At 55.4% G+C, this 57,671-nt stretch carries 45 protein-coding genes (1 of these 45 cut by a window edge); 16 read left to right on the forward strand and 29 right to left on the reverse strand.

What is annotated here, in order from left to right; genetic code table 11:
* Positions 1-109: 109 nt before the first annotated feature.
* A complete protein-coding gene (ppk1, locus tag QRD42_RS18900; protein ID WP_072569311.1) occupies positions 110-2,170 on the forward strand; it encodes a polyphosphate kinase 1 in 2,061 nt (686 codons plus the stop codon).
* Positions 2,171-2,173: 3 nt separating this feature from the next.
* On the forward strand, positions 2,174-3,718 hold the full coding sequence (gene ppx, locus QRD42_RS18905) for an exopolyphosphatase (RefSeq protein ID WP_318362742.1): 1,545 nt from the start codon (positions 2,174-2,176) through the stop codon (positions 3,716-3,718).
* Between the two features lie 23 nt (positions 3,719-3,741).
* Here the strand turns inward: ppx and QRD42_RS18910 are convergent, their stop codons facing one another.
* Positions 3,742-5,985, reverse strand: coding sequence for an EAL domain-containing protein (locus QRD42_RS18910; protein ID WP_321987856.1), 2,244 nt, complete (start codon positions 5,983-5,985; stop codon positions 3,742-3,744).
* Between the two features lie 340 nt (positions 5,986-6,325).
* Between QRD42_RS18910 and QRD42_RS18915 the strand changes: the two genes are divergently transcribed.
* The 7 genes from QRD42_RS18915 (at position 6,326) to pgaD (ending at position 14,844) form a co-directional block, all read left to right on the forward strand.
* On the forward strand, positions 6,326-6,517 hold the full coding sequence (locus QRD42_RS18915; protein ID WP_072569504.1) for a YfgG family protein: 192 nt from the start codon (positions 6,326-6,328) through the stop codon (positions 6,515-6,517).
* A 230-nt stretch (positions 6,518-6,747) separates the two neighbouring features.
* Positions 6,748-7,572, forward strand: a complete 825-nt coding sequence (locus tag QRD42_RS18920) for a helix-turn-helix transcriptional regulator (protein ID WP_318362740.1) — start codon at positions 6,748-6,750, stop codon at positions 7,570-7,572.
* 107 nt (positions 7,573-7,679) lie between these two features.
* A complete protein-coding gene (locus tag QRD42_RS18925) occupies positions 7,680-8,963 on the forward strand; it encodes a GGDEF domain-containing protein (RefSeq protein ID WP_318362739.1) in 1,284 nt (427 codons plus the stop codon).
* 18 nt (positions 8,964-8,981) lie between these two features.
* On the forward strand, positions 8,982-9,212 hold the full coding sequence (locus QRD42_RS18930) for a hypothetical protein (RefSeq protein ID WP_318362738.1): 231 nt from the start codon (positions 8,982-8,984) through the stop codon (positions 9,210-9,212).
* A 188-nt stretch (positions 9,213-9,400) separates the two neighbouring features.
* Positions 9,401-13,138, forward strand: coding sequence for a poly-beta-1,6-N-acetyl-D-glucosamine N-deacetylase PgaB (gene pgaB / locus QRD42_RS19640; RefSeq protein ID WP_415877743.1), 3,738 nt, complete (start codon positions 9,401-9,403; stop codon positions 13,136-13,138).
* A complete protein-coding gene (gene pgaC, locus QRD42_RS18945; RefSeq protein WP_318362735.1) occupies positions 13,131-14,447 on the forward strand; it encodes a poly-beta-1,6-N-acetyl-D-glucosamine synthase in 1,317 nt (438 codons plus the stop codon). Before pgaB ends, pgaC begins: the two co-directional genes overlap by 8 nt.
* A gap of 1 nt (position 14,448) precedes the next feature.
* Positions 14,449-14,844, forward strand: a complete 396-nt coding sequence (pgaD, locus tag QRD42_RS18950) for a poly-beta-1,6-N-acetyl-D-glucosamine biosynthesis protein PgaD (protein ID WP_318362734.1) — start codon at positions 14,449-14,451, stop codon at positions 14,842-14,844.
* 89 nt (positions 14,845-14,933) lie between these two features.
* Here pgaD and QRD42_RS18955 read toward each other — a convergent pair whose 3' ends face one another.
* From QRD42_RS18955 to guaB, 4 genes are all read right to left on the reverse strand, one after another.
* Positions 14,934-16,613 carry a glycoside hydrolase family 43 protein gene (locus QRD42_RS18955; RefSeq protein ID WP_321987857.1) on the reverse strand — a complete coding sequence of 560 codons (1,680 nt, stop codon included), beginning with the start codon at positions 16,611-16,613 and terminating at the stop codon, positions 14,934-14,936.
* A gap of 45 nt (positions 16,614-16,658) precedes the next feature.
* Positions 16,659-18,113: an MFS transporter gene (locus QRD42_RS18960; RefSeq protein WP_321987858.1), complete on the reverse strand. Its 1,455-nt coding sequence runs from the start codon at positions 18,111-18,113 to the stop codon at positions 16,659-16,661.
* Between the two features lie 320 nt (positions 18,114-18,433).
* The gene (gene guaA / locus QRD42_RS18965) at positions 18,434-20,011 is read right to left on the reverse strand and encodes a glutamine-hydrolyzing GMP synthase (protein WP_072569506.1); all 1,578 of its coding nucleotides are present in this window, start codon (positions 20,009-20,011) and stop codon (positions 18,434-18,436) included.
* 62 nt (positions 20,012-20,073) lie between these two features.
* Positions 20,074-21,540, reverse strand: coding sequence for an IMP dehydrogenase (gene guaB, locus QRD42_RS18970; RefSeq protein WP_158684905.1), 1,467 nt, complete (start codon positions 21,538-21,540; stop codon positions 20,074-20,076).
* 158 nt (positions 21,541-21,698) lie between these two features.
* Between guaB and xseA the strand changes: the two genes are divergently transcribed.
* The 3 genes from xseA to QRD42_RS18985 all read left to right on the forward strand — a co-directional run bounded on the left by xseA (position 21,699) and on the right by QRD42_RS18985 (position 24,532).
* Positions 21,699-23,075, forward strand: coding sequence for an exodeoxyribonuclease VII large subunit (gene xseA / locus QRD42_RS18975; protein WP_072569321.1), 1,377 nt, complete (start codon positions 21,699-21,701; stop codon positions 23,073-23,075).
* 78 nt (positions 23,076-23,153) lie between these two features.
* Entirely contained in the window at positions 23,154-24,179 is a 1,026-nt protein-coding gene (locus QRD42_RS18980) for a M4 family metallopeptidase (protein ID WP_072569322.1), read from the forward strand.
* Positions 24,179-24,532 carry a protealysin inhibitor emfourin gene (locus QRD42_RS18985; protein WP_072569323.1) on the forward strand — a complete coding sequence of 118 codons (354 nt, stop codon included), beginning with the start codon at positions 24,179-24,181 and terminating at the stop codon, positions 24,530-24,532. Before QRD42_RS18980 ends, QRD42_RS18985 begins: the two co-directional genes overlap by 1 nt.
* Here the strand turns inward: QRD42_RS18985 and QRD42_RS18990 are convergent.
* From QRD42_RS18990 to QRD42_RS19060, 15 genes are all read right to left on the reverse strand, one after another.
* The gene (locus QRD42_RS18990; RefSeq protein ID WP_321987859.1) at positions 24,529-24,759 is read right to left on the reverse strand and encodes a zinc ribbon domain-containing protein; all 231 of its coding nucleotides are present in this window, start codon (positions 24,757-24,759) and stop codon (positions 24,529-24,531) included. The two genes, QRD42_RS18985 and QRD42_RS18990, sit on opposite strands and share 4 nt — an antisense overlap.
* Positions 24,760-24,815: 56 nt before the next feature.
* Positions 24,816-26,303 carry a ribosome biogenesis GTPase Der gene (der, locus tag QRD42_RS18995; RefSeq protein WP_072569325.1) on the reverse strand — a complete coding sequence of 496 codons (1,488 nt, stop codon included), beginning with the start codon at positions 26,301-26,303 and terminating at the stop codon, positions 24,816-24,818.
* Between the two features lie 145 nt (positions 26,304-26,448).
* Positions 26,449-27,627: an outer membrane protein assembly factor BamB gene (gene bamB, locus QRD42_RS19000; RefSeq protein WP_072569326.1), complete on the reverse strand. Its 1,179-nt coding sequence runs from the start codon at positions 27,625-27,627 to the stop codon at positions 26,449-26,451.
* Positions 27,628-27,637: 10 nt separating this feature from the next.
* Positions 27,638-28,258, reverse strand: a complete 621-nt coding sequence (locus QRD42_RS19005) for a YfgM family protein (RefSeq protein ID WP_072569327.1) — start codon at positions 28,256-28,258, stop codon at positions 27,638-27,640.
* A gap of 37 nt (positions 28,259-28,295) precedes the next feature.
* The gene (gene hisS, locus QRD42_RS19010; protein WP_321987860.1) at positions 28,296-29,570 is read right to left on the reverse strand and encodes a histidine--tRNA ligase; all 1,275 of its coding nucleotides are present in this window, start codon (positions 29,568-29,570) and stop codon (positions 28,296-28,298) included.
* Between the two features lie 108 nt (positions 29,571-29,678).
* Positions 29,679-30,797: a flavodoxin-dependent (E)-4-hydroxy-3-methylbut-2-enyl-diphosphate synthase gene (ispG, locus tag QRD42_RS19015; protein WP_318362725.1), complete on the reverse strand. Its 1,119-nt coding sequence runs from the start codon at positions 30,795-30,797 to the stop codon at positions 29,679-29,681.
* A 26-nt stretch (positions 30,798-30,823) separates the two neighbouring features.
* Positions 30,824-31,819, reverse strand: coding sequence for a cytoskeleton protein RodZ (gene rodZ / locus QRD42_RS19020; protein ID WP_321987861.1), 996 nt, complete (start codon positions 31,817-31,819; stop codon positions 30,824-30,826).
* Between the two features lie 293 nt (positions 31,820-32,112).
* Positions 32,113-33,279, reverse strand: a complete 1,167-nt coding sequence (locus QRD42_RS19025) for a bifunctional tRNA (adenosine(37)-C2)-methyltransferase TrmG/ribosomal RNA large subunit methyltransferase RlmN (protein WP_072569331.1) — start codon at positions 33,277-33,279, stop codon at positions 32,113-32,115.
* Positions 33,280-33,430: 151 nt separating this feature from the next.
* A complete protein-coding gene (gene ndk, locus QRD42_RS19030) occupies positions 33,431-33,862 on the reverse strand; it encodes a nucleoside-diphosphate kinase (RefSeq protein WP_072569332.1) in 432 nt (143 codons plus the stop codon).
* A 122-nt stretch (positions 33,863-33,984) separates the two neighbouring features.
* Positions 33,985-34,866 carry a 4Fe-4S binding protein gene (locus QRD42_RS19035; protein ID WP_318362722.1) on the reverse strand — a complete coding sequence of 294 codons (882 nt, stop codon included), beginning with the start codon at positions 34,864-34,866 and terminating at the stop codon, positions 33,985-33,987.
* Positions 34,866-35,651, reverse strand: a complete 786-nt coding sequence (locus QRD42_RS19040; RefSeq protein WP_321987862.1) for a dimethyl sulfoxide reductase anchor subunit family protein — start codon at positions 35,649-35,651, stop codon at positions 34,866-34,868. The genes QRD42_RS19035 and QRD42_RS19040 overlap by 1 nt, the downstream gene beginning before the upstream one ends.
* Positions 35,644-36,273: a DMSO/selenate family reductase complex B subunit gene (locus QRD42_RS19045; protein ID WP_318362720.1), complete on the reverse strand. Its 630-nt coding sequence runs from the start codon at positions 36,271-36,273 to the stop codon at positions 35,644-35,646. The genes QRD42_RS19040 and QRD42_RS19045 overlap by 8 nt, the downstream gene beginning before the upstream one ends.
* The gene (locus QRD42_RS19050; RefSeq protein WP_321987863.1) at positions 36,270-38,654 is read right to left on the reverse strand and encodes a DMSO/selenate family reductase complex A subunit; all 2,385 of its coding nucleotides are present in this window, start codon (positions 38,652-38,654) and stop codon (positions 36,270-36,272) included. Before QRD42_RS19050 ends, QRD42_RS19045 begins: the two co-directional genes overlap by 4 nt.
* A gap of 168 nt (positions 38,655-38,822) precedes the next feature.
* A complete protein-coding gene (gene pbpC, locus QRD42_RS19055; RefSeq protein WP_321987864.1) occupies positions 38,823-41,147 on the reverse strand; it encodes a peptidoglycan glycosyltransferase PbpC in 2,325 nt (774 codons plus the stop codon).
* A 1-nt stretch (position 41,148) separates the two neighbouring features.
* On the reverse strand, positions 41,149-46,098 hold the full coding sequence (locus tag QRD42_RS19060) for an alpha-2-macroglobulin family protein (RefSeq protein ID WP_321987865.1): 4,950 nt from the start codon (positions 46,096-46,098) through the stop codon (positions 41,149-41,151).
* 283 nt (positions 46,099-46,381) lie between these two features.
* On the opposite strand from QRD42_RS19060, the gene QRD42_RS19065 reads away from it, so the two are divergent.
* The 4 genes from QRD42_RS19065 to QRD42_RS19080 all read left to right on the forward strand — a co-directional run bounded on the left by QRD42_RS19065 (position 46,382) and on the right by QRD42_RS19080 (position 51,155).
* Entirely contained in the window at positions 46,382-47,926 is a 1,545-nt protein-coding gene (locus tag QRD42_RS19065; RefSeq protein ID WP_318374402.1) for a PTS transporter subunit EIIC, read from the forward strand.
* Between the two features lie 11 nt (positions 47,927-47,937).
* On the forward strand, positions 47,938-49,299 hold the full coding sequence (locus QRD42_RS19070; protein ID WP_321987866.1) for a 6-phospho-alpha-glucosidase: 1,362 nt from the start codon (positions 47,938-47,940) through the stop codon (positions 49,297-49,299).
* A gap of 221 nt (positions 49,300-49,520) precedes the next feature.
* On the forward strand, positions 49,521-50,366 hold the full coding sequence (sseA, locus tag QRD42_RS19075; RefSeq protein WP_072569342.1) for a 3-mercaptopyruvate sulfurtransferase: 846 nt from the start codon (positions 49,521-49,523) through the stop codon (positions 50,364-50,366).
* 18 nt (positions 50,367-50,384) lie between these two features.
* A complete protein-coding gene (locus QRD42_RS19080) occupies positions 50,385-51,155 on the forward strand; it encodes a MurR/RpiR family transcriptional regulator (protein WP_321987867.1) in 771 nt (256 codons plus the stop codon).
* A gap of 155 nt (positions 51,156-51,310) precedes the next feature.
* Here the strand turns inward: QRD42_RS19080 and sseB are convergent, their stop codons facing one another.
* The 9 genes from sseB to QRD42_RS19125 all read right to left on the reverse strand — a co-directional run.
* A complete protein-coding gene (gene sseB / locus QRD42_RS19085; protein ID WP_072569344.1) occupies positions 51,311-52,087 on the reverse strand; it encodes an enhanced serine sensitivity protein SseB in 777 nt (258 codons plus the stop codon).
* A gap of 2 nt (positions 52,088-52,089) precedes the next feature.
* Positions 52,090-53,379 (reverse strand): aminopeptidase PepB, encoded by a 1,290-nt coding sequence (pepB, locus tag QRD42_RS19090; protein WP_072569345.1) that lies wholly within the window; start codon positions 53,377-53,379, stop codon positions 52,090-52,092.
* 57 nt (positions 53,380-53,436) lie between these two features.
* The gene (iscX, locus tag QRD42_RS19095) at positions 53,437-53,637 is read right to left on the reverse strand and encodes a Fe-S cluster assembly protein IscX (RefSeq protein WP_064544436.1); all 201 of its coding nucleotides are present in this window, start codon (positions 53,635-53,637) and stop codon (positions 53,437-53,439) included.
* A gap of 1 nt (position 53,638) precedes the next feature.
* Positions 53,639-53,974, reverse strand: coding sequence for an ISC system 2Fe-2S type ferredoxin (fdx, locus tag QRD42_RS19100; protein ID WP_072569346.1), 336 nt, complete (start codon positions 53,972-53,974; stop codon positions 53,639-53,641).
* 1 nt (position 53,975) lies between these two features.
* Entirely contained in the window at positions 53,976-55,826 is a 1,851-nt protein-coding gene (gene hscA, locus QRD42_RS19105; RefSeq protein WP_072569347.1) for a Fe-S protein assembly chaperone HscA, read from the reverse strand.
* Positions 55,827-55,840: 14 nt separating this feature from the next.
* Positions 55,841-56,356: a co-chaperone HscB gene (gene hscB, locus QRD42_RS19110; protein WP_318375568.1), complete on the reverse strand. Its 516-nt coding sequence runs from the start codon at positions 56,354-56,356 to the stop codon at positions 55,841-55,843.
* A gap of 77 nt (positions 56,357-56,433) precedes the next feature.
* Complete coding sequence (gene iscA / locus QRD42_RS19115; RefSeq protein ID WP_072569349.1) at positions 56,434-56,757, reverse strand: iron-sulfur cluster assembly protein IscA; 324 nt, start codon at positions 56,755-56,757, stop codon at positions 56,434-56,436.
* Between the two features lie 11 nt (positions 56,758-56,768).
* A complete protein-coding gene (gene iscU / locus QRD42_RS19120; RefSeq protein WP_064327000.1) occupies positions 56,769-57,155 on the reverse strand; it encodes a Fe-S cluster assembly scaffold IscU in 387 nt (128 codons plus the stop codon).
* A gap of 27 nt (positions 57,156-57,182) precedes the next feature.
* A protein-coding gene (locus QRD42_RS19125) for an IscS subfamily cysteine desulfurase (RefSeq protein WP_321987868.1) crosses the window boundary here: on the reverse strand, positions 57,183-57,671 show its final stretch. The gene runs 726 nt beyond the window's last position; the window shows 489 of its 1,215 coding nt (coding positions 727-1,215); its start codon lies beyond the right edge, outside the window — the gene reads right to left on this strand; its stop codon occupies positions 57,183-57,185.

The raw sequence follows: 57,671 nt of genomic DNA on the forward strand, positions 1-57,671 counted from the left end.
TTAATGTCATACTTCCCTGTCACAATTGGACAACCTGTGGCAAAGCTCGCCATAATGAAGGCAGAGACGGATTGCCACGAACCGTGATTGAACCGGAGTGTGAGTTGTAATGGGTCAGGAAAAGCTATATATCGAGAAAGAATTAAGCTGGCTGGCGTTCAATGAGCGCGTCCTTCAGGAAGCCGCGGATAAATCGAACCCGCTTATCGAACGCATGCGTTTTTTGGGTATCTATTCCAACAACCTTGATGAGTTCTATAAAGTGCGTTTTGCCGAGCTGAAACGCCGGATCATCATCAGCGAAGAGCAAGGCTCTAACGCCCATTCACGCCATTTACTCGGCAAGATCCAGGCCCGTGTGCTAAAAGCCGATCAGGAATTTGACGGCCTTTATAATGAACTGCTGCTGGAAATGGCCCGTAACCAGATCTTCCTCATCAACGAACGCCAGCTTTCTGTTAACCAGCAGAGCTGGTTGCGTAACTATTTCAAACACTATCTGCGCCAGCACATTACGCCCATTTTGATTAATCGCGAAACCGATCTGGTGCAGTTCCTGAAAGACGATTACACCTATCTGGCGGTGGAAATTATCCGTGGCGACGCCATTCGCTATGCGTTGCTGGAGATCCCGTCCGACAAGGTGCCACGTTTTGTCAATCTGCCGCCGGAAGCGCCGCGCCGCCGTAAGCCGATGATCCTGCTGGATAACATTCTGCGCTACTGCCTCGATGATATTTTCAAAGGCTTCTTTGATTACGATGCGCTCAACGCCTACTCGATGAAAATGACCCGTGATGCCGAGTATGACCTGGTGCATGAAATGGAAGCGAGCCTGATGGAGCTGATGTCCTCCAGCCTGAAACAGCGTCTGACCGCCGAGCCGGTGCGCTTTGTTTATCAGCGGGATATGCCTGACGCGATGGTGGAAATGCTGCGCGACAAGCTGACCATTTCGCGCTATGACTCCATCGTGCCCGGCGGCCGCTATCATAACTTCAAAGACTTTATTGGCTTCCCGAACGTCGGCAAAGCCAATCTGGTGAATAAGCCCCTGCCACGTCTGCGCCACATCTGGTTCGATAAATTCCGTAACGGATTCGATGCCATCCGCGAGCGCGATGTGTTGCTGTACTATCCGTACCACACCTTTGAGCACGTGCTGGAACTGTTGCGTCAGGCGTCGTTCGATCCGAGCGTGCTGGCGATCAAAATTAACATTTACCGTGTGGCGAAAGATTCGCGCATTATTGATGCGATGATCCATGCGGCGCATAACGCCAAAAAAGTCACCGTGGTGGTGGAGCTGCAGGCGCGTTTCGACGAAGAAGCCAATATCCACTGGGCGCGTCGTCTCACCGAGGCGGGCGTACACGTGATCTTCTCCGCGCCCGGACTTAAGATCCATGCCAAGCTGTTCCTCATCTCCCGTAAAGAAGGCGATGAAGTGGTGCGTTATGCCCATATCGGCACCGGTAACTTTAATGAAAAAACCGCGCGCCTGTATACCGACTATTCACTGTTGACGGCGGATGCGCGGATCACCAACGAAGTGCGTCGGGTGTTTAACTTTATCGAGAATCCATACCGTCCGGTAAACTTCGATTACCTGCTGGTTTCGCCGCAAAACTCCCGTCGCCTGCTGTATGATATGATCGACCGCGAAATTGCCAACGCGCAGAACAACCGCCCGTCCGGGATCACTCTGAAGCTGAATAACCTGGTTGATAAAGGCCTGGTGGACAGGCTGTATGCGGCCTCGGGTTCCGGCGTGATGGTAAATCTGCTGGTGCGTGGTATGTGTTCGTTGATCCCACAGCTTGAGGGCATCAGCGACAATATCCGTGTGATCAGCATCGTTGACCGTTATCTTGAACACGATCGCGTTTATATTTTTGAAAACGGGGGCGATAAGCAGGTTTATCTCTCCTCCGCCGACTGGATGACGCGTAATATTGATTACCGTATTGAAGTGGCAACGCCGCTGCTGGATCCGCGCCTGAAACAACAAATACTGAATATTGTGGATCTTCAGCTTAACGATACGGTTAAAGCGCGTTATATCGACAAAGAGCTGAGCAACACTTATGTACCCCGTGGTAATCGCCGTAAAGTGCGCTCGCAACTGGCGATTTACGATTACATCAAATCACTCGAGCAGCCCGACTAATCTATGCCTATAAATGACAACGCCCCTCGCCCGCAGGAATTTGCTGCGGTCGACCTTGGTTCGAACAGTTTCCACATGGTGATTGCCCGTGTGGTGGATGGCGCGATGCAGATCATCGGCCGTCTGAAGCAGCGTGTGCACCTGGCCGACGGGCTGGACGATAAAAATATGCTCAGCGAAGAGGCAATGGAGCGCGGGCTGAGCTGCCTTGCGCTGTTTGCCGAACGTTTGCAGGGCTTTGAGCCGTCCAGCGTCTGCATTGTCGGCACCCATACCCTGCGCCAGGCGCTGAACGCCTCGGAGTTTTTAAAACGCGCCAGCGAGGTGATCCCCTATCCCATTGAAATCATTTCCGGCAACGAAGAAGCGCGGCTGATTTTTATGGGCGTGGAGCACACGCAGCCGGAAAAAGGCCGCAAGCTGGTGGTGGATATTGGCGGCGGCTCGACGGAGCTGGTGATTGGCGAAGATTTCGAACCTAAGCTGGTGGAAAGCCGCCGTATGGGTTGCGTGAGCTTTGCGCAGCTCTATTTCCCTGGCGGCACCATCAGCCGGGAAAACTTCCAGCGTGCGCGCCTTGCCGCCGTACAAAAACTGGAAGGTCTGGCGTGGCAGTACCGTATTCAGGGCTGGAATGTCGCGCTGGGCGCATCCGGCAGCATCAAGGCCGCCCACGAAGTGTTGCTGGCGATGGGCGAAAAGGACGGTTTTATCACGCCGGAACGCCTGGATCTGCTGGTCAGTGAAACCCTGAAAGCCAAAAACTTTGACGCGCTGAGCCTGCCGGGTCTGTCAGACGAGCGTAAAGCGGTGTTCGTGCCGGGGCTGGCGATCCTTTGCGGCGTGTTCGACGCGCTGGCGATCCGCGAGCTGCGTCTTTCCGACGGCGCGCTGCGTGAAGGCGTGCTGTATGAGATGGAAGGTCGCTTCCGCCATCAGGATATTCGCAGCCGCACGGCACAAAGTCTGGCGAATCAGTACAATATCGACCGGGATCAGGCGAAGCGCGTACTGGAAACCACCATGCTGATGTACGATCAGTGGCTGGCGCAAAATCCTAAGCTCGATAATCCGCAACTGGCGGCGCTGCTGCGCTGGTCAGCCATGCTGCATGAAGTGGGCCTGAATATTAATCACAGCGGTATGCACCGTCATTCAGCCTATATTCTGCAACACAGCGATCTGCCGGGCTTCAACCAGGAGCAGCAGATGATGATGGCAACGATGGTGCGCTATCACCGCAAGGGGATCAAAATTGACGATCTGCCGCGTTTCGCGCTGTACAAAAAGAAGCATTACCTGCCGCTGATCCAGTTGCTGCGCCTTGGCGTGCTGCTGAATAACCAGCGTCAGGCCACCACCACGCCGCCGACCCTGCGTCTGAAGACCGATGACAATCACTGGACGCTGAGCTTCCCCCATGACTGGTTCAGCCAGAATGCGCTGGTGCTTTTTGATCTCGAAAAAGAACAGGAGTACTGGCAGTCGGTTACCGGCTGGATGCTCAAGATCGAGGAAGAAGACGCCCCGGACAACGTGGCCGCCTGATCGCCTCCGCCGTCATCGCCTGCTCAGGCGCGCAATGACGGCAAAGCTGCTCTATCAACCAGGCCGCTCAGCGGCTCTGGTTTGCCAATCAGATAGCCCTGCATATAGTCGATCCCCAGCTCCATGGCCGCGCGCAGGATCTCCTCGCTTTCTACGTACTCCGCCACCACCTGCATCTTTTTCATGCGCGCCAGATGAACAATGGACGCGACAATCTGATAATCGAGGCTGTTCGAGGTGATATTGCGGATAAAGCTGCCGTCGATTTTTAAAATATCGGCATTAACGTTTTTCAGCCGCGCATAGCTGGCATAGCCGGTGCCAAAATCATCAATCGCCACCCGGCAGCCCATATGTTGCAGCTGTCCGAGGGTCTGATTAGCCTGTTCGATGTTGGTAAGGGAATTGCTTTCCGTCACTTCGAAAATCAGTTGCCAGGCTTCGATATTCCAGGCTTTCAGCAGGCGGCTGACTTCCAGCGTAAACTGCGCGCGGCAGACGGACGACGGGGAAAGGTTGATGGCAAAACGCTGACCGGGCAGCACATCGCGATGGGCATCCATAAAGCGTAACGTATTTTCTATTACCCACTTGTCGATGCGCGACGACAAACCAAGTTCGTGCGCCACCGGCAGGAAGCTGTCCGGGCCGATATATTCGCCGTTATCCCCCACCATGCGCAGCAGGATCTCATGATAATTATCGCCACGGATGCCGGCGATAGGCTGGGCAAGCAGCACAAAACGATCCGCTTCCAGCGCCTGCTGGAGCCGGTTCATCATCTCGACTTTATCTTTCAGGCCCCGCTGTAAGCTGGCGGCGCCGCGACGTTGCAGACTTTCCGGATGATTGGTCGCCAGCGACAGATCCGCCACTGTGCTTAACTCGCCCAGCAGCAGGTAAAGATGGACGACGGGTGAACGCACGTAGCAATAGCTGATCCCCACCTGCGGCTGTAGCGGCATGCCATCCCAGACGAAGCGGAACTGCTTGATCCTGGCGTCCAGCGCGTCAATACGCTCTTCATAGGATTCCGTATTCAGACGGATCACCAGATCGGGCCCCGAAAGATGATAGACATCCTCATGGGTATGCAGATCCTGACGCACCCACTCTGCCAGTTTTTGTTTGTACTGAATGCGCAGCATGACGCCGTAATTACGTCCTAACATTTCCAGTTCAGGGACACGCAGAAAACAGAGTACCGACCAGGGCGTATCCGCCAGCGCGCGGTTCAGCGCCCGCAGGTTAGGCATGTGCATCACCGGATCGAGGTAAGCGAGTTTTCGGACGCGAACATGGGCCATACGTTCGCTGGTGGCCAGCATCGACATATAGTTAATGATGAATGAGAACACCAGATAACTGGACGAGGTGATGGTCAGCTGGATGCCATAGTCCTGGCGGACCGGCAGGTAACAGTAAAAATAGTGCACCGCGACGATAAGAAACGGCGTCCAGACCACCGACATAAAACGATAGCCGAAGCGCATCGCTCCCCACAACATTACCGGCATTAACAGCGTCAGCGTGTAGTTGGAGCTGAAAATGGTACTTTCTTCATTCATGGGTTGCAGTAAAAAACCCAGGATGACGATGAGTAAGCCAAGCCACAGCACGACTTCAACCCGTGAGCATCGCGGATGGAATTCACGTCGCATCTGGGTAATAAAACTGCGCACATAGCGCGGATGGCGGATGATACGGATCAGCAGATAGCACATCGGTATGCCGGTCAGACAGCCTACCATCAACGCCTGAAAATTGATCAGCGTACGAACGCTCCACGGACTGGAACCCGCCATCATGCTGTAGTTATTGTACATGCCGAGGTAAGTCGTCAGCTGAAAGATAAGCAGAATAATGGCGGCAGGACAGATCACCTGCCAGAAAAGGCGCTGCCCCATTAAATCGGCATTTCCGTACGACACCATATGCCGTCGCGTGACAAAAAGGCGATACCCCGCCCAGCTAAGGATGGTCGGGATAAGAAAATGGACAGTTTTTGCCAGAATTTCCATACCGACGGTATGGGGGTAGTAGTGGAAAACCAGCGCAAGCGTGATGCCAGGCAGCGCCGCCCAGCCAAAAAACAGCATCAGGCTGATAAAAAATGCCAGCGGCAGATAGTAGAGCGTAACGACACCGCCAGCAATCTGGGTGGATGTATTAGCAAGGATAACGAATGGCAGTAAAACAACAGGGAGGAAAAGCGGTAGCGCCCACCATTGATCTTTGTATTGTTGATACCTTTTTAAAAAAGTCATAGATGCTCGTCAGAAAACCCAGGGTCCAGGAGGGGCGTTTCAGGCAGGCATCCAACCCGTCTGTAAAGGTACGATTTCGTGAAGTCTGTTGCGATTTTAGTTATGTACTGCCATGAATAACTGATCTGCATCAAAAAAACGGCCCACACTAATCAATAATTACACAATTAATCATTCCAGCACTTTATTTATAGATATTATGAATGTTTCGCGCCGGAATATATAATTCTGATTAATATTTTTTTGACGATTTTTTACATTATTGTGAATTGACCTGCATCTGGCTTTGTGCCTTAATAACGTACCGCCCGTCGATCGGGCTTACCTTATAGGACCCCTTGTGAGTCAGGCAAACAGTATGCGAAAACGACATCGATTTGACAGTCGCATGACCCGTATCGTACTTCTCATCAGCTTCTTCTTCTTTTTTGGCCGCTTCGTCTATTCCTCTATTGGCGCCTGGTATCATCATCAGGATAAAGCCCAGTCTCAACAGATTAGCCAGACTATCGACCCCACCGCACAACGCTAAGACTTCACCCTGTCAGACAGCACGCTCCTGTTAGCGTGGGCATTCCTGCGTCCGTAAAAATTTACCCTGTAACCGCCCTGCGCTGACAGGTGGCGGCTCCTGCACGAACCCTCCCCCAGGGGCCGCTCTTTTATTCATCTATACTCATAATGACTTACCGGCTGCACTTTTGCGTAAAATGATCCGTTCGCCTCATTTTACCCGCTAGAATTTAAGGAAAATCTGAGGGAATGAAAGAAACTATACGCAAGCACATCATTTCCTGGGTTGAAGAGAATATCTATTCTCTGGCAAACATTGACGATCTGACCAAAGTGTTAGGCTATAGCAGACGTACTATTGAAACCTGGTTTAAGCAACAATATGGTCAATCGTTGGGTGATTACATCCTTAAACGGAGAATATGCCGTGCAGCAGTGTTGATCCGCATGACGTCACTGCCGATCACCGAAATTGCATACTTATTTCATTATCAGAGCAGTCAGGGGTTTGCCAGAGCCTTTAAAAAATTTACTGGCCTGTCGCCCACAGATTATCGCAGATCAGACGTCTGGGAATTTGATAAATTACAGCCTTCATTGTTGCTGAAAGACGTCCAGTTGCCGGAGGTGGAGCTGTGCACCATAACGCGGGAATTTGCTTACAACCACACGGTGACGGTGCATGATCATATTTTTGAGCCAGCTGTATCTGACGTGACGAAAAGCATTAAAAAATTATTACTTGATAATGAAGAAGTTATAAAAGAACTGGCTATCTCAGCTAAGCACTCTGCGCTGTTAAGTAAAGGACGCGAAAGTATAGTCGATGTGGATATCTCCTGGGCGACATCAACGAAATCAGCAACAGCAGAAAACACTCATCTTTTTAGTGGTAATTATGCAAAAATGAATTTCGAAGGGGACTGGGATACCTATGGAGCTTTTAGCAAAATTGTTTATATGCTCATCATGACCAGATATAAATTAAAGCTGCGTCATGAAATACACTTAATGAAATTAAATTTTTATTCAGAGGAACGCGTAAACTTCAGCATTTTCATTCCGGTAATGTAATTAAAAAATCTGTCGATAGTTATTAAAAGCTGAACATATAATGCACCCTCTTTAACCTGGGCTGTAGCACACAGCATGATTTTAATTTACTAATCAATACCTGTATTATGAAAGATTTAATCATTATTGCTGATTCAGTATTTTCAAATACTACACCACAACTCCACTTATTATCATTACTGATATTAATTGCTACGGACGTCGCGGCGTTTTCAGCGATCCTTGTCAAATATTATTGTGATAAACATAAAAAGCATTATCTACTGCTGAGCATGGCTTTTCTGGCAGGTGCACTGTTTTACACAGAAAGTACCTCTATCGTCTATGACGCGACGACATGGCGCACCATCGATTTCGTGCGATCAATGAGTAAAGCCGCAAATCCTGGAATATTTAACCTGGCAAGACAAGTATGCACCATGAGCTTTATTTTTACCGCGCTTTTGATGTATGCCGCGGATATAAAAGAGCATGGCAAATGCCTGAAGAATGACAGCATCATATTATCCCTGTCAGCGGCATATATTATCTGTGTATATATCGCCGCCTGTTATCTCTATAAAGATGCAGCTATCCCATCGCCTGGGCATCCCGTGGCACTAAAAAATATGGACTATGCCCGTTATGCCTGTGGTGCGCTCGCGCTGGTGTTGTTTGTGCTGGTTGTTTATTACAACAATTTTAACAACACCCTCTGGAATGGCATTGCCGCGCTAATGCTGACAGAAATGCTGTGCGTTGTGATTCTTTATATTTATGGCCAGGAGAGTATTGTAGCCTGGAACCTGATCAGGGGCATAAAAGTGAGTTGCCGTTTGCTCATCACGACTTTCATCATTGCCGATACCCTCACCTCGTTAAAAAAGGTGTGCCATATGCGCATGTACGATGCATTAACAAAAGCCTATAACCGCACCTATTTTCTTGAGGAAATAGAAACACTGCTGGCGCACAAAAACAAAAAAAACGGATTCAGTGTACTGTTACTTGATCTGGATAAATTCAAAGAGATTAACGATACCTTCGGACATCAAAAAGGCGATCAGGTGCTTCAGGAATTTGCACAGGTGATCCGCAACAATCTTGGCTCAAAAGATATTTTTGCCCGTCTCGGCGGTGATGAGTTTGCCATTATATTACCCGCCGCTTCTGAAAAAGAGGCGCAATATGTGGCGGATAACATATGCAAAAACGTCGCGCGGCTTTCCCACTCCTCCTCCCTTGGATTACCAGGCGAGATAACCGCGAGCATCGGTATTTACCGTAGTAACGGTACGGAAAGCGTGAAAGATATTATCGGCTTTGCTGACGTGGCGCTCTATGAAGCGAAACGTGAAGGCAAGAACAGAAGCATCGTTTTTGATGGCGATTATTACTCGATGACTACCTGAAAATAAATGAGGCATGAGATGACTGTTGATAATTTTCCGCTCAACGAACGGGATATTGATTCTGTCGCTTTTTCTGTCGCTTTTAGCGAGTGGCTGGGCATTGACAATTTGCAGGCGTGTACGCTTACCAGCCTGACGCCGCAGGAGCGAAAAATATTTGAGGAAAAGCTTTCCCGCTATCGTATTTTTTGTCAGACCGCGTCTGGAGAAGAATTTTTTTCTCACCGGTTGTTTCAGGATAAAAAATGAAAGCAAGCTTTTAGCTCGCGGGTCAGAAAAGCTAACCCTTTCCGGTCCATAAATAAAATAACTTTAGCCTCACCATTATGTCTTTATCAGGCAAGGGACAGTATCACTCTGATAAATTACATGAGGGCCTATGTTTAACGTAAAGAAAAGCAGTGTAAAAAACCCGTTATAAATTAATTGCAGTTTGTCTGGCGTCTTATTTTAGCTGCCAGGTTAATGCACAGCCTCAGAATTATAATGCGCTGGTACGGGAAGCCAGAAACGGCAATACCACGCCCGCGCTGGCCTGGTTCGCCTCCCACGCATCGCTAAACAATCAACAAATTGCGGACTGGTTACAGATCGCCTCCTGGGCAGGCGAGGATGCGCAGGTGATTTCTGTATATGAGCGCTTTAGCCATCAAAACTTACCGCTGCGGGCTTATCCGGCGGCGGCTAAAGCTTATCGCAATCAGAAACGCTGGTCTGAATCATTACAGCTCTGGAAACGTTTATGCGACAAGGATCCTGCCAATGCCGACTATCAGCGGGGATATTTATTAACGCTGGCGGACAGCGGTGATCATAAAGCCGCTATAGAACATGTAAATACGTTGCTTAAGAAGGATCCGGACAGCCGTAACTATCTGGCGGCGGCCTGGGTGTATCGACTCGCCGGACAGGAGCAGAATGAACTTTTTGCCAGTACGATGGCGATGCAGCATTCATCATCAGGCACGGGTGTTAAAGAATATAAGGAGGCGCTGCAGGATAACGATCTTTCGTATGTGTTGCTGAAAGAGAATGGATCTCACGCTGATCCTGATGCTCGTGCCGGTTATGCTGCCGAACTTGTACGACTGGCGTTTATGCCAACCCGTAGTGAATCCGAGCGCTATAACATTGCCGATCGCGCGTTAGCCACCTACCAGTCATTATTAAGTGAGTGGAAGGATAAAAAAGAGCTGGCCCCTTACTATCGCCGCGCTCTTATTGATCAAATGGGTGCGCTGCTTGCACGCGACAGGCATAAGGATGTGCTTAAGCAGGAAAAAGTACTGAAAAGTGAAGGTATCGCGCTTCCCGAATATGCCCGCTACTGGGTCGCATCGGCCTATTTGCATGAAAAGAAACCGCAGCAAGCCGAAGCAATGCTGAAAGACCTTTTCTACAGCAAGGGAGTATTAAAAGAAGACGTTACCGAAGAGCAACGTGCCGATCTATTTTATAGCCATCTGGAAAGCAATCGATTTAAATCGGCGTCGCTGCTGACAAATCATATTCTGAAAAAAGAGCCTGTTCATACTTATATGCCAGGTTCGCCGCTGCCTTTGCCAAATAACGAATGGTTGCAGGGCCATCTGTTTTTGGCCGAGCTGCATGAATATGCCAACGACCTTCCTGCGGCTGAACGTTACCTGCGTAATCTCAAAGACAGGGCACCGGGTAACCAGAACCTGAAAATTGACTATGCGCGAGTGCTGATGGCCAGAGGCTGGCCGCGTAAGGCTGAGAAGGAATTAAAGAAAGCGGAAGTGCTTGAGCCGACAAACATTTCGCTGGAAGTAGAACAGAGCTATGTCGCAATGGCGCTTCAGGACTGGCGACACGCTGAACTGTTATTAGCGGACGTGCAAAAACGCGATCCGGCAAATTCTGCGGTGAAAGAGCTGAAACGGGCCCACGATATTCATCATTCCGCGGAGCTGCGTGTTGGCGCAACAGTCGATCTGGATTCTGACAGCCCTGATTCCGGCCGCCATGACAACAGCTTTACCACGACCATTTATACCCCGCCGCTGGCAAAAAACTGGCGGGCATTTGCGGGCTTTGGCGAGATCAACAGTCATTTCACCGAAGGCCAGGGTAACGTTCGCGACTGGTCAGCAGGCTTAGAGTGGCGTTCGCGCGATATCTGGATGGAAGGCGAAATCATGGAGCGTCATTTTAATCATGGCGATAAATTAGGCGGCCGCTTCTCGGCGCGCTATGACCTTAACGATAATTTCAGTATCGGTACGCAGGCGGAGCGTATTTCGCATCGCACACCTGCGCGTGCCTTGAAGCATGGTATTACGGCAAATAGCGCTGAAGCCAGCGTGCAATGGCAGAAAAAGAAGATACTACGTACTTTTATAATAGTGCTTGGCATCAGCATGCTTACAGCCTGTAACGATCACCGAAAGGTATCGTTTTCTTCACCGGACACACGGCAAAAATTACGTGCGGAAAATCCCTGGCCTGACAACAGCTTTATTGTGCTGGCTTACCATGACGTTGAGGATGAGAGTGCCGATCAGCGCTTTATGTCGGTACGCACCAGCGCGCTACGGGAGCAATTTTCCTGGCTGCGGGAAAATGGCTATCATCCCATTAGCGTGGAGCAAATTCGCGCAGCTCACAGAGGCGAAATAACCTTACCCGCCAAAGCCGTTTTGCTGAGCTTTGACGACGGTTATCAGAGTTTCTATACCCGCGTTTTTCCACTACTGAAAGCCTATCAGTGGCCCGCTTTATGGGCCCCCGTGGGCAGTTGGGTCGATACGCCAGCCAATAAAAAGGTAAAGTTTGGCGATGAGTATATTGATCGGGAGAAAATCGCGACATGGCAGCAAATTGCTGAACTTGCCCGCTCGCCGCTTGTGGAAATAGGCGCTCATACCTGGAACTCCCATTACGGTGTGCAAGCTAACCCCAGCGGAAGCAAATTGCCAGCAATCGCTAACCGTTTCTATAACCCGACAACCTCGACCTATGAAACGGAGCAACAATATCGTCGACGCGTTAGCGCAGATGGTAAAAATATCGCTGAGCATCTAAAAAAATATACCGGCAAACAACCCAAATCCTGGGTGTGGCCGTATGGTGCTGAAAATGGCGTGGCCATACAGGAGCTCAAAAAGCTGGGTTTTGATACCTTCTTTACGCTTGAGGACGGACTCGCCACGGTAGATAACCTGGACGCGATCCCACGCCTGTTAATTGATAATAACCCGTCGCTGATTGATTTTGCGCAAATGGTCGCCAGCGTGCAGGAACAGTCAGAGATGCGTTCAATCAGCGTGAGCATTGATAGCATTTATGATGTCGATAAAAATCGGCAGGAGAAGAATATTGATCTTCTTGTTCAGCGCATTAAAGACATGAATGTGAGTACGGTATTTTTACAGGCATCGGTAACGCCGGTAGCAAATAGCGCCACTCGCGAGGTGTATTTCCCCAATCGCTGGTTACCTGTCCGGGAAGACCTGTTCAATCGTCTCGCCTGGCAACTCAGGACGCGCACGGATGTGGCGGTATATGCCTCAATGCCGCTGTTGAACTGGGACTTCAGCCCGGCCGGGAAAGACAAGCCCTCAAAGGTGATCGATGACGTCACCTGGCAAAAAATACACGACATGTATGAGGACCTGGCCGAACACAGCGTCTTTGACGGCGTTGTTTTTGTCGATGAGAAAGCGTCCCGTAAACGGGAGTTCGCCAACAAGTCGACGCCCACCGCGCTAACGGTTTCTCTGGCGAATACGGTTAAATCTGTTCGCGGACCGTCGATAAAAACGGCACGTCAGATTATTGCCATGCCGGAATTGCACCCGCAAATGGACGACATGTTTAATCGACGTATTCAGGAGTCATTACGCCTTTACGACTGGACGATAGTTGTCGCTAATCCCTACCGGGCGAAGCAAGACAAAAAGTTTGCCAGTAAGTGGCTACAGCAGCTTGCCCGCTATATCACCAGCTTCTCTGCTGCGAACGATAAAGCAATAGTGCAATTAGAAACGCAATCTGTTGATGCTAAAGACATTGCCAGCTGGATGGAGTTATTACAACTCAACGGCGTAAAAAATTATGGTTACACCCCGGACGATCTTATTACTGGTGAAGATCATGTCCGCGTAATAAGTCCTGAGATCTCAACTAACTGGTATCCAGAAAATGAATAATCGTATTGTTTCGCTCATTATCCTGTGCCTGGTGGTGAGCATTCCGCTGGTGATAGCCCTGTTATTTTCCGTTGAAACGATGCTTCGCTTTGTTTTCTTCTGGCCCTTTTTTATGTCTGTTTTATGGATGGCCGGGGGGCTGCTGTTCTGGTTCAGTCGTGAACGGCACTGGTCATGGGGGCGGGAAGATGATGTTCCCACGCTAAAAGGCAAGCCGCTGGTTTCGGTAATTGTCCCCTGTTATAACGAGGAGAACAACGTCGCCGAAACCATCGAATCGGTGCTGAATCAGCGTTACAAGAATATTGAAGTGATCGCCGTCGACGATGGCTCAACGGATGGCACAGGATTTATTCTTAATCGTCTGGCGAAACAGCATTTACGGCTGCGCGTTATCCATCTGGCGCATAACCAGGGCAAAGCCATCGCGTTAAAAACCGGCGTGGCGGCGGCGAAAAGTGAATGGTTAGTATGCATTGATGGCGATGCAAAACTCGATCGTGACGCGGTGGCTTATATTGTGGCGCCCATGCTTGAGAATCCCCGCGTCGGAGCGGTTACAGGTAACCCGCGTATTCGCACCCGCTCAACGCTAATCGGCAAAATTCAGGTCGGTGAATTCTCCTCTATTATCGGCATGATTAAACGCACGCAGCGCATGTATGGCCAGATATTTACCATCTCCGGCGTGGTAGCGGCTTTCCGCCGTACAGCGCTGGCGGATGTGGGCTACTGGAGTGAGGATATCATTACTGAAGATATTGATATCAGCTGGAAGCTACAGCTTAAGCACTGGAGCATTTTTTATGAACCGCGCGCATTGTGTTGGGTATTGATGCCCGAAACCTTAAAAGGTTTATGGAAACAACGTTTACGCTGGGCGCAGGGCGGCGCGGAAGTCTTCAGAAAGAATATGACGCGACTGTGGCAGTGGAAAAACCGCCGTATGTGGCCGCTATTTACTGAATATTGTCTTTCCACCGCCTGGGCTTTTACCTGCGTGATCAGTTTTATCCTGTTTCTTGCCAGCCCGCATGGTGCAATGACGCTGTCAAATATGGCGCTCGATGGACTGGCAGGGATCATTTTGTCCTGTATTTGCATCGCCCAGTTTGCGGTCAGCCTGCTTATCGACAGCCGCTATGAGAAAAACCTCGCAGGCGCACTTTTCTGGGTCATCTGGTTCCCGGCCATTTACTGGGTGCTGAGCCTGATGACGACAATAGTCGCCTTTACCCGGGTAATGATTATTTCGCAGAATAAACGGGCGCGCTGGATCAGCCCGGATCGTGGTATTGAAAGAGGTTGATATGGAAAATCACATCATTTGCACAGAAACGCGACCATTACGTTATGGCCTTGACCTGTTCCTGACCTGTATTGTCTGGTTGCTGTTTATCAGTTTATTAGCGTTAAGCCTGATAAAATTCTTCAATCCTGAAATATTAGGAGAAGAAGTGATCCATCGACTGAAGGTTTACTTTTATTTCTCCTGTCTGAATGCCATAGGTCTTATTATCTGGGCGACCTACAATCGTCTGCGTTTTCGGTATGAGAGGCGCAAAAACGCCCAGCGCATTCAGTTGCCGAACCTGATGGCAAGCCTGGATGTGGACGCTGATACGTTCATGGAATTGCAGAAAGCGCAGCGCATTGTGGTTACGCATAACGACCATGGTCAAATTCAGAAGGTCACGCGTTTGTGACCGGAACGGGCATATCCTGCTGCCTGTAACGCATAAAAAGCCCGCGTCTGCGCGGGCTTGAAATGTGATCTTAATTGACGCTTTAGCTTTTAATTGAACCGTGACTCAGAAGCCTGCCAACTATAAGTATTATCTGCCGTTAACGAATCCCCAAGCTCCTGATAGGCGAAATCATAAAACTCTGCGCAGGCGTCGTAACCCGAGTAGTCCACCACCGCAAGACCAACGAATGCCCCGGTAAAGAAGCCGCCATAACTTTGCAGCACATAGTCGTCCGAGAGAATAGCGGAATCTAATGTAACGGGAATTTCAGTGAAAGTGATCCCATCAAAGCTGTATTCATAGGTGTAGGTTTCCTTGCGGACTTTCGTGCGAAACCAGACGTAATGAGTGTGTTCAGGGATCTTAATGGCGTCGTCTTTCAGATATGAAGTATATTTCCCACGGTTATTCTCAGCAATTTCAATGACAGCACCGTTAATTTCATTCCAGGTGATAAAAATAAAGCTCCAGTGGCGATCGTTATAATAGTTCGTTAACCCGGCCATTTGCTGATAATTAACGGGATCAAATTTGACTTTGACCTGTGCATCAAAATAGAAGGCCTGCCAGCGGCGGGCAATCAGCGACAGGTCATGGGTATTCGCCAGCGAGCCCTGCCCCCTTAACGTCAATTTACCCTCGCCCGTTGTGCCCATTTTTTCGGTGAACGGTACCCGGAGCGTATTCCAGTTAAGATCCAGTGTCGGCGATCGGAAGTCATCATACTGGCTATGATCTTTTGCGCTTTCGGTGTGGATAGCATCAGCTGGCCTTTCGACAAAAGTTTTGCCGCCATGCCCCCCTTCAATGCGGGGCCAGCCATCCTGATCCCAGTACACTTTCTGGATAGAGGTTTCTCTGCCGAGAGTTGACCAGCCACGGGGATCATAAACCGACTCGCCAGGACGATTCCACGGGCGGGCGCAGAGCGAGGCATAATACCATTCACCTTTGGGCGTTGAGACTAAAGAGCCATGCCCCTGCTTCTGAATATAACTGTCTGGCGTATCGACATTCGTCAAGAATACGTCTCCCGGCGCGGTTTCAAAACTGTCGGCTTCTAAGGTTCTGGAACGTGCCACCACTTCCTGGTGAGTAAACACCGTCCCTCCCTGCGCGGCAAAGAGATAATAATATCCGTTCAGTTTATAGAGGTGTGGTCCTTCAACAAGCGCCACCGCGGTGCCCCGATAAATCGTTCGTGCGGTTTCAAGCTTTAATTTCAGCGTCTGTGTATCAAGCTCGGTTAACGTGATGCCATTAAAAGGATGGTGATATTCCCGGTGGTCCCAGGTTTGTTGAACCAAATATTTACGACCATCGTCATCATGGAAAAGTGAGGCATCAAAACCGACGCCATTAAGCTTAACAGGTTCTGTCCATGGACCACGAATATCCGTTGCAGTGGTCAGATAATTGGTCATGTCTTTAAAAGCGCCCTCCGTGACTTTCACATCCGTATAAACTAACCAGAATTGGCCATCGGCGTAAGAGAGCGCGGGTGCCCAGATACCACCAGACGAAGGGTTGCCTTTCATCTCCAGAAGCGTGGTGGTTGACAACGGCGCAGGCAGAAGCTCCCAGTTTTGCAGGTCTTTTGACTGATGTAAGCGAACGCCCGGGAACCATTCAAAGGTTGAATTTGCGATATAGTAAGTGTCGTCAACACGAATAATACTCGGGTCGGCGTTAAAGCCAGGCAATACAGGATTTTGAATAAGCGACATATCATTACACCTTTCTTAAATTTTATTTATTGTTAATTTTTCTGACTACACACGAATCTCATCAAGCTGACGATTGATATCAGTGACATGTTTGTCTGAGATTGGATAGATTTGCATGACAATCATTGAAATCGCAGCTAACAGGATTGGGATCCAGACCGCGGTAATGACGATACCGTCCAGCGCGTGGGCGCTTTGCTGCGCTCCGGTTTCATTAAAGCCATAGGCCGCCAGTAACCAAAGGGGAATAGCGCCGCCGATGGTAAAACCAATTTTGAAAAACAGCCCCATGATGGCATTGATGATAGCGGCGTTGCGCTTACCTGATTTTAACTCGCCATAGGCGATAACTTCAGGCACCAGCGCCCACATGAAACCGGTCGCCGAGGTTAAGCCCCACTGTTTAATGAAGGTAGCTATGTAGGCAAGCCAGAGCGCATCATGCATACCTTCCCGTGACCAGACGTAAGTCAGCAATTCACCTGCGATAAACATGCCGAGGAAAAAATGGAAGAAGCCTTTTTTACCAAAAATTTTCTTCAGTTTTGGCCAGAAAACAGGGAATAAAATGCCGGGGATTGAGGCGACCAGGCCAATCGCTCCCATCCATTCTGAATGCCCCACTACGTACTGATTGAAAAAGCCATTAACGGTGTTCATGAAAAACATGAACGTAAACGCCAGCATGAAAAACAGTCCGAGAATAACCAGCGGCCGGTTATTTTTCAGTTCAAGGAACAGGTCTGTGGTTTTTACACTGGCCGTTTGTTCTGCTGTCGCCACAACACGTTCTTTGGTGAATTTATAACAGACGAAAAGCGCTACCGCCCCTAACAGCATATAAACTGAATACACCCCAAACCAGGCGTAGTTAGCGGAGGGGTCGGTATAGTTGCCCATATTCAGTTCAAGCCCAAAAAAGCCGGTATCCTTAAGAGTGCGATCTTTGGGCGCGGCCATCTGCACAAACATTGGAAAGAGCGTATAGACCAGCAGATTAGCGCTATTCGCCAGCATCATTCGCGTGCTGGTCAGTTTATCAATAGATTCCGGATCTCTTGTCAGTGACGCATTAAGTGAACCATAAGGAATGTTCACCACGGAATAAAGTAAATCCAGCGCCAGATAAATAATAAAGGCAAAAGCAACCGATCCCCTGATGCCGGGAATAGGTGCAAAAAGCAAAGCGGAGAGAATGACGAGTGGAACGCCTGCTCTTAAAAGCCACGGGCGATATTTTCCGGCAGGCGAACTTCTTTTGTCCACCCAGGTTCCCACCATCGGGTCCCAAAAGACATTGATGATACGGACAAACAAGAATATAAACCCGGCAGTCGCCGTACTGATAGTATTCACCGTCAGCATGTGAAGCGCCAGAAAACCGCCTACCGTACCGAACACCAGGTTTTGAGCAAAGTCGCCCATGCCATAACCAATACGCTCGCCGCGGGTTAATATATGATATTCATCATGCCGGTTGTGCTTTGTGTTTCCACTCATTTTAATCAGTTCTCCGGACTCTTTTGTGTAGGTGAAACACTTTCTGACACATGTGACTAAGGAGAATCCATTACGTTTTTGAACTAATTAATTATGTTTTTTTATTTCTGTGATCATAGATACAAAAGCTTTTCGCCGTTATTTTTTGCGAAGCGGCTCACGTTTGAGCATTATCTTAATGCGGGTGTGAAATAACATAATTGAATAACCGGCGGGGAAAATACAGGATGGATTATGTCTGAGCATAAAATATCAGGCATAAAAAAACCCGCAATAATGCGGGCTTTTTATCGGGAATACCTGTTGGGGTCAGGTTAATCTTATTCCCATTCAATCGTCGCTGGCGGTTTGCCGCTGATGTCATACACCACGCGGGAAATGCCATTGACTTCATTGATGATGCGGTTGGAGACACGGCCGAGGAAATCATACGGCAGGTGCGCCCAGTGCGCGGTCATAAAGTCGATGGTTTCCACCGCGCGCAGGGAGACAACCCAGTCGTACTTACGGCCATCGCCCATCACGCCAACAGAGCGAACCGGCAGGAATACGGTAAAGGCCTGGCTCACTTTGTTATACAGATCGGCTTTACGCAGCTCTTCAATGAAGATCGCGTCAGCACGGCGCAGCAGATCGCAGTACTCTTTCTTCACTTCGCCCAGCACACGCACGCCAAGTCCCGGACCCGGGAACGGGTGACGGTACAGCATGTCGTACGGCAGGCCCAGCTCCAGACCGATTTTACGTACTTCGTCTTTGAACAGCTCGCGCAGCGGTTCAACCAGGCCCATCTTCATCTCTTTCGGCAGGCCGCCCACGTTGTGGTGCGATTTAATCACGTGCGCTTTACCGGTTGCGGAGGCCGCAGACTCGATAACGTCAGGATAAATAGTCCCCTGCGCCAGCCACTTCACGTCTTCCAGCTTCAGCGCTTCTTCGTCAAACACTTCCACGAAGACACGGCCGATAATTTTACGTTTCGCTTCCGGATCGTTCTCGCCCGCCAGCGCATCCAGGAAGCGCGCTTCGCCTTCCACGTGCACAATGTTGAGACCAAAGTGATCGCCGAACATATCCATCACCTGCTGGGCTTCGTTCAGACGCAGCAGGCCGTTATCCACGAATACACAGGTCAGACGGTCGCCAATGGCGCGGTGCAGCAGCATGGCGGTCACCGAGGAATCCACGCCGCCGGACAGGCCGAGGATCACTTTGTCGTTACCGACCTGCTCACGCAGGCGCACCACGGCGTCTTCGATAATTTTTGCCGGGGTCCACAGGGCTTCACACTCACAGATGTCGAGTACAAAGCGCTCCAGCAGACGCTGACCCTGACGAGTGTGGGTCACTTCCGGGTGGAACTGTACGCCATAGAAGCGTTTTTCTTCGTTCGCCATAATGGCAAACGGGCAGCTTTCGGTGCTGGCGACGGTCACAAAGTCATCCGGGATCGCGGTAACTTTATCGCCGTGGCTCATCCACACGTCGAGCAGCGGATTGCCGTCAGCGCTCAGGGAGTCTTCGATACCGCGTACCAGCGCGCTGCTGGTTTTAACTTCAACCTGCGCATAGCCGAATTCACGCTCGTTCGAGCCTTCTACATGACCGCCGAGCTGCATCGCCATGGTCTGCATGCCGTAGCACACGCCCAGTACCGGAACGCCTGCGTCAAACACATACTGCGGCGCGCGCGGGCTGTTATGCTCGGTGGTGCTTTCCGGGCCGCCGGAGAGGATGATACCGCTTGGGTTGAACTCACGGATCTGTGCTTCCGTGACATCCCATGCCCAGAGTTCGCAGTAAACGCCCAGTTCGCGCACGCGACGGGCCACCAGCTGTGTGTATTGCGAACCAAAATCGAGGATAAGAATGCGATGCTTATGAATATTTTCCGTCATTGACGCTAATTCCGAGGCAAGTAAAACAAAATCGCCCGGCATTAAGCCGGGCGTGGAAACGATCAGGAGCCCATACGGTAGTTCGGCGACTCTTTGGTAATGGTCACATCGTGAACGTGACTTTCCTGAATGCCTGCACCGCTGATGCGTACGAATTCGGCTTTGGTACGCAGCTCGTCGATGGTAGCACAGCCGGTCAGCCCCATACAGGAGCGCAGGCCGCCCATCTGCTGGTGAATGATCTCTTTCAGATAGCCTTTATAGGCCACGCGGCCTTCGATACCTTCCGGCACCAGTTTGTCAGCGGCGTTATCGGTCTGGAAGTAACGGTCAGAAGAACCTTTGGACATCGCGCCCAGCGAACCCATGCCGCGATAGGATTTGTAGGAACGTCCCTGGAACAGTTCGATTTCGCCCGGCGATTCTTCGGTACCTGCCAGCATAGAGCCGACCATTACCGCGCTTGCGCCAGCGGCGATGGCTTTGGCGATGTCGCCGGAGAAACGGATGCCGCCGTCAGCGATAACCGGAATACCGGTGCCTTCCAGCGCTTCCACCGCGTCAGACACGGCGGTGATCTGCGGTACGCCCACGCCGGTCACGATACGGGTGGTACAGATGGAGCCAGGACCGATACCCACTTTTACCGCGCTCACGCCAGCCTCGGCCAGCGCACGTGCGCCTGCGCCGGTGGCGACGTTACCGCCGATGATTTGCAGATCCGGGTATTTGGCACGGGTTTCACGAATGCGTTGCAGCACACCTTCAGAGTGACCGTGAGAGGAGTCGATCAGCAGGACGTCAACACCGGCGGCGACCAGCGCGTCCACGCGCTCTTCGTTGCCCGCGCCTGCGCCTACGGCCGCGCCAACGCGCAGACGGCCATGCTCGTCTTTACAGGCCTGCGGTTTACGTTCGGCTTTCTGGAAGTCTTTAACGGTGATCATGCCGAGCAGATGGAAATTCGCGTCAACCACCAGCGCTTTTTCCACGCGTTTTTCGTGCATTTTGGCAAACACGGCGTCGCGCGCTTCGCCTTCACGCACGGTAACCAGGCGCTCTTTCGGCGTCATATAGACGCTGACCGGCTGGCTTAAATCGGTAACAAAACGCACGTCACGACCGGTAATAATACCGACCAGCTCGTTGTCAGCGGTGACAACCGGGTAGCCTGCGAAACCGTTACGTTCGGTCAGTTCTTTCACTTCGCGCAGCGTGGTGGTTGGCAGTACGGTCTGTGGATCGGTAACAACACCGGATTCATGTTTTTTGACGCGGCGGACTTCTTCAGCCTGACGCTCAATGGACATGTTTTTGTGGATAAAGCCGATGCCGCCTTCCTGTGCCAGAGCAATCGCCAGACGCGCTTCCGTCACGGTGTCCATGGCTGCGGAGAGCATAGGAATATTCAGGCGAATGGATTTCGTCAGCTGGGTGCTGAGATCGGCGGTATTCGGCAGAACGGTGGAATGAGCGGGAACAAGGAGGACGTCGTCAAACGTCAGGGCTTCTTTAGCGATACGTAGCATGGGCAATATCTCTGACCGGGTGGTTAAATATTGCCGTGGCATTATACAGAGCGTAATCGGTTGCATCCACACTTTTTTCAGAAAAATAGTTGCGTTCGCCTCTCATCGGGTTACTATCGACTGAATAACCTGCTGATTTAGAATTTGATCCAGCTCACATGTCAATGACTCAATCCCCTGCAATTTATACCGTCAGCCGCCTGAATCAGACGGTGCGCATGCTGCTTGAAAAAGAGCTGGGCCAGGTATGGATCAGCGGTGAGATTTCCAACTTCACGCAGCCCGCATCAGGGCACTGGTATTTCACCCTCAAAGACGACACCGCCCAGGTGCGCTGCGCCATGTTCCGCAACAGTAACCGCCGCGTCACCTTTCGCCCGCAGCATGGTCAGCAGGTGCTGGTGCGCGCCAGCGTTACCCTCTATGAGCCGCGCGGCGATTACCAGATCATCGTTGAAAGCATGCAGCCGGCGGGTGAAGGCCTGCTGCAACAAAAATACGAGCAGTTAAAAGCGCGGTTACAGGCGGAAGGGCTGTTCGACAGCCAGTTCAAGCAGCCGCTCCCCTCCCCTGCGCATTGCGTGGGCGTCGTCACCTCGAAAACCGGTGCCGCCCTGCACGATATTCTGCATGTGCTTAAGCGCCGCGATCCCTCTCTGCCGGTGGTCATCTACCCGACGGCGGTTCAGGGCGAGGATGCGCCGGGGCAGATTGTCCGCGCCATTGAACAGGCTAACCGCCGTCAGGAGTGCGACGTGTTAATCATCGGACGCGGCGGCGGCTCGCTGGAAGATCTGTGGAGTTTTAACGACGAGCGGGTCGCGCGGGCGATCTTTGCCAGCGCCATTCCGGTGGTCAGCGCCGTGGGGCATGAAACGGACGTGACCATCGCCGATTTCGTCGCCGATCTGCGCGCCCCCACGCCTTCCGCCGCCGCCGAAATGGTCAGCCGTAATCAGCAGGAATTGTTGCGCCAGTTGCAGATCGGCCAGCAGCGGCTGGAAATGGCGATGGATTATTATCTGGCGACGCGCAATCGTCGTTTCACACAGCTTTATCATCGTCTGCAACAGCAGCATCCGCAGCTGCGGCTGGCGCGTCAGCAAACGGTGCTGGAGCGCCTGCGTCAGCGTATGGCCACCGCCCTGGAGAATCAGCTTAAGCGCACTACCCAGCGCCAGCAACGCATCACCCAGCGACTGAACCAGCACAACCCTCAACCGCGCATCCATCGCGCCCAGTCCCGCGTACAGCAGCTGGAGTACCGTCTGGCACAAAGCATGCGCGATCGCCTGAGCAGTACCCGCGAACGTTTTGGCGGCGCCATCACCCATCTGGAAGCCGTCAGTCCTCTCGCCACCCTGGCGCGCGGGTACAGCGTGACCAGCGCCGCTGACGGCAGCGTGCTGAAAAAAACCAAGCAGGTGAAAGCGGGCGATACGCTGACCACCCGTCTGGAAGATGGCTGGGTGGCAAGCCAGGTCACAGAAGTAACGCCGGTGAAGAAAACCCGCAAGCGTAAACCTGAGGCCTGATAAGGGAAACTCTTCCCGCCCGGAACTATACTGCTGGTGTTTCTTATTTTTCGGCTTTCGCCCAGTAAGGAGACCAGCATGAATTATTCTCGCCTGCATTCCGTTATTCCGCCGTATATCCTGCGCCACATTATTGACCACGGCGCGCCGCCGCAGCAGCAGTATGCCCGTCAGACATTGATGCATGTGCAGACGCTGATGGCGGAGCACTATGGCAAAACCGCTGCCCATCCGAGCGCCGCCAGCGGCGATACCGAACGCGAAATCTATGACGCGCAAAACACCCAGGCGCTGCCCGGCAAGCTGGTGCGTAAGGAAGGCCAGCCGTCGAACGGCGATGTCGCCGCCGACGAAGCCTGGGATTATCTCGGCGTTACCCATCAGTTTTTCTGGAACGCGTATCAGCGCGACTCTCTCGATAATAAGGGCATGATCTTAAGCGGCACGGTGCATTACGGTCAGGATTACCAGAACGCCTTCTGGAACGGTCAGCAGATGGTGTTTGGCGATGGCGACGGCGAGATTTTTAACCGCTTTACTATTGCGATTGATATCGTCGGCCATGAGCTGAGCCACGGCGTCACGGAAACCGAAGCGGGCCTGATCTACTTTGAGCAGGCGGGCGCGCTGAACGAGTCGCTGTCGGATGTGTTTGGTTCGCTGGTGAAGCAGTATCACCTCGGGCAGACCGCCGATCAGGCCGACTGGCTGATTGGCGAAGGTCTGCTGGCGGAAGGCATCAACGGACGCGGCCTGCGCTCAATGTCTGCGCCCGGCACCGCTTATGACGATCCGCTGCTCGGCAAGGATCCGCAGCCAGCCCATATGGATGACTACATTAAAACCCGTGAGGACAACGGCGGTGTGCACCTGAACTCCGGCATTCCTAACCGCGCCTTTTATCTCGCGGCGCTGGCGCTGGGCGGTTACGCCTGGGAAAAAGCGGGCTATGCCTGGTATGACACGGTGTGCGACCGTTCGCTGGCGCAGAATGCCGATTTCGCCACCTTTGCCCGTCTGACGGTGGAGCACGGCGGCAAACGCTCTGGCAGCGCTGTCGCCGACGCCATTGAGCAGGCGTGGAAAGAGACAGGAGTGCTGTGATGAAAACCCTGCCCGCGCTGACGGAAGATGCCGTTATTGACCTGGCGCGAGAAGGCGGCGTGGCGTATATGCCGCGCCTTGCCGCGCCCCGCCGTATCGCCCTTTCTGAACTGGATGAACAACAACGGGATCGTGTGTGCAATATTCTGCGCCGCTCGTTGCCGCTGGGACAGGATCCGGGAAAGGCGGAGTCACCGGGACGCGGCGATCAGCGCTATTACCGCATTCAGATCAGCTGGACGCAGCAAAACAGCACGCATCATGCGGACATCGTCTTGCTAATCGCGGAAAGTGATGCCCCGTCAGAGCTGGAAGAGCTGTGGCGACGCGGAAAAGATTGCGTGTGTGATTAAGGCGTTGCGAGGGTAAATTCGACGCGCTTTTTCGAGATCAGTCCATGGCCGTGCTGGCAGAAATAATCCACCGCGCCACAGGCTTTCAGCACCTCTAAGGGCTGATGACAGTCCGGGCAACGCGCTTCAAGGGCGAGATCCTGATGACAGTGCGCGCAGTGCGCGCAGTGCGCCTGCGTGCCGGAAAGTTCCAGCGGATGGTGACAGGTCGGGCATTGCAGTTCCATAAAGCCTCCTGGTATGCCTTCACCCCGGCGGCGTGCCGGGGCGAGGCGTAAAGGGATTATTTCCCTTTCTTGATGTGCTTGATCAGACGCTTGCGTTTACGCATCTGGTTCGGGGTCAGGGTGTTGCGCTTGTTGGCGAACGGGTTCTCCCCTTCCTTGAACTGGATGCGGATCGGCGTCCCCATCACGTCAAGTGATTTGCGGAAGTAGTTCATCAGATAACGCTTGTAGGAATCCGGCAGGTCTTTCACCTGAGTACCGTGGATCACCACAATCGGCGGGTTATAACCCCCGGCGTGTGCATATTTCAGCTTCACGCGGCGACCACGCACCAGCGGTGGCTGATGATCTTCTGCGGCCATGTTCATGATGCGGGTCAGCATCGCCGTGCTCTGGCGACGCGTCGAGCTGTCATAGGCTTCGCGGACGGATTCAAACAGGTTGCCGACGCCGCTGCCGTGCAGGGCGGAGATGAAGTGCACGCGGGCAAAGTCGATAAAGCCCAGGCGGTAATCCAGGGTCTCTTTCACCTGCTCGCGAACTTCCTGGCTCAGACCGTCCCATTTGTTGACAACGATCACCAGCGAGCGACCGCTGTTAAGGATAAAGCCCAGCAGCGACAGGTCCTGGTCGGAAATGCCTTCGCGGGCATCGATCACCAGCAGCACGACGTTGGCGTCTTCAATTGCCTGCAACGTTTTAATAACCGAGAATTTTTCCACGGTATCGGTGATTTTGCCGCGCTTACGCACGCCAGCGGTATCGATGAGAATGAATTCACGCTCATCACGCTGCATCGGAATATAGATGCTGTCACGGGTGGTGCCCGGCATGTCATACACCACCACGCGATCTTCACCGAGAATACGGTTGGTTAGTGTGGACTTACCGACGTTCGGACGCCCGACAATGGCCAGCTTGATCGGCAGATCCAGCGGGTTAAAGTCGTCTTCCGGCTCTTCAACCGGCTCGGTGCCATTCTGCTCGGCTTCAAACTGCGCCCAGTAGGCGGCTTCTTCGTCGACTTCTTCCACTTCACGCGGATCGACTTCTTCCATCCACGGCACCAGCACATGCTCCAGCAGGCTGGTGACGCCACGACCGTGAGACGCGGCAATCGCGTGGATCTCACCGAGACCCAGGGAGTAGAAGTCCGCTACCGCCTGATCCGGATCCAGACCATCGGTTTTGTTAGCCACCAGAAACGTCGGTTTCTGGCGGGAACGCAGGTGCTGGGCGATGGCTTCGTCAGCAGGCATCAGGCCCGCGCGCGCATCCACCATAAACAGCACAACGTCCGCTTCTTCGATAGCCAGCAGCGACTGCTCGGCCATACGGGTTTCCACGCCGTCTTCTGTCCCGTCGATACCGCCGGTATCAATACAGATAAACTCGCGGCCTTCCACTTCAGCACGACCGTACTTACGGTCACGAGTCAGCCCCGGGAAATCCGCCACCAGCGCATCTCGGGTGCGTGTTAAACGGTTAAAAAGCGTGGATTTTCCAACGTTAGGGCGCCCGACAAGCGCGACCACAGGTACCATGTTTAAAGCCTCTTTCAAAAAATCATTTACAGCGTCGCCGGAGGGCAGCGCTGTGCAAATACAAAAATTAAAACGCTAAAACGTAAAAACAGGAAAACGGCCCCTGCAACAGGAGCCGTTTTTCTCAAGCCGACAGCCGCTGTGATTAACGCGTAATCGCGTACAGCGTGCCGTCTTTCGCCTGAATCAGCAGTTTACCTTCAGCAACCACAGGTTCGGTCAGGAAGCCGGAGCTGTCCACCTTCTGCTGCGCGACAAAACGACCATCTGCGGTATTGATCCAGTGCAGGTAACCTTCGCTGTCACCGACCACTAAAGAACCATTATACAACGCCGGCGTGGTCAGGTTACGGTGCAGCAGATCGCTTTGCGTCCAGAGTGTGACGCCACCCTCGGTGGTCAGCGCCAGCACACGGTCATTCTGATCCACCAGGTAGATACGATCGCCGTCGATGATGAAATCATTCACCGAGCCAAGCTCGCGTTTCCACATGATCTGACCGCTGCGCAGATCCAGCGCCGTCAGGTTGCCATTATAAGCCAGCGCGTACACCACGCCATTGATGACAATCGGTGTGGTATCCACATCGCTCAGACGATCGATTTCGGTCGCACCCGTGGCCTGGGAAATACGCTGCTGCCAGATAATCTGGCCTTTATCCATGATCACCGCGCTGACGCGGCCGTTATCACCGCCGACAATAGCGGCGCCATAGGCTGTCGCCGGGGCGGATTCGCCGCGCAGGGAGAGCGCAGGCATATCGAGGTTAACGGTCCATTTCACCGCGCCGTCCGCTTCGTTCAGCGCCTGCAACTGGCCGTTGCTGGTGTGGATCAGCACCACGCCATCGCTGACGACAGGACGGGAGAGCGCTTCGCCCGCGACTTTCGTCTGCCAGGCCGTAGAGCCATCCGCGGCGTTCAGCGCATAAACCTGCGCTTTTTCGCTACCGATATAGACATGGCCGCCAGCCACAGTCACGCCGCCGGACAGCAGCGCCGGGCTGGTAGAGAAGAAGCCGCTTTTTTGCGCCAGCGACACCGACCAGATCTCTTTGCCGTCGGCAGCATTCACCGCTTTCACCGTGCCATGACGATCGGCGGCATAAACAACGTTATCGGCATACGCCGGGTGCAGATTCGAGTAGAAATCGCCAATGCCGTCACCGACAGAGGTGCTCCACGCGGTGGACGGCGTGAACTGGTTTTCAACCACCGGCAGCGGGGACATTTTGACGACATCTTCTTCGCCGCTAAACAGAGAACAGCCACTCAACAAGGTGACAGAAAGCAGCCCTGGCAGAAGTAATTTACGCAATTGCATCGGGTCCCTCTTAGATGGACAAATTATTGATTTTCATCTGCATCATTTCGCTCAGCGCCGGTGAAGCGTTGCTTTGAGCGCCACTCTCCCATGCGGTGCGAGCACCTTGTTTATCGCCTTTACTCAGCAATGCTTCACCGCGTAAATCAGCAACAATCGCCGTCCAGCCTTCGCCTTTGATCGACTCAAGAGTTTTCAGCGCGGCATCGGGCTGCTTCAGCTGTACCTGGACACGGGCCAGACGTACATTGATCACGGCCTTCAGATTTTCATCGCTGGCCGCGGCAAGACCCTGCTGTAACTGGGCAACCGCTTTGTTGAGGTCGTTTTTATCAACATACTGTTGAGCCAGTTCCAGCGACGCGAATGCGCCGTAGGTGTTTTTGTTGTCAGCGGCAAATTTTTCTGCTGCGGATAAGGTTTCCGGTTTATCCGCGCTGAGCGCAGACACGGCGTTTTCATAGTTGAGCGAAACCGCTCTGACTGACTCGTCCTGATGGCCCGCCCAGTAGCGCCAGCCTACCAGCGCGCCAATACCCAAAATAACCCCAACGGCCAGCGCTTTGCCGTTTTCGGCAAAGAAGCGTTTTAACGCATCAACCTGTTCGTTTTCGTTCTCGTAGATTTCCACGCAGTCCCTCTCCTTAACGATAATTCACCGGGGAAGATTAGCCCAGTAGTGTGCGCAGATGCGCCGCAACGCCATCCTGCGTCACCGTAATTTGCTCACCAGAGCGCAGATCCTTCACCACCACGTTGCCGTCAGCGACTTCCGATTCACCCAGTACCAGCGCGACGCGAGCGCCCCACTTGTCAGCGCGGGCAAACTGCTTCTTGAAGTTGCCGCCGCCGTGGTTGGTCATCAGCTTAACGCCTGGCATCGCATCACGTAACTTTTCAGCAAACTGCATAGCAGCAGACTGCGTATCGGTACCGGATGCAACCAGGTATATATCGACAACAGGATCGGCTTTAAATTCCGGATTAACGGCCTGAACCAGCAAAACAAGTCGCTCAAGGCCCATGGCGAAACCGACTGCCGGGGTAGCACGACCGCCCAGCTGTTCAACCAGACCATCGTAACGGCCGCCAGCGCACACGGTGCCCTGCGCGCCCAGGCTGTTGGTCACCCACTCAAATACGGTGCGGTTGTAGTAATCCAGACCGCGTACGAGACGCTGGTTAACGGTATAGGCGATACCCGCCTTATCCAGCAGCGCGCACAAACCGGCGAAGTGCTCGCGGGAATCCTCGTCGAGATAATCGCCCAGCGCCGGGGCGTCGTTCAGCAGCGCCTGCACGTCAGGATTTTTGGAATCCAGCACGCGCAGCGGATTACTGTACATACGGCGTTTGCAGTCTTCGTCGAGCTTATCCTGATGCTGTTCCAGGAAGGTCACCAGCGCATCGCGGTAATTCGCGCGCGCTTCCAGTGAGCCGATGGAGTTCAGCTCAAGGCGAACCTGATCGGCAATACCCAGCGCGCGCCACCAGCGGGCGGTGAGCATAATCAGCTCGGCGTCGATGTCCGGCCCCTGCAGACCAAAGACTTCGCAGCCCAGCTGATGGAACTGACGATAGCGCCCTTTCTGCGGACGCTCGTAACGGAACATCGGCCCCACGTACCACAGGCGCTGTTCCTGATTGTACAGAAGACCATGTTCGATGCCGGCACGCACGCAGCCCGCCGTTCCTTCCGGACGCAGCGTCAGGCTGTCGCCGTTGCGGTCATCGAAGGTGTACATCTCTTTTTCAACCACGTCGGTGACTTCACCGATCGCGCGCTTGAATAACGGGGTCTGCTCTACAATCGGCAAGCGGATTTCACTGTAACCGTAGCTGCCGAGCACGCTTTTTAAGGTGCCTTCAATGCGCTGCCAGAGGGCAGTTTCGCCAGGCAGGTAGTCGTTCATGCCGCGAATGGCTTGAATATTCTTTGCCACGTTTATTCTCTTTATAGATATAAAAATGAACCCTCAGCGCTTACCCGAACCTTGCGGGCGCGCTGCGGGTTCAATCATACACGGGAAGCAAGCCGCTTCCCAGCCGCGTTATTTTTCAAGCTCCCGGACATCTATCCGGCGCGCTTCATCCATCATGGAGGCTTTAGCGCGAATGCGCGCTTCCAGCTGAGCGATCATATCGTGGTTGTCGAGACGATCCCGGCGCACGCCGTCTTCGTAGAGACCGCTTTTCTTATTACCGCCGGTGACGCCAAGGGTGGACACCAGCGCTTCGCCAGGACCATTCACCACGCAGCCGATAATGGAGACATCCATAGGCGTGAGAATATCTTCCAGACGCTGCTCCAGCGCATTCACCGTGCCGATCACGTCGAATTCCTGACGGGAACAGGTCGGACAGGCGATAAAGTTAATGCCGCGGGAACGGATGCGCAGGGATTTCAGAATATCAAAGCCCACTTTGATCTCTTCCACCGGATCCGCCGCCAGCGAAATACGCAGCGTATCGCCGATACCTTCAGAGAGCAGCAGCCCGAGGCCAATCGCTGATTTTACCGCGCCCGCACGCGCGCCACCGGCTTCGGTGATGCCAAGATGCAAAGGCTGTTCGATTTCTTTGGCCAGCAGGCGATAGGATTCTACGGCGAGGAAAACGTCGGAGGCTTTCACACTGACTTTGAACTGATCAAAGTTCAGGCGATTGAGGTGTTCCACATGACGCATGGCGGATTCCAGCAGCGCCTGCGGCGTCGGCTCACCGTATTTTTCCTGCAAATCTTTTTCGAGCGAACCGGCATTGACGCCGATACGGATAGGAATATTTTTGTCGCGCGCGCAATCGACGACCGCACGGATACGTTCTTCGCTGCCGATATTACCCGGATTAATACGCAGACAATCGACGCCATACTCCGCCACTTTCAGCGCGATACGGTAGTCGAAATGGATGTCCGCCACGAGCGGCACATTGACCTGTTGCTTGATGAGTTTGAAAGCTTCTGCCGCGTCCATGGTCGGCACGGAGACGCGAACGATATCCGCGCCTACCCGCTCCAGCGCCTGAATTTGCTTTACGGTCGCTTCCACATCCGTCGTGCGGGTGTTGGTCATCGACTGTACGGCGATAGGCGCACCATCGCCAATGGGCACATTACCAACGTAAATCCGCTTTGATTTTCTACGTTGAATAGGGGCCTGGTTATGCATGAATAATCTCCCGCGTTGCCCGACTGTTACTGTGCTGCTGATTGTCCGGCATCGAGGGTCAGTCGCGCAACCTGATTAGTTCTGATAAATCGGCTCAGATCGACAGGTTTACCCTGGAACTGAATTTGTACCGCTGCCGGCGCGCCAATTTTGAGCTTATAAGGCGTCTGGCCTGCAAGATTCAGAGTAGCACCGCTACGCTGAATACCGCTGAAGAGTTTTTTACCGGTCGCATCGCTCACTTCCAGCCAGCAATCGGCGGTGAAGGTCATCGCCAGCGCGTTGGCGTCGGCAGGCGCGGTCGCGTTAACGGCCGCCTGATCGGTCGGCAGCGCCGTTGCCGCAGGGGTCTGCGGCTGGGTCGCCGCCTGATCGACGTTCGCCTGGGAAGGCGACACTACCGCATTCTGCGCGGTGGTGGTCGGGGCTGTCGGCGCTGGCGTTTCCGCAGTCTGCGGCGCGGCGTCTGCCGGTGCGGTGCCCGTAGTTTCGGATTCCGCAGACGGCGTAGCAGCTTCATTATTCAGCGGGATCGCCTGGGCGTCCGGGTTGCTGGCGTTCAGTTCCGCAGTGGACTGATCGGCCATAGTGGTGATTTCTTCCTGCTGGGCTTTGTGATTCTGCCACCACCAGGCACCGGTCAGGCCGAGGACGACAAAAAGCACCAGCCAGGTGATGCTCGTTAACCAGCCGTCGCGTTTTTTGCGACGTTTACCCAGCGAAAAGGTCTGCATCGGCGCAACTTTCGCCGCGCGTACCGGTGCCTGCTTCTCCATCATCGGCAGCAGTTCTTCTTCCGGGATGTGCACCAGACGGGCATAGGAGCGGATATATCCACGTAAAAACGTCGAGGCTAAATCAGCAGGCGCTTTGTCGTCTTCAATATCGCGAACGGTGGAAACCTTGAGGCACAGGCGTTCAGCGACCGCTTGCTGGCTGAGTCCGAGTTGTTCACGGGCGCTGCGCAGACGAACGCCAGTGGATTGTGTTTCATTTTGATCGTGAGTGGCTTCAGTATTCATTCGCTACAACTGCTGGTACGTGAAATGTAAATTGAGGCGCTGGCGGGTCAGAATGCCCGCCCGCGCCGCGAAACTTCTGGTCAATTAACCTGAGCAAGACAGTATAAGACGGTCTGCCAGGCGTTAACAGTTAAGCTTTCCTGTAACAGGCTAAACTGTTGTTCCATCATTACATACTGCCCTAAACACGGCTGAAACGCACCGTAATTATTGACTATACGAGTATATTTGGGCGGTATATTCCACATACTTATGCTTAGCGGTACAGAGAGTGTACCGCTAATGCATCGTTGTCAGACGGTTTTCACCGCAATGCTTTCGCCCTGCATACGTTTACGCAACGTACGCTTGGTACGGTCGATCACGTCGCCTGCCAGCTGACCACAGGCTGCGTCAATATCGTCGCCGCGGGTTTTACGCACGATTGTGGTAAATCCGTATTCCATCAGCACTTTTGAGAAGCGATCGATACGGCTGTTCGAGCTGCGGCCATAAGGCGCGCCGGGGAACGGGTTCCATGGGATCAGGTTGATCTTGCATGGCGTATCTTTCAGCAATTCCGCTAACTGATGCGCATGTTCGGTGCCATCATTCACATGATCCAGCATCACATACTCAATGGTCACGCGGCCCTGATTGGCGTTGGACTTCTCAAGGTAGCGGCGCACGGCAGCAAGGAAGGTTTCGATGTTGTACTTTTTGTTGATCGGCACGATCTCGTCACGGATTTCATCCGTCGGGGCGTGCAGGGAGATCGCCAGCGCCACGTCAATCATATCGCCCAGCTTATCCAGCGCTGGCACAACGCCAGAAGTGGAGAGCGTCACGCGACGTTTGGACAGGCCAAAGCCGAAGTCATCGAGCATGATTTCCATCGCCGGCACCACGTTGTTCAGGTTAAGCAGCGGTTCGCCCATGCCCATCATCACCACGTTAGTGATCGGACGCGTACCGGTCACTTTCGCCGCGCCGACGATTTTCGCCGCGCGCCAGACCTGGCCGATGATTTCAGAAACCTTCAGGTTGCGATTAAAGCCCTGCTGCGCCGTGGAGCAGAATTTACACTCCAGCGCACAGCCGACCTGGGACGACACGCACAGCGTCGCGCGATCGTCTTCCGGGATATAAACGGTTTCCACGCGCTGATCGCCTACGGCAATCGCCCATTTGATGGTACCGTCAGCGGAGCGTTGTTCTTCCACCACTTCCGGGGCGCGGATCTCCGCCACTTCTTTCAGGCGGGTGCGCAACACTTTGTTGATGTCAGTCATCTCGTCAAAGTTGTCGCTGCAATAATGGTACATCCACTTCATCACCTGATCGGCGCGGAAGGGTTTTTCGCCCATATTTTTGAAAAATTCGCGCATCTGCTGACGGTTTAAATCCAGCAGGTTAATTTTGGCGTCTTTATTCGGTACCGTTGAGATAACGGTTTCAGGCGTAACAGTTTGTTCAGACATATTTTATTCCGGCCTCGTTATTACACGTTATGGCCCGTGGAGGGTTAAAAAGAAACGCCCCGGTAAGCCTGTGCTCATCCTGGGGCGTTGCATTGTACAAATTATGTTGCGCAGATGCCACGACCGCGCGTGACATTTACTAAATAAATAGTTAGCGGGTACGCGGGCACACTTCGCCTTCAGCGAAGAAGTAAGCGATTTCACGCTCAGCTGATTCAACGGAATCGGAACCGTGGGTACCGTTTTCGGTCAGGCTGTCAGCGTAATCCGCGCGCAGAGTACCTGCCAGCGCGTTCGCCGGGTTGGTTGCGCCAAGGATTTCACGGTGACGACGTACTGCGTCTTCGCCTTCCAGCACGGTAACCACGATCGGGCCGGAGGTCATAAACTCAACCAGACCGTCAAAGAAAGGTTTGCCCTGATGCTCAGCATAGAAACCGCCGGCTTTTTCAGAGGACAGATGCAGCATTTTGGTACCGACAATTTTCAGACCTGCCGTTTCAAAGCGCGCAAAGATGCTTCCAATAACGTTTTTTGCCACCGCGTTAGGTTTAATGATGGAAAAAGTACGTTCAATAGCCATGATTACCTCAGTGTTATGTTTTGTTGTTGTGCATACATGCGTATGACCCGGCGCGAATTATAGAGAGCAACCGCACTATTGCCTATGGACGAAGGTAACATTTTTTTAAAATAAGATGAGTATTAGCAACAAAGCGCCCGCATACCGTGCTGATGCCGCTGGCAGGTCGGACAGTGCGTACTGCCCTGCTGCCACGTCAGAAACGGCTGCTGGCAGGAGGCGCAACGGGCAGATGCCAGCGGCAGTTGCCTGACGGGATCCTCCCGCGGCCCGGCATTCAGGATCACCGCCTGATGATGGCACACCGCCTGACAGTTTCCACAGCCGGTACAGCGCGCTGATTCGATGATAAAACGCCCGCCTTCTGCGCGCAGCGCCTGTTCAGGACAGATCCGCCAGCAGGCCCCACATAACTGGCAGCGCTGCCGATCTATGTCCGGCAGCCAGCCGCTTACCTGCGGATACAGCTGGCGCAACACGCGCCTTCCCGACGGTACACGGGCGCTGCGGGTTTCAATAGCCTGAGCGCGCAGCAATGAACGGCGCGAGCTATCGATTCCGGCATCCGCTGGCGGAATAATCCGCCATTCCGGCTCCTGATATCGGCGCAACGTCAGGTTGAGCCGCGCCACCGCCAGCGCCCAGCCGGGTTGCGCATCAATATTACAGGCCACGGCACGAAGCTGATAAAGCCGGTGCCAGATCAGCAGCTCTTCCGTGCTGGCCGCCCGTAAGGACAAGGGCGCGACCAGCGCATCCCCGCGGTAATGGCGGATCGGCGGAGTAATACCGCTGATGGCCTCTGTCGGACAGACAAACAGGCAGTCGCCGCAGGACAGACAGCGATCCTCTGCGAGCGTGACTTTTCCGTTCACCACCGACAGCGCCTCCACGGGGCATGCCGACACGCAGGCCTGACAGCGGGCAAAACGCAGCGCATGGCGCACGCAGCGGTCGCCGATGGCTGGCGCCGCTGCTTTCTGAGTGAGCCTGAAGCGCACCATCAGCCGATACTGAAGAAAATAAAGCGCAGACCGATCTCAGCCAGCAACAGCAGCCCGCTTCCCGCCAGCAGCAGCTTTTTCGCTTTCCGAATACCTCCCAGACCAAAAATAATCATGCCCGCCGCCGACACTGCCCAGCTCAGGATAGAGAGCGTGCGCAGCTTCTCAAAGGCGGCCAGCGGATTATGCGGCAGGGTGACGATCTGCGGGCTGGCAGAGAGCGCGCCCATCCACAGTGGCTGCGCCAGCAGGCGAATCAGTACCACCAGCGCCACGACCATAACGGCAAGCGTAATACGCCTTCTGCGTATATCCGGAGCGCTCAGCGCGGCATATACCGAGCCGACAATGCCCGTCGTACCGGCAAACAGGATCAGCGTATTCAGGTGCTGCCAGGCGATCACCGCGGTATTAATGTAAATCTGCGCCATGCAGAACACATCGATCACGCCGAACAGCGCCGCCACCGGCAGCAACCATCCGCCCCCCGGTTTACGCCACAGCGCAAGCAGCGTGCACAGCCCGAGCGCACCGAGATACAGCGAGGCAAACACTATTTCCCGGCTTAACCAGGAGCTGGCGATATGACGCAGGGCGTTCAGGGCATTAAGCGGATACCCCATATGCAGCGTGGAGGCCAGCAGCCCCAGGCTTGCCATGATGAAGGCCAGCAACAGTCCGCTGCGCGGCGGGGTGCCACGTGCTGTCAGCAATGCCAGCCAGAGCGTGATGCCCACCGATCCCTGAAGCAGCAGCGTAAACAGCAGTAAGGGCAACTCATGCATGGCGCGGCTCCTCTTTTTCTGCGCCCTGATGCGCTTTGATCACCAGATTCGGCTGCGTGATGGCGGCATCCGGCAGCCCTTTCACGCTGTTAACATTGCCCCAGGCCGCGCGCAGTTCGTCAATCGGCCCGAACTTGATTGCGCCCAGCGGGCAGGTTGCCACGCATACCGGCGGTTCGCCTTTAGCCTGCAAATCGACGCAGAAGTCGCATTTTGACATCTGGCCGGTCTGTGCATTTAACTGCGGCGCGCCGTAAGGACAGGACCAGGCGCAGTAGCCGCAGCCCACGCACTTATCGGTATTCACCCGCACGATGCCGTCGCCAGGCCGTTTATGCATAGCGGTGGTCGGACAGTTTTTAGTGCAGATCGGATCGGCACAGTGATTACAGGAAATGGAGAGCGTGTAAGCAAAGACGTTATGCTGCACCCCGCCCTGCCCGGTCGGTATAAAGCCGCCGCCGGTCACTTCATACACGCGACGGAAGCGACGCCCGACTTCCAGATCGTTTTTATCCTTGCAGGCCACCTGACAGGCCTTACAGCCTGAACAGCGTGAGGAATCAATAAAAAATCCCAGCTGCTTGTCGCTCACCGGTGGATAGTCTGTAAACTGACTCATGCTTTTACTACCTCAACAAGCATCGTTTGATGTGAATTCCCTTTCGCCAGCGCCGTGATGCGCGCCGAACTCAGAACGTTGGCGCAGCCGCCGCGATCGATGCCCTGCGCATCGGGTTGCCACCAGGCGCCAGCCTGCATCGCCACCACGCCGGGGATAATGCGCGGCGTTACTTCCGCCGGTACCACGCTGATGCCGCGGTCGTTATGAATACGCACCTCATCTCCCTGGCGGATGCCGCGAGCCTGTGCATCCTGCGGGTTGATCCACAGTTTTTGCGTCTGCACTTCCTGCAGCCAGGGGTTGGCATACTGGGTAGAGTTGGCGCGGTTTTTCCCTTTCCAGGTAATCAGCTGTAACGGGTATTTTTCCGCCAGCGGATCTTCCGGCCCTTCATGCGCGGGCACATAGTGGGAGAGCGCCGGGATTTCCGGATGCTGCATGTCGTAAAGCCGCTGTGAGAAGATCTCAATTTTGCCGGACGGCGTCGGGAACGGGTGATTATCCGGATCGCGGATATTATCGGCGAAGGCCACATAAGGCTCGCTTTTGAACAGGTGCTGACGGTTTTTTTGCAGGGTCGCGAAATCCGGCAGTTGTTCTTCCGGCATCGCCTGACGCGTGCGCTCCCAGATACTCTCGATCCACTGTTTCTCGTCGCGCCCCAGGCTGAACGCCGGTTCAACGCCCAGTTTTGCCGCCACCTCGCGCAGCCATTCATAGTCAGAACGGCGCTCAAATTCCGGCTCGATGAGTTTTTCAGACAGCATCAGATAGCTGGCGGTGCCCCAGGTTTCGCCGATATTCCAGCGTTCCATAAAGCTGGTTTCCGGCAGCAACAGGTCGGCGTATTTCGCGCTTGGCGTCATATAGAGATCGCTTGCGACGATGAACTCAATGTTAGATTCATCCTCCAGCATTCTGGCGGCCTGGCGCAGATCCGGGTTCTGATTGGTGAGGTAGTTTCCGGCCAGCGAGAACAGCAGACGAATATTGCTGTCGAGTTTTTCCGCATTTTTCAGCCCGTCCTGCGGCGTGACTTTTGACGCGTCCTCAGCCGCCTGCACCCAGTTCATCACCGAGATTTGCGCTTTAACGGGGTTGTCCGGCATTTCCGGCCCGACGGTGAATTTGCGGTTCGCGCAGCCGCCGTAGCCCGCCGCCCAGCCGCCTTTTACGCCGACGTTGCCGGTGATGGTCGCCAGCAGCGTCGAGCCGCGCGCGGTGCGTTCCCCGCAGTTGTGACGCTGCGGTCCCCAGCCCTGGATCAGCGCCGCCGGTTTAGTGGTGGCATAGTCGCGCGCCAGCTGGCGAATGGTTTGCGCCGGAACATGAGTAATGCGCTCCGCCCATTCCGGGGTTTTGCGCACGCCATCTTTCGCGCCAGTCAGGTACGCCACCAGCGATTCGTTTTCCGGCGCGCCTTCCGGCATGGACGCTTCATCAAAGCCCAGCGTATAACGACGAATAAAGGCCTCATCATGCAGCGATTCGGTGACGATGACGTACATCATCGCGTCCATCAGGGCGTTATCGGTGGTCGGCAACAGCGGGATCCACTGGTCTGCCAGCGACGCCACCGTATCCGAATAGCGCGGATCGACGACGATAAAACGAGTGCCGTTTTGCTTCATCTGCTGGAAGTAGTGGTTAGTGTGGCCAAAGATGGTTTCCGTCGGGTTGTGGCCCCAGAGGATCACCAGTTTGGTATCCACAAGCGTGTCCAGCGAACTACCGCTGGCCGCCACGCCGTAGGTATAAGGCGTCGCCGCGGCGGTGTTACCCATGCTTACCGAGTGATAGCTGGCCAGATGACCGCCGGTGAGATTCAGTAAGCGCTGCACCATTGCCGTGCCGGAAAAAGGCCCGCCAGAAACAGCAGTACCGACGTGAACATAGCGTGAGGCGGGGCCATATTTTTCGGTGATCGTCCGCATCTTTTCGGCGATCAGGGTGGTGGCTTCATCCCAGGAGATGCGCTCAAACTTGCCTTCGCCGCGTTTGCCGGTGCGCTTCATCGGATATTTCAGACGATCCGGATGATAAACGAATTTGCGGTAGCTGCGGCCCCGCACACATGCGCGCATCACCGGCATCTGCGGATCCAGTTCGTTATCGGTGCGGGTGGAAATACGGGTGACAACTCCGTCTTTTACATGGGCGCGGATGTCACATTTACCGCCGCAGTCAAAGGTGCTGCAGGTCTGTACCACACGCTCGTCGCCTGTAACCGCCGCCAGCGGTTGTGCGTCTGATGGTGCGGCGTGACCGGACGTGGAGAAAAAAGGCAGGGTTAGCAGCGCGGAGCTGGCCTGAAGGAAACTGCGCCGTGAGACAGGCAGCAGGCCTTCTTCAGGCCGGGGATTTCTGGAACTGGTCATTTTCATCCGTAAAAAAGAGAGGGATTACGTAAAAAACGTAAGTTTCATCTTTTTCGAACGAATGCCATTTGACCTTTATCAACTACCACTAAGTTATTAGTTTAAAAGCCTCTTAACCTAAATGGTTCTTATTTAAAATTGACAGATCAGGCTTATTTTTCTGACTTTTTAGCGCAATTCGAAGCTTACTGCCGTCATTTGCCCTGATAAATCCATAACCACAACCTGGTAGCTGCCCGCCTTCGTCAGTTGCAGGGTTAATCTTGCGGATGATTCATTTAACGCTTCGCCATTGATAAACCACCAGCGGCGTCCTTCTCCGCCGGGGGCATACAGCGGCAGCGAAACCTGCGCCTCGCCAGGCAGACGGCGAATCAACGCCCCTTCCCGTACGCCGGTCAACAGCAAGGGCGCGGCGGCATTCTGCCCAGGCGGCGGGCATTGCGCCGAAGCGGGCGGCAATCTGGCGGCACGACGCTCCCCCGCCGGCAGCCAGGCTTCAAGCGGCCGCGGCCAGACGATGAGCGTCTTTTGCGTGGCGTCCGGGCAGTCCGCCGCCACCCGCTCGCCCGCCTTATTCAGCCAAATGGGGAAACGAATGCCGTTCACGCTTTCCTGATCCGGTAACAGCAGCGTCGGCGGTTCGCTGCCGTCGAGCAGCCAGGTGGCGAGGCGACGACGGCAGTTGCTGTCGCCCTGCGGCAAACTCTGTCCCCCCGGCCAGCAAATCACGCCGCGCGTCACCGATGCCGGACGCGGATCGACAGGCTGACGCGCGTTGCCGCTCACCGACTGTGCCTGCAACAGATTATGTACCTGGTTAAGCAGCGGCACGGCGCTGGCGAAACCGAACTGTCCGGCGACCGGCGTACCATCCGGCCTGCCGACCCAGATGCCGATCACATAGCGGGCGTTAATGCCAATCGCCCATGCATCCCGGTAGCCGTAGCTGGTACCGGTTTTCCAGGCCAGCGGCACCACCGGCGACAGGGCGTTGTCCGGCAGCGGCTGCGCCTGTGAAGCCAGAATGCGGCGAATGATCCAGGCCGAACCCGGGGAGAGCAGCGGCCGCTCGGCCAGAGGATCGGACGGCAGCAGACGCAGCGCACCCGCTTTCCCCTGACGGGCAAACGCGCTATAGGCGGCGGTAATGTCCGCCAGGCGCGCCCCTGCCCCGCCGAGGATCAGCGATAAATTAGGCTCCGCTCCCGCCGGTAAAATCAGCGGTAATCCCGCGTTACGCAGACGCCCGGCGAAACGCTTTGGCCCGTAGGCTTCCAGCACCTGCACAGCGGGCAGATTCAGCGATCTGACCAGCGCTTCGCTCATACTGACCGGGCCGTGAAAACCGCTGTCAAAGTTGCCGGGGCGATAGTCGCCGGAGAGACGCGGAACGTCCTGTAACAGAGAAGCCGGATGGATCAGCCCGTCGTCCATCGCCAGACCATAGATAAAGGGTTTCAGCACCGAGCCAGGCGATCGCACGGCGGTCACCATATCCACGTGGCTGAAACGGCTGTCGTCGTTGATGTCCACCGATCCCACCCAGCCGCGCACTTTCATATCAGTGTGATCGACGACGATCATCGCCAGCGAACTACGCTGCGGCAGACGGGTTTTTACGTTCAGCGCCAGATCTTCCAGCTGGCGTTGCAGCCCGGCGTTCAGGGTGGTGACAATCTTGTCGCTACGGGTTTTCCCGGCGACGAGACGGGCGAACAGCGGGGCGAGCTGCGGCATCTGTCGGGGTGACAGCCACACCGGTTCTTCCCGCGACTCCCGCACCTGTTGCGCCGACCACACGCCCTGCGATGCCATTCTTGCCAGCACCTTATCCCGCGCCGCCTGGGCGCGCTCCGGCCAGCGGTCGGGACGCAGACGGCTCGGCGCCTGTGGCAGTACTGCGAGCAGCGCGGCTTCCGCATAGCTCAGCTGTGACGGGGGTTTACCCAGATAAGCCCAGCTTGCCGCCCCCACGCCCTGTAAGGTGCCGCCAAAGGGGGCGCGATTGAGATAGAGCGTAAGAATATCGCGCTTGGACAGATGCCACTCCAGTTGCAGCGCGCGCCACAGCTGCCGCGCTTTACCGGCGAAGGTGCGGGAGTGGGGATCGAGCAGACGCGCCACCTGCATGGTCAGCGTACTGCCGCCGGACACCACCCGCCCCGAGCTCAGATCCTGCCAGGCCGCGCGGAGAACCGACAGCGGGTTAACGCCGGGATGCTGCCAGAACCAGCGATCTTCATACTGGATCAGCGCCTGTAAATAACGCGGCGATACCTCTTCGATAGTGACCGGATAGCGCCAGATACCGTCAGCATCGGCGAAACGCCACAGCGGCGTGCCGTCTTCGCTGACCACCACGCGCGCCGGATGCACCTCGGTGAGCGGCAGCGGCCAGATCCGATCCGCAAGCCAGACCAACACCAGCACGATCAACAGCGCTCCCGTCAGCCAAAGCCAGCGGGAGCGCAATAAACGATGTTGCTTCACGTTATGGCGTGACAATCAGCGGGCCGCTTGCAGCTCCCGTCGCCCGCCATTGCGGCACATACATCGATTCCACCTGCGGCACCGGCACCTGATACGTGCCCGGCGTCACCGCGCGCGCCAGATAGACCAGCGTCACCGGCTGCCCTTCGTTCACCGCCACGGCGGCGACAAAGCGATCGTCGCGGAACTCCATGTGCTGAATATCCGCCTGCTGCATCTGATTAAGCAGATTGCGGATCTCATCGCCGCTGTCTTCAAGGCTGGCGCTGCTGCTGGCCAGGTTCTGGTTTTCCAGTTCCAGGCCCGCTGGCAGCAGATCCACCACCAGCGCATCCGGCACGTTCTGGCTGGCGTTCACTTCCAGCGCCACCAGCACCAGATCGCCGCTCTTCAGCGAGCTGAGCGTCGTTGCCTGGCCGTCGGTGCCATAAATGCGGCGTTCGATGTGCAGCACATTAGACGACGGCTGCGGCGCATATTCCGGATAACCGGTGGTGTCCAGACGCAGCCACAGCGGGGTATCGGCAGTGTTCGTCACCTGCAGCGCGGTCAGTTGATCCCCCGACAGATTGCGGGTCAGGGATTTATTGCCGTGCAGCGCTTCCGCCTCCAGAGAGGTTTGCGCCTGCCAGGTGCCCGGCAGATCCTGCAGGGATTTACCAGCGAGGAACAGGGCGTTGCTCTCCTGGGTGGAAAGCCAGCGCTGACCATAAGCCTGTTCAGAGAGGGTCATCAGCAACTGATTCTGCGCGTCGTTAAGCAGATTATTTTCCTGCAACAGCGCCAGCATCAGGGCGTTATCGCGCAGCGCGCTGCCGTAATCCCCGGTCCAGCGGTCGCCCCCTTTACGCGGAGTTTTGAGCGCCAGTTTGAACGCCTGACCGCTGCGGGCTTCGTCGCCCATCAGCTTCAGCGCCACGCCGAGCTGCATTAACGGCAGGCCGGAATTCGCCTTATCGTGATGCTGCCAGATCTCGCGCAGTGCGCCGAGCGGGGCTTTTTGCTGACGCGCCAGCACCAGAGCGGCATAGGACTGGACGGCAAATTTGCTCGCCTCGCTATCTTCGCTGTAGCGCACGGCAATCACGCCCGGATCCTGCAAGTAGCGCAGCAGACGGGTGTTGGCGTTGTTAAGGGCGTCAGTCGGTACGCTGTACCCCTGCTGTCCGGCACGGACCAGGAAGTCGGTCACGTAGGCGGTGAGCCAGAACTCTTCTGCGCCATTTTTATCCCACAGGGCAAAACCGCCGTCGTCACGCTGCATCTGCAACAGACGGGCGATACCGATATCCACCGCCGCGCGGCGTTTTTCATCACTGTCGCCCACAATACCCAGCGCCTTCAGCTGGGCGGCGTTGGTATAGAGCGACGGGAACAGACCGCTGGCGGTTTGCTCCAGGCAACCGTAAGGATAGGCCCGCAGTTCCTGAATATAGCGCGCCAGGTTCAGCGGCGGCTTACCGCTGAGCAACAGCTGGCCCTGCAGGGTTGATGGCGCAAATCCGCTGAGACTTGACGTCGGCGCGGTCCAGCTCATTCCCGGATTGAGCAGCATACCGGTATTGACCGTCTGCGCCGGGTACGCCGGACGCACGCCAATTTTCCACTGTTTTTGCTGCGCCGGGAAGGTTTCCCCCGGCAGCGTCAGGCCGCTGATTTGCGCGTTGATTTCACCGTCGCCAAAGCCATCTTTCGCACGTACCGGGATATGCATCGTAAAGCGTGCGCCCGGGGCGATTTTAACCGGCTGCGGCTGTGCGCCTTCCAGACTAATCAGCCCGCTGGTATTCAGGGAGACATTCAGCGTTTGCGGTTTGTCGGTCAGGTTCGTGAGATCGAGCGTCAGACGGGTGGTATCACCACTCGCCATAAAGCGCGGCATATTCAGCTCGGCGATTAACGGCGCGGCGACGACAATTTTGTTTTCACTGCTGCCAAAATCGTCGTCGGTCCAGGCCTGGGCCATCAGCCGCAGTTCGCCGTTAAAATCACCAATCGGCATCGAGACGGTGCCTTCGCCGTTTTCATCCAGCGTCACCGGCTGCGCCTGTTGCGCGACTATGGTCACATGGTTGACCGGCGGCTTGCCGCCGCGGTTAAGCTCATCGCCGTCGCCACCGAAGCGCAGCGCGGCCAGACGCCCCTGCCCTTCAATGACCTGCCCGTAAATATCGTAGATGTCCGCGCCGTAGCGTTTCTGCCCGAAGAAGGCGTTCCACGGATCCGGCGTCACATAATCGGTAATGTTCAGTACCCCGCTGTCGACGGCGGAAAGCAGAACATTCACCTTTTTCGGTACCACGCCATTTTTCACCGTGGCCTTCACCTTGACCGTCAGATCCTGATTCGGACGCATTTTCGGCGGGTTATCCAGCGCAATGCTCAGGCGGCGGTTTTCATCGCCCAGCGGCAGATGCAGCAGCCCGACCGCACGTTTCGGCGTGGCTGAGCGGGATTTATCCCCCGGACGCACCACCAGCGTGCTCAGATAGAGATCGTGACGTTTCCAGGCTTTATCCACCGGGATGTCGAGGTCCAGACCGTCAGCAGGCACATCGATCTCCTGCCACCACAGCGGGCCTGCGGCAGATTCGACCATGGCGTAACCTTTACCGGCGGCTGGCGCAGTAATATGTAACTTAATGGTGTCGCCAGGCTGATAGGCGGGTTTATCCAGCTTCATGGTGACGCGATCGGGACGCGCCGCGCCCGCGCCGTCACTGTTATCCTGCCAGCTGTAACCGGCCCAGAAACGCACGCTGCTGACCGTTTCATCCGGCGCTTTCACTTCGAGGCGATAGGAGCCCCACTCCACCGGGAAGGTCACTTTGCCCGTTTCATCAGCGCGCAGATCCAGCGACTGCTCGCCTTCGACCAGATCTTTTTGATCGTACTGCGACAGCCAGCCCTCGCTCTCTGACCAGTTCCAGAAGTAGTCGCGGCGCTCGCGGATCAGACGCACCTGCAGGCCGGACACCGGCTGTTTTACGCCCTCCGCGTTGACGTAAACGATATCAAAGGCCGCATTGCTGTTTTCATCCACCATCGGCTGATTGACCGTGGTATCGGTGCGGTAGTCATACACCGCTTTAGCGGCAAACTGCGGACGAATACCGGGCAGCGCCTGCGCAGGCCAGATGGCCTGTTCAACGCGACGGGTGACCGGGCGGCCACCGGATTCCAGCAGACTGGCCTGCAAGATCACTTGTAACGGCGAGTGCGCTTCCTGCCACTGGCTTTCCACGCTCACCTGGCCGTGGCCTTTTTCATCCAGCGTGGCCTGTACTTCATCCAGACTGCGGGAGAGGTTTTCTTCCGCGATGTTACCGAACTGGAAGCCCGGCAGGGCTTTCACCGCTTCGCGCAGCGGACGCAGGAACAGCTGCCCCTGCAAGGTATTGCCGTTAGCCGGCGCGCCATACAGGTAGTAACCGGTGACGCTAAAGTCCACGTTGTCCGCCATCGCCAGCGGCGTTTTACTGCCTTCCAGCACCAGCGCCATGCGCTCCGGCATGAAATCTTCCACGTGGAAATCCCACTGGATCAACTGGTTGTCACCGGTATTGGCGCGCACGTGCCACAGGCCCGTTTGAGCGTTTGCATCAAGGGCATAATTCATCTGATACAGCCCGTCCTGCGGCTGGCTCACCAGCGTACGCACCACCTGGCCGTCAGGTTTCACCACTTCCAGCTTAACCGGCTGCGCCGCCAGCGGTTTACCGTCGGTATCACGCAGCAGGCCGTTGAGGATCACGGTTTCGCCGGGGCGATAGAGATCGCGCGGGCCAAACATAAAGAATTGTTTGTTGTAGCCAGGCGCGCCTGCGATATCGAACTCCGCCAGATCCAGCGCCGGGAGTTTAAGATCGAGCAGCGTGGTTTCGCCGTCTTTGCGCGCCAGCAGCAGCGCGGCGTCTTTGTCGGTTTCCAGCGTCGCGTGGCCTTTGTCGTCGCTTAATGACTGCGCCAGCGTCTGCCCTTTCTCATTGAGCAGCATCACTTCGATACCCTGCTGCGCCCCGCCGTTTTCCAGACTCTGCGTGAAAACATCCAGACGGTTGTGATAACGGTGCGCGGAAACGCCGATGTTGCTCAGCGTAAAGAGGGTGGCGGCATTGCTGTAGGTGTAATGCCCGGCCTGGTTCATCACCGCGATATAGACACCCGCCTGCTGTAACGGCTTGATTTCGCCGAGCGGCAGCAGCAGTTTTTCACGGGTATTACGCGCCGGATTGAGGTCAAAGCGGCCGGTATACACCAGATCCGCCATTTTCAGCAGTTCGTCTGACTCCCAGTTAGAGAGCGAATTCCGGTACTCCCACTGGCTGACGAAGGCGGGCAGCGACTCTGGCTTCACCCGGTAAAAATTCACGTCGACGTTATTAACGTTGAGCGCCATCACCGGCAGCCCTTCGACGACTTTGCCGGGCAGCAGCGATCCACGGCTGGCAAAGCCAACGCTGGGCTGAATATCGCGGGTGGTGAGGGTTTTTTCGTAATTGGCGCCGAAGGTGGCTTTGTTGAGCGCCAGCAGACCAGAGTCAACGGAGACTACCAGTTCGCGGTTCGGCTCCAGATGGCGTAAACGCAACTCTTTCAGGTTGGGCGCCAGCTCCCATGCCCCGTCGACCTTGCCGTTTTTCTTATCGACGAGGTGCACGCTTTGCGCGAAATCCTGATCCGGATCGAGCGGAATGGAGAAAGTCAGCACCAGGGTGGCGGCGCCATCCAGCTGAACTTCTGAGGCGTCGATAAGCGTCAGTGCTTTATCTTTGCTCTGCGCCGCCAGTTTTTCCCTTTGCGCCGCATCAGGTTTTGCGGTGGGTTTTGCCTCTGCTGTGGTTGCCGCTTTGGCAGGCGCTGCCTGCGGCTTATCATTGTCATCACAACCCACGACGGTGAGCGCTGTCAGTAATGCCACTGACAGCGCCGCTAATTTTAACGGTTTCATCCTGTATCCCTTGCCCAAAAGCCCGTTACGCGACGGTACGCTGATTATTATGCGCGAGCGGCTGAAATACAAAGTCAGATTCTGACTCTGGAAGACGCCTCGCAAATTGCCCTGTGCCTGTTGATGCACCATTGTAAGGTGGATCACAGGTCATAACGTTACATGTTACGTTATGCGTCATTTGTTTTTAAAACAATAAGATAGCTGGATAAGCACCGCTTTCGGCTGCTACCGTTATCCTGTCTTCGCACCGTTGTGCGCGGTTCATATAAGAGAATACGTTATGAAAAGAGCCGTTAATGCCCTACAGAATTTCGGTAAATCGCTTTATGGTCCGGTACTTATCCTGCCAATTGTGGGTCTGTTTATCGCATTTGGCAATGTGTTCGGTAACGGGAATCTGGCCGACTATGTGCCTTTTCTCGGTCACCCGCTTATTCAGAACATCGGACAGCTCATCGCTAAGTCTGCGGTTTCGGTGCTGGTTAACCTGGCGCTGGTCTTCGCCGTCGGTATTCCGGTAGGCCTTGCCGCGCGGGATAAAGGCTACGCGGCGCTGATTGGTCTCGTTACCTTTGTCGTCTTTATCAACGCCATGAACGTCACGCTGCAAATGCAGGGCGAGCTGGCCCCGGCCGATCAAATGAAGGCCGCGGGGCAGAGTATGGTGCTTGGCGTGCAGGTGCTGGAGATGGGCGTGTTCGCCGGGATCCTCACCGGCGCGCTGTCGGGTTATCTCTATAACCGCTACTCCGGGGTGCAGTTTGCCGGGGCGATGGCGATCTATTCCGGTCACTGCTTCGTCGCCATCATTATGCTGCCGGTTTCCATGATTCTGGGCGTCATCATGAGCGAGCTCTGGCCCTTCGCCCAGCACGGTATCAGCACGCTGGCACTGGCGATCAAAGGCGCGGGTCCCATTGGCGTGGCGATTTACGGCTTCCTTGAGCGCATTCTGGTGCCTACCGGTCTGCATCATCTGGTCTATACCCCTTTCCTGTATACCGAGCTGGGCGGAACGGCAGACGTGTGCGGCCAGACGTATCAGGGCGCGCGTAATATCTACTTTGCGGAGATGGCCTGTCCGGATGTTAAGCAGCTGAGCAGCACCGTGGTCTGGGATGCACGCGGCATCAGCAAAATGTTCGGCCTGCCCGCGGCGGCGCTGGCGATGTATATGACCGCGAAGCCGGAGCGTAAAGCGGCGGCAAAAGCCATCCTTATTCCGGCGGCGTTAACCTCCCTGCTGGTGGGCGTGACCGAACCCATCGAATTCTCTTTCCTGTTCGTCGCCCCACTGCTGTTTGTGGTGCATGCGGTGCTCACGGGTATCGGCATGATGCTGTTTTATCTGCTGGGCGTACACGCTATCGGCGCGAACGGCATCATTGATTTCATTCTCTATAACCTGCCGCTCGGCACCGAAAAGTCTAACTGGCCGATGTATATCCTGGTCGGGCTGATCATGTTCTGCCTCTACTTCGTGATTTTCCGCTTCCTGATCCGCCGCTTTGATATGAAAACGCCGGGGCGTGAAGAGGACGATCAGGAGACGCGCCTGTACAGCAAGCAGGAGTATCAGGCGAAAGGCAATAACAGCGGGCTGGGCGAAGCCATCGTGCTGGGGCTGGGCGGACGCGAGAATATTGACGTGGTCGACAACTGCTACACCCGTCTGCGGGTGACGGTAAAAGATGTCGACGTCATTGATGAGCCCCGCCTGAAAGCGACAGGCGCGAAGGGCATCATCAAACAAGGTAATAACGTTCAGGTGGTCTACGGGCTGCATGTCAAAAAAATGCGAGAAGCCGTTGAGACGTTTCTCTAAAGGAGCCAAACATGTTTAAACCTCCCTTTATTTTAGCTATCGCCGGTGGCGGCAGCACCTACACCCCTGGCATCGTAAAAAGCCTGATGGTGCGCCTGGAAGATTTTCCGCTGGCGGAGATCCGCGTATACGATATTGACGCCGCACGTCAGAGCACCATCGCGCCGGTAGTGGAAAAAGTGATCCGTGACCACAGCCAGAGCATCAGGTTTACCGTCACCAGCGATCCGGAAGTGGCCTTTAGCGGCGCACATTTCGTCTTCGCCCAGATGCGCGTAGGTCAGTACAAAATGCGCGAGCAGGATGAAAAAATCCCTCTGCGTCACGGCGTGGTGGGTCAGGAAACCTGCGGGCCTGGCGGCCTGGCATACGGCCTGCGTACCATTCTGCCAATGGTGGAACTGATCGATCTGGTGGAGCGCTATGCCCATAAAGACGCCTGGATCGTCAACTATTCCAACCCGGCGGCTATCGTTGCCGAAGGGGTACGACGTCTGCGTCCTCATGCGCGGGTGCTGAATATCTGTGATATGCCGGTCGCCGCCATGCGTAATATGGGCGCTATTCTCGGGGTGGATCGCCATAAGCTGGAGGTGGATTATTTTGGTCTGAACCACTTCGGCTGGTTTACCCGCGTGCTGGTGGATGGCGAAGATCGCCTGCCGGAACTGCGTCGGCATATCGCGAAATTTGGCCTGCTGACGGAAGATGCGGCGCAAACCGATCCGCAGCACTCGGATCCGTCGTGGGTGAAAACCTGGCGTAACATCCAGCCGATTATGGAGCACTTCCCGGAGTACCTGCCGAATCCGTATTTACAGTATTACCTGATGCCGAATCAGATCGTCGAACATCAGGATCCGAACATCACCCGCGCCAATGAAGTGATGAACGGGCGCGAGAAAAAGCTGTTTGCCGCAGCCGAAGAGTATCAGCGTACCGGTATTCTCCCCGATGCCTTTCACGTTGGCGTGCATGGCGCTTTTATCGTCGATGTGGCCTGCTCGCTGGCGTTCAACCTGCGTCAGCGCCATCTGGTGATTGTGGAAAACAAAGGCGCAATCGCGAACCTGCCCTATGACGCCATGGTGGAAGTGCCCGCGTACATCACCTCGCAGGGGCCGGAGCCGATGCGTATGGGCGCGGTGCCGTTATTCCACCAGACGCTGTTAATGCAACAGCTGGCGTCAGAGCAGTTGCTGGTGGAAGCCACCATTGAAGGCAGCTACGAGAAAGCGCTCCAGGCCTTCACCCTTAACCGTACCGTGCCGACCATGCAGCATGCGAAAGCGATTCTGGATGACATGATCGAGGCGAACCAGGACTACTGGCCAGCGCTGAAAAAAGCCTGGCGAGACGGAGAATCCGTGTGATTTTCTGAAGCTTGCTCGCGACTTAGCGATGGTGAACTTGTCGGTGTGAGAAAAAACACCGACAATCCGTTAATANATACCCTAAATAATTCGAGTTGCAGGAAGGCGGCAACTGAGCGAATCCCCAGGAGCTTACATAAGTAAGTGACTGGGGTGAACGAAGGCAGCCAACACACCTGCAACTTGAAGTATGACGGGTAANNNNGCTGACGGAGGCAACCATGACCACCTCGTATTTTGTCGCAGCCGACTGGCTCATCGAACACAGTGATGATCCTGAAATCCAGATTATTGACGCCCGTATGGCCCCTGCCGGACAGGAGCATCTGCGGGATATGAACGCTGAATACCGCGCCGGGCACCTGCCGGGCGCGGTTTTTTTTGATATCGAAGCCCTTTCCGATCACAGCACTCCCCTGCCGCATATGCTGCCGCGCGCCGAAGCCTTTGCGGTGGCGATGCGCGAGCTGGGCGTCGATCACCGTAAACATCTGGTGGTCTACGATGAAGGCAACCTGTTTTCCGCGCCGCGCGCCTGGTGGATGCTGAAAGCCTTTGGCGTTGAGACCGTCTCGATTCTGGCGGGCGGGCTGGCGGGCTGGCAGCGCGCCGGGCTGCCGCTACAGGAGGGGGAAGTCACGCTGGCGGAAAGCGATTTCGAGGCCACCTTCGATGCCGATCGTGTAAAACGTCTGACCGATGTGCTGCTGGTCAGCCACGAACGCACAGCACAACTGGTGGATGCCCGTCCGGCGGCACGCTTTAACGCCGAAGCCGACGAACCTCGCCCCGGTCTGCGCCGCGGCCATATTCCCGGCGCGCTTAACGTGCCCTGGCCGGATCTGGTGATTGAAGGCGAGCTGAAAACCACCGATGAGTTAAAAGAAATCTTTGCGCGTCAGGGTGTGGATCTGCATCAGCCGATTATCGCCAGCTGCGGCTCCGGCGTCACGGCGGCGGTGGTGATCCTTGCGCTGGCAACGCTTGGCGTCAACGATGTCAAACTGTACGACGGCTCATGGAGTGAATGGGGCGCACGGGACGACCTGCCCGTTGAGCCTGTCTAAACAAGGATAACCACGGATATGGATAACCGACTGGCGCCGTTGCTGACGCACAGTAAATCGCTGACGCGGGCGGAGTACCGCGTGCTGGCCCACCTGACGGCGCACCCGCTGCAGGTGGGCAAAATGACCGTGCGCGATCTGGCGCAGGCGACCTACGTTTCCACCGCCACCATTATGCGTTTATGCCGCAAGCTCGGATTCAGCGGCTACAGCGAGCTTATCTGGCACTGTAAGCAGCTGCTGACCGACACGCCCCATATCGGCGTGGAGGCGGGGCTGAGCGCGGATCTGCCCGCGCTGTTCGGCCAGTTTATAAACAACTATCAGCAAACCTTTCGCTGGGTAACGGAAGAAAAACGCCGCCAGTTCGCGGCGCTGTTGCGGGAAAAAGAGAGCTTTTTTCTCTATGGTGCCGGGTTTTCCTATCTGTTCGCAGAATACCTCACCAAGAAGTTACAGGTGCTGGGCAAAACGGCGTTTATTTCCGGGCCGGGTGACAGCCGCAATATTTTTCTCAGCAATGCGGCGCGCTATGAGGTGTTTATCGCCGTATCGCGCAGCGGCGAAACGGAGCAGGTGGTGGATAAGGCGACGATCGCCGCGAATGTCGGCATGACGGTGGTGGCCTTTACCCGCGCCTCGGCGAATACCCTGGCGGGGATGGCGGATCTGCACTTTCCGCTGTATGACGAAGCGGTGCATTACGATGCCGAGGCCGCGGGCGTGACCTCGTTTGAGTCGAATCTGGTGCTGCTGATGGATTTGCTGTTGCTTGAAGCGACCGGTTGATACTGTGCCGGATGGCGGCGTAAACGCCTTATCCGGCCTACAAAGATCGGGTGACAGTTTGCCGGATGGCGGCGCAAGCGCCTTATCCGGCCTACAAAGACGCGTGACAGTACGCCGGATGGCGGTGCAAATACCTTATCCGGCCTACATGGTGATCAAATAATACGGTTTTGTTTGAAGTCGCGCAGGAAGCTGCCCCAGCGCTTTTCATAAAACGGCGTAATATGCGCCATCATAAAGTGGCTGATGCCCTTATCACCTTCCACCACCTGACAGATGTCGATGGGTTCATCCCCCGGCAGGGTGTCAGTGGCGACGCTGCCCGTGGTCTGGATCACCGTTTCGATGTCGCCTTCCGCTTCAATGCCAATCAGCAAATTCGCCGGCGCGTCGGCCCCTTCTTTGATGGAGCACAGCCAGGCGCGCCTCACCGTTTTCAGGGTCTTAAACAGCGTGGTCAGCGAATCGATCATCTGCGCGGGCGGCTCCGCCACTTCTGACAACAGCAGCGAAGTACCGCCCTCCAGCACTTCCTGCTGGCTGAGCGGGTTTTCTTCCCCACCCACCAGATGGCTGATTTCGCGCGGCGTGAACTCTTTACCGGTCGGCAGTTTGGCGTTCAGGAACAGGGTTTCGCCCAGCGTCATTTCAAACAGCGTACGCACCGGCAGCACCACAAATGCCTGCTCGTCGCTTACCGCCTGCTGTAAGGCTTCCAGCGAGGTAAAGAACGGGATCACCGAAGTGCCGTCATCTTTTTCCCAGTGCTGAAGCTCCAGCGCGGAGTCTGCGACCACGGCCTCCCCTTCTGCTGCCGTACCCGGCACCCAGACGGTGGCCGTCATCAGCGCCCGGAAAAATGCCGGGCGGTGTGCAGGTTCCGTGGCCGCCTGCTCAAGCAGGGTTTCCAGTTCGTTCTTCGTTTCCGACATGCTTATTCCGCCGTCAACAGGTTCGCGATGGCACGCACGCCCAGACCGGTCGCCCCTGCGGACCACTGTTCCACCGCCGCCTTACGATAGGTTGCGGAGCAGTCGATGTGCAGCCAGCCCTGTTTGTAGTTTTCCACAAAGTGGGACAGGAAACCTGCCGCGGTGCTGGCACCCGCCGGGAAAGCCGCGCTGGCGGTGTTATTGAGCTCTGCAAAGTTCGACGGCAGCTGGCTGCGATGGATCTCCGCCAGCGGCAGACGCCAGAACGGTTCGTTTTCGGCAGCGGCGCTCGCCAGCAGACGGTTAGCCAGCTGGTCGTCAAAGCTCAGCAGTGCGTGGTAGTCGTTACCCAGGGCGGTTTTCGCCGCGCCGGTCAGGGTGGCGGCGTCGATGATCATCTGCGGCTTTTGCTTGTCAGCGTTGATTAAGCCGTCAGCCAGCACCAGGCGGCCTTCCGCATCGGTATTCATGATTTCCACGGTTTTGCCGTTACGATAGCGAATAATATCGCCCAGTTTGAAGGCATTGCCGCTGATCAGGTTGTCGGCGCAGCAGAGATAAAGTTTGACGCGTTTTTTCAGCCCGCGGGTGATGGCAAAGGCCAGCGCGCCGGTGATGGTGGCCGCGCCGCCCATGTCGGACTTCATGGAGTCCATAAAGGCGCTTTGTTTGATGCTGTAGCCGCCGGAGTCAAAGGTCACGCCTTTGCCAACGAGGCACGCGAACACCGGCGCGTCTTTGTCGCCGGTCGGGTTGTAGTCCAGCGCCAGCAATACCGGCGTACGCTCAGAGCCGCGACCCACGGTGTAGATCCCCATGTAATCCTGCTCGCGCAGATCTTCGCCTTTGGTGATGCGGTAGCTGACCTGATCGCCGGCCACGTCGCTCAGCAGATCGACCGCGCGCTCTGCCAGCTGCTCCGGGCCTAACTCTTCAGCCGGGGCGTTGATGGTGTCGCGCACCCAGTCGATAATTTTACGGCGGCTGTCCAGCTCTTTCTGCTCCGCTTCCGGCAGGCTGGCCCACTCCACTTTGCGGCTGCCTTTCGGCCCTTTATAACCCTGCCAGAAAGCCCAGCTGCGATCCACGTCCCAGCCTTCACCAGCCAGCGCCACATGTTTAATACCCAGCCCGTCGATTTTACGCGCGGCACGCTGGATCAAGCCTAAATCGTCTTTACCGTTAAGATGCAACGTGATGCCTTCAGCATTGATGCTGTAGGTCGCTTTTTCGCCCCAGCGCGCGTCGGCAGGCGCGGTGGATAAGGTGATGTTCATGGCTTCAGTTGTCATTTTTTTATCCTTTCTGGCCTGTATGTTAAAAGGGCCGCCCGCAGGCAGCCCGTTTAATTATTCTGCTTCATCTAACCAGACTAGCAGAATCGCTTCCAGAATTTTTTCATTGGATGCGTTTGGATCGTCATCAAAGTCTTCCAGGTCGCAAATCCACTGGTGCAGATCGGTGAAGCGAACGGTTTTCGGATCCAGATCCGGGCGGCTGTCGTACAGCGCCTCGCCGATTTCCCGGCTGTCGGTCCACTTGAGGCCCATATTAATGCTCCCGCGCGTGGTTGATGGTGTAGCGCGGCATCTCGACCACCAGGTCTTCGTCGGCGACGCGGGCCTGACAGCTTAAACGGCTTTCCGGCTCCAGCCCCCAGGCTTTGTCCAGCATATCGTCTTCGTCTTCGGTGCTCTCGTTCAGCGAATCAAAACCTTCGCGCACCACGCAGTGACAGGTGGTGCAGGCGCAGGATTTTTCGCAGGCGTGTTCAATCTCGATACCGTTGCGCAGCGCCACGTCGAGAATGGTTTCACCAGTATTCGCTTCCAGAACTGCGCCATCCGGACAGAGGTCCTGATGAGGCAGAAAAACAATCTTAGGCATGTTAAACCTCGTCTACGGAATGGCCTTTCAGCGCGCGACGGACTGACTGGTCCATGCGGCGAGCGGCAAATTCCTGGGTTTGTTTGTCTGTATTTTTAATAGCTTGTTCTATTGCGTCGGTGTCATCGCCTTCCGCCATCGCGCGCAGATGCGCGGCAGCGTCGTCAATGGCCTGACGCTCTGCGGCGCTTAACAGCGCGGCATCGGCAGCAAGCGCGCTTTGCAGGCTTTCCAGCACGCGCGCCGCCTCCACTTTTTGCTCCGCCAGCATACGCGCTTTCACGTCCTGCCCGGCAAAGCTCATGGAATCCTGGATCATGGTGGCGATTTCGCTGTCGGTCAGCCCGTAAGACGGTTTGACCTGAATAGAGGCTTCCACCCCGGTGGATTTCTCCATCGCGGTGACGGAAAGCAGTCCGTCAGCATCCACCTGGAAGGTGACGCGGATATGCGCCCCGCCCGCCGGCATCGCCGGAAGACCACGCAGCGCAAAGCGGGCCAGCGAACGGCAATCCTGCACCAGCTCGCGCTCGCCCTGCATCACGTGGATCGACATGGCGGTTTGCCCGTCTTTAAAGGTGGTGAATTCCTGCGCTCGCGCTACCGGAATGGTGGTGTTGCGCGGGATCACTTTCTCCACCAGGCCGCCCATGGTTTCGAGGCCGAGGGAGAGCGGGATGACGTCCAGCAGCAGCATTTCGCTGTCCGGCTTGTTACCCACCAGAATGTCGGCCTGGATTGCCGCGCCAATTGCCACCACGCGATCGGGATCGATGGAGGTCAGCGGCGTGCGGCCAAAGAATTCGCCGACGCGCTCGCGCACCAGCGGCACGCGGGTTGAACCGCCGACCATCACCACTTCCAGCACTTCACTGGCCTCGACGCCCGCATCTTTCAGCGCGCGACGGCAGGAAAGTAATGTGCGTTTTACCAGCGGCGCGATCAGCGCATCAAACTGCCCGCGGGTGATAGTGCCCTGCCAGCCCGCCACCTTAACTTCAACGCTGTCGGCGTCGCTTAAGGCGATTTTCGCCGCGATGGCCGCATCCAGCAGCTCGCGCTGTTGATGGTTGTCGCTGCGATCGCTCAGGCCCGCCTGTTCACGGATGTGATCCGCGAGCAGGTGATCGAAATCATCGCCGCCCAGCGCGGAGTCGCCGCCGGTAGCCAGCACTTCAAACACGCCACGGCTCAGGCGCAGGACGGAAATATCAAAGGTGCCGCCGCCCAGATCGTAAACCGCGATGACCCCTTCGGTGCCGGAATCCAGACCGTAGGCAATGGCCGCCGCGGTCGGCTCGTTAAGCAAGCGCAGCACGTGCAGCCCGGCAAGACGCGCCGCGTCTTTGGTGCCCTGACGCTGGGCATCATCGAAGTAGGCAGGTACGGTGATCACCACGCCGTCGAGTTCGCCCGCCAGCGCCTCTTTAGCGCGGGCAGCCAGTGCGGAAAGGATATCCGCGGACACACGCACCGGATTCAGCAAGCCAGCCGGGGTGGCGATCATCGGCAGACCGTTTTCACTGGCCTGCAACTGCAACGGCAGATGCGGATAACGGGCCTGAATATCCGCCAGCGAGCGCCCCATCAGGCGTTTTACCGAACTGATGGTATTGACCGGATCGCGGGCGGCGTTGTCGCGGGCGTCATAACCCACTGAGTGATTGTTCTGCTGATAATGCACGACCGAGGGCAGCAGGTGACGCCCTTCGCTGTCGGGCAGGGTTTCTGCCTGGCCGCTACGCACGGTAGCCACCAGCGAATTGGTGGTGCCTAAGTCAATGCCTGCCGCCAGCCGACGCTGATGCGGCGCAGCGCTCATGCCAGGCTCACTAATTTGTAATAAGGCCATGTTAGCTTCCGAAATTAAAAATCTTGCAGCTTTTCTTCGAGTTGTTCTGTCGTGCTGCGTAGTTTATCGAGAAAACGCAGTTTGCGCACAGCATCAGCGGCCGCGTCCCAGGATTTCGCGTCTAACTGTTCAATCATCTGCTGCTGACGGGCGTTGTACAGCGTGCCGATGCGGGTCTGAAAGGCTTCAAGCCTGTCGAGATCCTTCGCCTGTTCGATCTCATCCAGCTCTTCGCGCAGCTCAAGCTGTTCCATCAGGAACGCCGTGTCACGCACGGTATGCTGCTCGGAGGAGAGATCAAAACCCTGCAGCGACAGCAAATATTCGGCGCGCGTTAAGGGGTTGCGCAGCGTTTGCCATGCCTGATTGATCGTGGCGGAGTGTTGTACTGCGGCAAGCTGCTCGGCTGGGGTGCCGCTGGCAAACCGGTCAGGATGATACTGACGTTGCAGATCCTGAAAACGAGCTGTCATCGCCTGGATATCAAGGTGATAACCGGCGGGCAACCCAAAGAGGGTGAAGTAGTCCATAACCATTCCGGGGTTGATCAGTTAAAGCAAACCCCACACACAGCAGGCTGAGGTGGGGTTTGTTGGTTCAGGCACGATTAAACGTTGAAGCTTTCGCCGCAACCACACTCATCTTTAACGTTAGGGTTAGTGAATTTAAACCCTTCATTCAGGCCTTCTTTTACGAAGTCCAGCTGAGTGCCGTCGAGGAATTGCAGGCTCTTGCCGTCGACCACGACTTTCACGCCCTTGTCTTCGAAAACGGTATCTTCAGCCGCCGGTTCGTCAACAAACTCCAGTACATACGCCATGCCAGAACAGCCAGAGGTTCTGACGCCCAGACGCAGGCCAAACCCTTTTCCACGGTTGGCCAGGAAGGAATTTACGCGCGCGGCAGCACTGTCGCTAAGGGTAATCGACATACAAACCTCAACTATTTGGCTTCACGTTTGCTTTTGTAATCCGCAATCGCGGCTTTAATCGCATCTTCTGCCAGGATAGAGCAGTGGATCTTCACCGGCGGCAGTTCAAGCTCGTCAGCGATATCGGTATTTTTGATCGCCTGGGCTTCGTCCAGTGATTTACCTTTCACCCACTCGGTGACCAGCGAGCTGGAGGCGATAGCAGAGCCACAGCCGTAGGTTTTGAAACGCGCGTCTTCGATGATGCCGTCGTTGTTGACTTTGATCTGCAGTTTCATGACGTCGCCACAGGCCGGTGCACCCACCATGCCGCTGCCAACGCTGTCATCGCTGTTGTCAAAAGAGCCAACGTTACGCGGGTTTTCGTAGTGATCTATTACTTTTTCGCTATAAGCCATTTTCTATTCTCCTGATGCCGAAACCGATTAATGATGTGACCATTCGATGCTGTTGAGATCCACGCCCTGTTTGAACATTTCCCACAGCGGAGAAAGATCGCGCAGACGGCCAATGGATTTGCGTACCAGCTCGATGGTGTAGTCGATCTCTTCTTCAGTCGTAAAACGACCCAGCGAGAAACGGATAGAGCTGTGCGCCAGCTCGTCAGTCATGCCCAGCGCGCGCAGCACGTAGGATGGCTCAAGGCTTGCAGAGGTACAGGCGGAGCCCGAGGAGACAGCCAGGTCTTTCAGCGCCATGATCAGCGACTCGCCTTCAACGTAGTTAAAGCTGACGTTGAGGATGTTCGGCGCGCCCTGCTCCAGATCGCCGTTCAGATAGACTTCTTCCATATCCTTCACGCCATCCCACAGACGGTTACGCAGGACGCGCAGGCGCGCCATCTCGTTTTCCATCTCTTCTTTGGCGATACGATAGGCTTCACCCATGCCGACAATCTGATGCACCGGCAGCGT

Source organism: Enterobacter sp. PGRG2 (assembly GCF_030291195.1).
Taxonomy (GTDB): Bacteria; Pseudomonadota; Gammaproteobacteria; order Enterobacterales; family Enterobacteriaceae; genus Enterobacter_D.

Excerpts from the sequence above, each read along its gene's own strand:
- bamB (WP_072569326.1), bottom strand. The coding sequence starts at position 27,627 with ATGCAATTGCGTAAATTACTTCTGCCAGGGCTGCTTTCTGTCACCTTG.
- QRD42_RS18930 (WP_318362738.1), top strand. The coding sequence starts at position 8,982 with ATGACTGTTGATAATTTTCCGCTCAACGAACGGGATATTGATTCTGTC.
- xseA (WP_072569321.1), top strand. The coding sequence starts at position 21,699 with ATGTCAATGACTCAATCCCCTGCAATTTATACCGTCAGCCGCCTGAAT.
- QRD42_RS18985 (WP_072569323.1), top strand. The coding sequence starts at position 24,179 with ATGAAAACCCTGCCCGCGCTGACGGAAGATGCCGTTATTGACCTGGCG.
- QRD42_RS19080 (WP_321987867.1), top strand. The coding sequence starts at position 50,385 with ATGGATAACCGACTGGCGCCGTTGCTGACGCACAGTAAATCGCTGACG.
- ppk1 (WP_072569311.1), top strand. The coding sequence starts at position 110 with ATGGGTCAGGAAAAGCTATATATCGAGAAAGAATTAAGCTGGCTGGCG.
- QRD42_RS18955 (WP_321987857.1), bottom strand. The coding sequence starts at position 16,613 with ATGTCGCTTATTCAAAATCCTGTATTGCCTGGCTTTAACGCCGACCCG.
- rodZ (WP_321987861.1), bottom strand. The coding sequence starts at position 31,819 with ATGAATACTGAAGCCACTCACGATCAAAATGAAACACAATCCACTGGC.
- QRD42_RS19070 (WP_321987866.1), top strand. The coding sequence starts at position 47,938 with ATGTTTAAACCTCCCTTTATTTTAGCTATCGCCGGTGGCGGCAGCACC.
- QRD42_RS18910 (WP_321987856.1), bottom strand. The coding sequence starts at position 5,985 with ATGACTTTTTTAAAAAGGTATCAACAATACAAAGATCAATGGTGGGCG.
- sseA (WP_072569342.1), top strand. The coding sequence starts at position 49,521 with ATGACCACCTCGTATTTTGTCGCAGCCGACTGGCTCATCGAACACAGT.
- pepB (WP_072569345.1), bottom strand. The coding sequence starts at position 53,379 with ATGACAACTGAAGCCATGAACATCACCTTATCCACCGCGCCTGCCGAC.
- QRD42_RS19060 (WP_321987865.1), bottom strand. The coding sequence starts at position 46,098 with ATGAAACCGTTAAAATTAGCGGCGCTGTCAGTGGCATTACTGACAGCG.
- QRD42_RS19040 (WP_321987862.1), bottom strand. The coding sequence starts at position 35,651 with ATGCATGAGTTGCCCTTACTGCTGTTTACGCTGCTGCTTCAGGGATCG.
- QRD42_RS18960 (WP_321987858.1), bottom strand. The coding sequence starts at position 18,113 with ATGAGTGGAAACACAAAGCACAACCGGCATGATGAATATCATATATTA.
- guaA (WP_072569506.1), bottom strand. The coding sequence starts at position 20,011 with ATGACGGAAAATATTCATAAGCATCGCATTCTTATCCTCGATTTTGGT.
- QRD42_RS18925 (WP_318362739.1), top strand. The coding sequence starts at position 7,680 with ATGAAAGATTTAATCATTATTGCTGATTCAGTATTTTCAAATACTACA.
- der (WP_072569325.1), bottom strand. The coding sequence starts at position 26,303 with ATGGTACCTGTGGTCGCGCTTGTCGGGCGCCCTAACGTTGGAAAATCC.
- hscB (WP_318375568.1), bottom strand. The coding sequence starts at position 56,356 with ATGGACTACTTCACCCTCTTTGGGTTGCCCGCCGGTTATCACCTTGAT.
- pgaC (WP_318362735.1), top strand. The coding sequence starts at position 13,131 with ATGAATAATCGTATTGTTTCGCTCATTATCCTGTGCCTGGTGGTGAGC.
- pgaD (WP_318362734.1), top strand. The coding sequence starts at position 14,449 with ATGGAAAATCACATCATTTGCACAGAAACGCGACCATTACGTTATGGC.
- QRD42_RS18980 (WP_072569322.1), top strand. The coding sequence starts at position 23,154 with ATGAATTATTCTCGCCTGCATTCCGTTATTCCGCCGTATATCCTGCGC.
- fdx (WP_072569346.1), bottom strand. The coding sequence starts at position 53,974 with ATGCCTAAGATTGTTTTTCTGCCTCATCAGGACCTCTGTCCGGATGGC.
- QRD42_RS18920 (WP_318362740.1), top strand. The coding sequence starts at position 6,748 with ATGAAAGAAACTATACGCAAGCACATCATTTCCTGGGTTGAAGAGAAT.
- sseB (WP_072569344.1), bottom strand. The coding sequence starts at position 52,087 with ATGTCGGAAACGAAGAACGAACTGGAAACCCTGCTTGAGCAGGCGGCC.
- iscX (WP_064544436.1), bottom strand. The coding sequence starts at position 53,637 with ATGGGCCTCAAGTGGACCGACAGCCGGGAAATCGGCGAGGCGCTGTAC.
- ppx (WP_318362742.1), top strand. The coding sequence starts at position 2,174 with ATGCCTATAAATGACAACGCCCCTCGCCCGCAGGAATTTGCTGCGGTC.
- QRD42_RS19025 (WP_072569331.1), bottom strand. The coding sequence starts at position 33,279 with ATGTCTGAACAAACTGTTACGCCTGAAACCGTTATCTCAACGGTACCG.
- iscA (WP_072569349.1), bottom strand. The coding sequence starts at position 56,757 with ATGTCGATTACCCTTAGCGACAGTGCTGCCGCGCGCGTAAATTCCTTC.
- QRD42_RS19045 (WP_318362720.1), bottom strand. The coding sequence starts at position 36,273 with ATGAGTCAGTTTACAGACTATCCACCGGTGAGCGACAAGCAGCTGGGA.
- QRD42_RS18990 (WP_321987859.1), bottom strand. The coding sequence starts at position 24,759 with ATGGAACTGCAATGCCCGACCTGTCACCATCCGCTGGAACTTTCCGGC.
- QRD42_RS19050 (WP_321987863.1), bottom strand. The coding sequence starts at position 38,654 with ATGACCAGTTCCAGAAATCCCCGGCCTGAAGAAGGCCTGCTGCCTGTC.
- iscU (WP_064327000.1), bottom strand. The coding sequence starts at position 57,155 with ATGGCTTATAGCGAAAAAGTAATAGATCACTACGAAAACCCGCGTAAC.
- guaB (WP_158684905.1), bottom strand. The coding sequence starts at position 21,540 with ATGCTACGTATCGCTAAAGAAGCCCTGACGTTTGACGACGTCCTCCTT.
- QRD42_RS19035 (WP_318362722.1), bottom strand. The coding sequence starts at position 34,866 with ATGGTGCGCTTCAGGCTCACTCAGAAAGCAGCGGCGCCAGCCATCGGC.
- QRD42_RS19065 (WP_318374402.1), top strand. The coding sequence starts at position 46,382 with ATGAAAAGAGCCGTTAATGCCCTACAGAATTTCGGTAAATCGCTTTAT.
- hscA (WP_072569347.1), bottom strand. The coding sequence starts at position 55,826 with ATGGCCTTATTACAAATTAGTGAGCCTGGCATGAGCGCTGCGCCGCAT.
- ispG (WP_318362725.1), bottom strand. The coding sequence starts at position 30,797 with ATGCATAACCAGGCCCCTATTCAACGTAGAAAATCAAAGCGGATTTAC.
- ndk (WP_072569332.1), bottom strand. The coding sequence starts at position 33,862 with ATGGCTATTGAACGTACTTTTTCCATCATTAAACCTAACGCGGTGGCA.